The sequence below is a fragment of the Thermomicrobiales bacterium genome (assembly GCA_023954495.1).
Taxonomy (GTDB): Bacteria; Chloroflexota; Chloroflexia; order Thermomicrobiales; family CFX8; genus JAMLIA01.
Window position 1 is genome coordinate 1 of the sequence record JAMLIA010000015.1, and the last position, 56,989, is coordinate 56,989.

Here is a 56,989-nt window from a genome sequence, read left to right on the forward strand (position 1 = left end):
GGCGATCTTTGGTGGCATCTGGGGCTTGCTGTATGGTGCGATCCTGAATCTGACCGAGTGGCCATGGGCCGCGCCAGGGCTGGATACGCAGGCCGGACTCTACTGGCTGCCCGGGATGGGCATCGGCGAGGCGCTGGCGGCGTATGGACGCTTCTATTTGACCACGTCTCTGGTTTACGATGCGTTCCGGGCAGCCGCCAATGTCGCACTGGTCGTCGCGCTCGGGCAGCCGCTGGTTCGGCTGCTGGATCGCTATCGTGACCGCTTCACCTGGTATCCATGGGTGGCGGTCGAGGCGGGCGATCTGTTCGATACTGTCGGCGATGCCGACCGGCCGATGATCGGGGATCGCGCACATGGCTGATGACGACGTCAGCACATCGTCAACTTCGTTCGCATTGGGCGCGGAGCAGCTGCTGGAGCGCATCGGACAGGCGCTGGTGTTCGAGCCGCGACCGGAGATCGTCGTGCGCTCGGCACTCGATGCGCTCGTCTCCGAGGTGGGTGCGACGAGCGCGGCGGTCTACTTCACCGACACGGAGCGCGGTGTCGCGCATCCTGCCTACACACTGAACTACCCGCCGGAAGTGCTGGCGCGCGTTCATGACATATCTCTCGACGTTCCGGCGATGTCGATCCTGGCAATCGAGACCGGCGAGGTGATCGCCATCGGTTCGCGCGCCGAAGCGCCGCCCGATATCGGATTCAGCCTGCAGCTTGCGGACGTGATGGGGATTCGAGCGTCGGCAGCCGTGCCACTGATCGCGGGCGGACGCACGCTCGGTGTACTGGTCTTCAACCTGAGCGAGGAGCACGCGTTCACCGATGACGAGGTGCGACTGCTCCGCCACGTCGGCGATCAGATCGCAGCAGCGGTCGAGCGCGCGCGGCTGGAGGACAAGCTCACCCGCCACGCGCAGGAGATGGATCTGCTGCACTCGATCGCCATCGCTGTTTCAGGCGAGACCGATCTGGACGCCATCCTGAAGGCTACGCTGTCGCGGCTGGCGTCGCTGATTACGTTCGCCGGTGGAGTGATCGCGCTGGTTGAGGGAGATGACCTCGTCGTGCGCGCTGCGCATGATCCGTTCGCCCCGGCATCGGAAGGTCGCCGCCGACCACGCGGCATCGGGCTGGGCTGGATCGTCGTTGAGACGGGAGAGCCGATCCTGAGCAACGATGTTGTGGCCGATCCACGACGGGCGCGCTTCGATCCATCGCGCCAGTTGCCCGGCTCCTATATGGCGACGCCGCTGGTCTGGCGTGGCAAACCATTTGGCGTCTTGCAGCTCGCCGCCGAAGCGCGCGGTGCCTTCCGCCCTGCCGATCTGGCGCTGCTGCAGACGGTTGGCACGCTGATCAGTGGGCCGATTGAGCTGGCGATACGCTATCAGGCCGAGGTCGCATTGCGCCAGGAGCTCAACCAGACTACTGCCCGGCTGGCGGCGATCCTTGAGCACGCGCCAATGGGTGTCTTCTTCTTCGATCGCGAGCATCGGCTGGCCTACGCCAATCAGGCGTGCTACGACGTGTTGCAGATCCTCCCGAAGCGTGAGCTGTTGCTGGGTCGATCGTGGGTGGAGCTGGCTGACATGCTGGCGAGTCGACGCTGGGCTGGCCAGCCGGATCAGCTCGCGGGCCTGATCGCGTCCACTCAGAGCATGCGCGACGATGTCATGGTGGACGACTTCCCGCTGCGCGAGCCGGACCAGGTGCTGCGCCGCATTGCCGCCCCGGTCTATGAATCCGGTGAGTTCTCCGGCCACCTCATCATCCTGATTGATGCCACTGCCGAGCGACTGGCGCTGCGTCAGGCGGAGCAGGCACTAGCGTTGCGCGACCGGTTTATCAGCATCGCCTCGCACGAGCTGAAGACGCCGCTGACCTCGATCAAGGGCACCGCCCAACTGCTGCTGAAGCTGCACGGCGCTGGCCACCTCGATCTCCCACGTGCGATGCGCTCGCTGGCGACGATCGACTCGCAGGCGGAGCGCATCGGGCTGCTGGTCGACGATCTGCTGGATGTCTCGCGCATTCAGGCCGGCCGGATCGAGCTGCGCAAGGAGTCGGTCGATCTCGTCGCAGTCGTCAACAGCGTTGTCGTTTCGTTGCCGGAAGAGGCCCGCCGCCGCATCCAGCTTGAACTGCCAGCGACGCTGCCGGGCCAGTGGGATCGCCTGCGACTAGAGCAGATCGTGCACAACCTGCTGGATAACGCGCTGAAGTACTCGCCTGCTGATGCGGACGTCGTCGCGCGGCTGGTCCGTGATGGCGGTGACGCGGTGCTGACGGTGTCTGATCGCGGCGTCGGCATTCCCACCGGCGACCTGCCCGCGCTGTTCCGGCCGTTCGCGCGCGCCTCGAACGCCGCCGATCACGATATCTCCGGCCTCGGGCTGGGCCTCTACATCACCCGCCAGATCATCGAGGCGCACCGCGGCAGCATCGTCGTCGCCAGCTCCGAGGGCGACGGCTCGACGTTCACCGTGCGCCTGCCGCTCGCATAGGCAGCCTTTCACTCACTCACCCGCCCGAACCAGATTGCACCGACCGGTGTATAGGAGATAGAACCCGGCGGATATGAGAAGAGGCGCGGATGAGCACGATCGACCTGCACGACGACACATCATCCCCGATCTCGGACCGTCTCCGCCGCCGGACGCCCTCGCTGCCGCGACGTCTCTGGCTGGTTGTCGCGCTGGCCGGGCTACTGGCCATCGCCGGCCTGATCGTCTACTTCACGACCGACATCGGCCGCGCGCGACCCACGCAACCTGCGGCGATCGTGCCCGATCTGCTGTTGTCGCAATCGTGGGATGCGAATTCCGGCGAGATGAGTAGCGTGCATGCGTTCTGGCCCAAAGACCAGACGGTGAGCGCACTGCCGGGCGTGCAATTGCAGGCTAACCCGATCGTCTCACCAGACGGTCGGCAGGTGGTCATCAGTGGCTGGTTGGTTACTGATGACACGGTATCGACCGTGCTCTATGCGTTCGACAGCAGCACAATGGCCGAGCAGTGGCATGCGGATCTGCTGAGCGAGCCGGTCGATCCCGACAGCAATCGGACGGTGTCGAAGGTCGCGATCAGCAGCGACCGGGTCTACGTCGCGAGCCATCGCTGGCAGTCGAGTGACCCGATCGAGTTGACTGTGCTCGACCGGGCAACTGGCGCGCAGGTGGCGCGAGTGGATCTGACGGTCGCTGATCCGGCCGCGAACCAGCCGAGCGTTTACATCAATCGGGCAGGCACCGAGCTGTATCTGCTATTCGGTCTCTGGAACGGACCGCCGGACGCCCCCACACCCGGCGGAACCGGGTACGTCCGCTTCGCGCTCCCCGATCTGCAGGAGCTCGATCGTCGGATGCCACTGTCAACCTCGCCACTTGCTGCCACTGGTTGGGGCGGTCTGCTCGGCACTGATACCCCGGTGCTTTACAGCACCATCAGCGGTGGTGAAACGGTGAGGCCGAGGGTGCGGTTCCTCGATCTGGCGGCCGGGCAGGAATTGCCGTCGCTAACGATCCCATTTACGAACCCGAGCGGTCTCTTTCAGCAGGGTATCTCACCCGATGGCACACGGCTCTATGTGTTTGATCCGGTCGCTGAAGAGCTGGCCGTCGTTGATGCTGCGACACGCACCATCGAGCAACATGTCTCCGTCGATATGACCGTTGGCGCGGTCGGCGATGCAACCGCCCAGCAAACAGCAGCTGGCGGCTACTTCTACTTCGGCGGCAGCCCTCTGCAGCTCTCACCGGACGGTGCCATGCTGTACGCCATCGGTGTGTCAGCAACCAACGGCGTGAACGAAACACGTGGGGTACTGGTCATCGACACGCGCACCTGGCAGGTCGTTGATCGCTGGCTGATGGATACTCATCCGTGGCAGATGATCGTCGGTGGCGACGGGCATTACCTCTACGTGCAGACGGTTAGCTGGGGTGCCGATGGTCGCAACGAGTTCCGCATTGTCGATACGACGACCGGCCAGGACGATTTCACGGTCGATCTGCCTTCCGGCACGATCTGGTCACTCGCGGGGCTGTATCAGGACACCTGGGGGCGCGCACCGGCGATCGAAGGGGTCGATCCGAAGACAATACGGGAGTCGGCCTCGGGTAAAGTGGTGCCGTTCGCCAGGCTCGATATCGCCGTCAGCAAGGCGAATGTCATTTCCGGTGATCCGGTCACGGTCGAGGTGCGCTTCCTCGATCCGAAGTCTGGCGAGGTCGTGCGAGACGGGCAGGATGGCGTGCGCTTCGCGCCGCCCGACCACGTCCAGGCGACGTTCAGTCGCGGAGCTGACCGCTCGAAGGACATGACGATCGTCCTGGCGCAGGCGGAGTACGGCGTCTATCGCGGCGCGGCGCGGCTTCCCGGCGTAGGCGGCTGGTCGCTGACGGTGACGGCACGGACCTCCGGCGAGCCGCTGCGGCGCATCAACCAGCCGAGTGCCGTCGTCGTGCAACCGGCGGCCATCGGCAGCGACGGCAACCGCTACGCTCTCCACATCACGACCGACCCGCAGACGCCAGTGCGCGACGAAGAGTTCACCCTGTACGCGGAGTTCGTTGACGTGCACACCGGCGCACCGATTCCGGCTGGCGTCACGCTGCCGAACGGCGCGCCAGACACGATCGCCATCAGCCTGTTGCCGGCCAACGGCAGCGGTGTGACGACGACGAAGCTTCTGCCGGATGGCGACGGCACCTATAGCGGGACAGCGACGGTCTGGCTCGCTGACGTCTGGCAGATCAACGCCAATTACGACGGTGATGGCTCCGATGGCTCGGTGCCGGTTGTATCGATCAAAGTGGGTGCGCCATGAGACGGGTAGGTGAGGGAGCCAGTATGCGCAGATTCATCTATGTGGTTGTCGCGACGCTGCTGCTGACAGCCTGCGCCGGTGGCAGCGACGCGACCTCGACGCCGGAGCCGGTGAGTGAGGCGACGGCCGCGCCGACCGCCACCGCCACGACCGCACCCAGCCCGACCGCGACTGCGACGCAGGCTGCGACACCGACCGCGACCGCCTCGCCGACGGTCGGCCCTCCAACAGCGACCGCCGGACCGACTGCCACTCCGGCACCGCCGCTGACCGAGCTGCAGTGCGGCGCTGAGATCGCCACAAGTGTCACGCTGGCCAACGACATGGCCTGCGATCCGATCGCGATCGTCGTGACCGGCGACAACCTCGTGCTCGATCTGGGCGGGCGGACGATCACCGGGCCCGGGCCGGGTAGCCGCACCTGGCCGATGCCGCGGTTCGACATCGCCGGGGTGATCGTGCGCGGCAGCGGCGTCACCGTCCGTAACGGCACTGTCTCTTCGAGCGGCATCGGCGTGCTGGTCGATGGCGGTAGCGCGGCGCGGATCGAGCAGGTCCAGACGCTCGGCAACTACTACGGTATCTATCTGTACGAGGGTGGCGGCAGCACGATCGATGGCAATGTCGTGCGCGACAACGTCTACGGCCTGCATTTGCAGCAGACGACCGGCAACACGCTGACGAACAACAACCTGTCGAAGCAAACGCACCACTCTCCGGGCGGGTACGGGCTGTATCTCTACAGCTCGTCGGGCAATCGGATCGAGGGCAACACGATTCAGGAGAACCTCAACTGGGGGCTGTGGTTCTCCGACTCGAACGACAACGTGATCGTCCGTAACAACATCATCGGCAACGACCCGCAGGTTAGCGACGACTCAGGCGGCAACATCTACTTCGATGAGGCGACCCGCGAGGGCAACTTCTGGTCCGACTACGCCGGGGCGGACAGCAACGGCGACGGCATCGGCGAGGATCCCTACACGATCGGCGGCCCCGGACGGCTCACCGATCCGTACCCGTTCATGGCGCAGGATGGCTGGCAGGGCCGCACGACCGCGACGCTCGGCGTGACAGAAGCCGCGCCGCCGTCGGAGAGTCCGCCGCGCGCCTACGTCCAGTTGGAGAACGGCGACATTGCGGCGATTGATTCGGCGAGCGGCACGCTGATCGGCTCGTGGTCAGTTGGGGCTGCGCCGCCGAGCATGGCGACAAGCTTCGACGGCACGCGCCTCTACGCCATCGGCGGCGATGGCGAGGCTGCCAACGTGCTGGCGATCGACACCAGCAGCGGTCAGGTCGTCGAGCGCTGGGAGATCCCCGGCGCGCAGGTGGTCGCGGCGATGTACGACGGTGCACGGGTGCTGGCCTCCTCGCAGCAGGGGCTAACCGAGATCGTGCTGGAGACCGGCGAGCTTCGCCCGCAGCATGACGGCGCAGACGCGATCGCCATCACGCCGAGCTGGAAGCACAACCTGGCCACCGTCACCGCCGCAGATGGTGAGGTCAGCGTCGTCTACCTGCCGAATCAGCACGCGCCGTACTCGTTCGCGCTTTCGGGCGCGCCGGTGCAGGTCGTCGACAACCGACCGGGCACGCGCCTCTTCGCGCTGGTCGATGGCGAGGCGGATGTGCTGGTCGTCGATACCGAGCAGTTCGCCATCACCGACCGCATCCCGCTCGGCGACATCGATCCGGCACACGCCCGTATGGCCCCGTCGCCGGACGGCACGCTGCTCTACGTCCTCGACACGGAACATGGCCGCGTCGTCGCCATCGATCTCGGAACGAAGAAGATCGTGGCGGATGCCGAGATTGATGCTGGGCTGGGCGTCGATATCTCGATCAGCGCCGATGGCGACTGGATCGCAGTCGCGGTCGCCGATGGCGGCAGCAGCCGGGTGGCTATCTACGACCACTCGCTGGCGCTGTATCACGCCGTCATGCTCGGGCGGGTGCCGGTCGCAATCGTGTCGCCGCGATAGGGACGGTGGCTGACGGTGTGACACCTACTGAGGTGGACGTGTGTCTGGCCGGGCGTATGCAATACGCACTTACATGATTGATATGCGCAACACCAACGGCCTTTTGTAGACAGACGGAATACCAGCAGAGGGCATGCGGTAATGTAGGGGCGTATTGCATACGCCCGTTTGGCCCCCAACCCATTCCGATCAGTAGACACGGCGTCCGGCTGCCATGTTGAACAGGCGTGTGTCTGGCCGGGCGAATGCAATGCGTCCTACACGGATAACGTGATCTTCGCCAGATACTGCGACGTTACGGCTTCATCTCGATCTCGACGAAGACGAATTCGCTGTCGTTGTTGTTGATCACGTCGTGTTCGACGCCCTTGCCGCGCGAGTAGGATTGCCCGGCGACGAGGTCGGCGGTCATCTGGCCATCGGGTGTTTCCAGCAGGAGCTGGCCGGTCGTCATCGGGACGACGACGTAGTCGTACTCGTGCTTGTGCCAGCCGGTGTGCGCGCCGGGGGCGAAGCGCCACTCGGTCACGATCGCGCGCTCGGTATCGAGCTGCCGCGTTGGCACGGCGTCCGGTCGTTCTGCGGTCATCTGTGGTCCTCCCTTTCCCGTCAGCACATCGCCATCCGACGGGTATGGCGCGGCCAGCCGAAAGCTCCGGCTGGCCAGCCTCGTGACGATCTTACCCCTCGTAGACGGTTTCGCCGCCGATGATGGTCTGCGAAACCGGAACCTTGCTGATCTCCTCCGGCGCGACCTCACGCGGGTCGCGCTCCAGTACGACGAAGTCAGCCAGCATGCCTTCGCGGAGCATGCCCTTCTGGTCTTCCTCGAACGTCGCATACGCGCCGTTGACGGTATAGAGCGGCAGCGCCTCTTCGACGCTGATCGCTTCCTCCAGCGCGTACGACTGGCCGCTGCCGGTGCGCTCGGTGACCGACACCTCGATGCTCTTCAGCGGCTCGAAGGACGACACAGGGCAGTCGGACGAGAAGACGACCTTGATGCCCGCGTCGAGCAGGCTGCGGAATGGGTAGGTGAGCTGGACGCGATCCAGCCCCAGATGGCGGATGAAGCCGTCACCGTACTCAGTGATGAAGATCGGCTGGGTGACGATCAGCACCTGCATCCTGGCGATGCGCTCGACGATGTCGGGCCGCATGATGCCGCAGTGCTCGATGCGATGGCGGTGGTTGGCGCGCGGACAGGCCGTCAGCGCCTTCTCGTAGGCGTCGAGGACCATGTCGATACCCCGGTCACCAATCGCATGAACTGCGATCTGGAAGCCGGCCTTGTGGGCCTGCATGACGTAGTTGTCGAGGTCCTCCTGCGGCATCATCGTCAGCCCCAGGTTGCCATCGACCGGGTCTTCCAGGAACGGCTGGGTGACGGCGGCTGTGCGGCCGATCAGCGAGCCGTCGATAAACAGCTTGATCGGGCCGATCTTGAGCCGGTCGTTGCCGAAGCCCTGCTGCATGCCCAGCCCGGTGATGTGCGGCAGGAGCGTCTCGCGGATCATCAGACTCGTGCGCGGCTTGAGCTTGCCCTCGCGCGAGGCGATCTGGAACGCCGCGACCTCTTCCCACGTCAGGCTCATCGCATCCTGACTGGAGGTGATACCAGCCGCGACGTAGGCCTGGCTGCAACGCTCCGCTGCCTCGACGTAGTCATCGACGGTCGGCGCTGGGACGGCGTTGCGAACGGCGTCCTGCGCCGATTCGTGCAGCACGCCGGTCATCTCGCCGTGCTCGTCGCGGACGTAGTGCCCGCCCTGCGGATCGACCGAGTCGCGGGTCAGGCCGGCGCGTTCCAGCGCCAGCGAGTTGACCGAGCTGAGGTGGCCCGAGCCGTTGACGATCATGACCGGGTGGTTCGGTGCAACGGCATCCCAGTCGTGGCGGGTTGGGTGGCGGCGGTCGTCGAGCTTGTTGTCGTCGTAGCCCCAGCCGGTGATCCAGGTGCCCTCTGGCGTCGCAGCGGCACGCTCGGCAACCAGCGCCTTGATGTCCTCGATCGTGCGGACGTTCGGGTAGCTGGCGTTGATCTGGCCGAGGTTGCGGCCGTAGATCAGCATGTGATTGTGCGCTTCGTTGAAGCCCGGCATCGCGAAGCGGCCGCTCAGATCGAGTGTGGTGTAGCCGCGCGGCAGCGCCGATTCGACCATTGCGCGGTTGCCGACTGCGACAATGCGATCGCCGATCATACCAACTGCCTCGGCCGTCGGCCTCTGCGGGTCCATCGTGGCAATCGTGCCGTTGGTGATCAACCGTGACGTTACCATTCAGGCATCGCCTTCCTCGTGAGTATCGAACTGCTCAATCCGGCTCAGGACTCGTCAGCGCCGCACCATTCGAGGACGAACGCGCCGAGTACCTTGGCGGCACGGTTGAGCGATGCCAGATCGAGCCACTCGTCGGCGGCGTGCGCGCCCTCGCCGGATGCGCCGTAGCAGCCGGCCGGCATGCCCTTGAAGTTGAAGTAGCGCATGTCATTCACGCCAGTGCCGGAGCGCATCGCCATCTCCTCGCCGGTGACCGTCTTGTGCCACTCGCCGAGGCTGATGACGGATGGCTCGTCGGTCGAGACGGTCGAGCCGCTGGTGCGGAAACCGTCGTAGGTGATGACCGGCGGGTTGTCGCGCAGCCACGGGTCGTTATCAACGACAGCCTGGATGGCGCCCTCGACCTCGGCGCGAATCTCGGCGACGGTGCGGCCGGGGTAGTAGCTCAGGCGGCAGTGCAGTTCGCACTCACCCGGCACGGTGCTGGGCCAGTCGCCGCCCTGAATGACGCCGATGTTGAGGTTGATCGGATGATCGAAGTCCGCGAACGCTGGGTGAGATGTCTCGTTCATCCTGGCGTCCAGCGCTTCGAGTGCCTGGATGATTGGCACCGTCTTCGAGATCGCGTTGACGCCGCGCGTCGCCCAGGCAGCGTGCGCCGAGCGACCGGACACGAGCACGCGGAACCACATGACGCCGACGTGGGCGTTCGTGAACTCGCCGTTCGACGGCTCGGTGACGACGACCGCGTCAGCCGTGTAGCGACGGCTGGCGTCGAGCGCGCCGTTGCCGGTGCACTCCTCCTCGATGACGCTCTGGACAATCAGGTCGCCCTTGAGCGTAATGCCGAGGTCGCGCAGAACGCGCGGTAGGAACATGTTGATGGCGACGCCGCTCTTCATATCCAGCGCGCCGCGCCCGTACATCTTGCCGTCGACGATCTCAGCGGCCCACGGGTCGTGGGTCCAGTCGGCCAGCGGCTCCGGGCTGACGACGTCGATGTGGCCGTTCATGATGAGCGAGCGCCAGCCGGCACTGCCCTTGGCGGTTGCCGCGACGTTGGGACGTCCGGCAAATGGCACGCCGCTGTCGCCGGACTCGTCCAGTTCCTTGAGCGATTCGTCGATCTCCCAGACGTCTGTCTCCATGCCGCTCTCGCGCAGGTAATTGGCGATGAACTCCTGGATCTCGGCTTCCTGCCCGAGGACGCTGCGGAAATGCACCAGGTCGGCAACGAGCTGGACGAGCTCGTCGTGGCGCTCATCCAGCGCCTTCCACAGGCGCTCGGTAACGGCATTCGGTGCGGTGGTCATTGCATTTCCCCTCACGATAGACAACTTCCATCCGGCGTTACCGTTGGCCGCGGCTATGCCGGTGGTTACACAGAGAAGAGCGGCCGACACGATCGTATCGACCGCTGTAGATTAGCGCTGATGCAGACTTGGGTCGAGTGCATCGCGCAGGCCATCACCGAGGATGTTGAAGCACAGGATCACGATGAAGATCGCAAAGCCCGGTGCGAGGATGACGTGTGGCGTGTCGGTCATGTAGCGGCGTCCGGCGGCAACCATCGCGCCCCATTCCGGTGTGGGAGGCTGCGGACCCAGCCCGAGGAAGCTCAGGATCGATGCCGACAGAATCGCCGTCGCCAGCTGGAGCGTCGCGTAGACCAGCACCGGCGCGAACGAATTCGGCAGGATGTGGCGCATGATGATGCGTGAGTCGCCCGCTCCGACAGCCTGCGCCGCCTCCACGTACGTCTCGGACTTGGTGCCGAGGACCGCGCTTCGGGTAACGCGGGCGAAGACCGGGATTGAGCCGATACCGACGGCGATCATCACCTCGTAGACGCCCGGTCCGAGCGCGGCGACGATGGCGATGGCCAGCAGGATGCCCGGCAGCGCCAGCATGATATCCATCACCCGCATGATCGGGTTGTCCAGCTTGCGGAAGTAGGCGGCCAGCAGGCCGAGCGTGCCGCCGATGCCGAGGCCGAGCCCGACCGCAAGGAAGCCGATCGTCAGCGAGATCCGGCCACCATGCAGGATGCGGCTGAAGACATCGCGCCCCAGCTCATCGGTGCCGAACCAGTGTTCACTGGACGGCGCGAGCAGCCGCGCGCCGGATTGGGCCTTCTCCGGATCGTACGGCGAGAGCACCGGCGCGAGGATGACGGCGATGATGATCAGCAGCAGGAGGATGCCTGATGCTGTTGCGAACCGGTCGCGCGCCAGCATGCGATACCACGCACGCGATGCCTGCCGGGGCGGCTCTTCCTGTTGTGTGCGCAGGCTGTCCCGCGTTTGGTCAGCTGGTGTAGCGGTCATGACAACCTCACTCGCGGGTCAAACAGCCCATACGATACGTCGACGATCAGGTTGATCAGGACGAATGCCGCAGTCAGGACGAGGATCGGCCCCTGGACCATCGGGAAGTCGCGATAGTTGATCGCGCCGACGATCATGCGACCCATGCCTGGCCAGGAGAAGATCGTCTCCGTCACAACCGCGCCACCGAGCATGAAGCCGAACTGCAAGCCCATGACGGTCATGGCCGGCAACATCGCGTTCTTCAGCGCGTGGCGATAGATCACCACCTGATCGGAGAGACCCTTTGCTCTTGCGGTGCGCACGTAGTCGCGGCGCAGCACTTCCAGCATGCTGGAGCGCACAACGCGAGCGAGCGCGGCCACCTGGAAGTAGCCGAGGGTGAACGCCGGCAGGACGATGTGCTTCCAGCCATCTATCGTCCAGAGTGGTCCGCCGCGGCCAGAGATTGGAAACCAGCCGAGCTTGCCACCGAAGAGCCAGATCAGAATCAGGCCGATAAAGAAGATCGGGAACGAGATACCGAACAGCGCGCCGGCCATCGACAGCTTGTCCCAGATGGTGTTGCGCTTGACTGCCGCGATGACGCCGAGCGGGATCGCAACGATCGTTGACCAGACCTGAGCGACGAGGACCAGCTCAAGCGTGTTCAGGAATGTGTTGCGGATCTCGGAGTTGACCGAACGGCGGCTCACGAGCGAACGCCCCAGGTCGCCCTGGATGACGTTGCGCATGTAGGTGAGGTACTGCACCGGCAACGGTTTGTTCAGACCGAGCTGTTCGCGGATGTTCTCGACGGTCTCACGCGGTGCAGTCGGACCGGCGATCATCTCAGCCGGATCACCGGGGGCGATGTGGACGATCATGAAGATGATGATCGATGCACCGATGAGGACCGGGATCATCATGGCTAGCCGGCGTAGAAGATAGGCTCCCACGTTTCCGTCCCATCCAGAGAGATGCGGCGGCGAGTGCCGCCGCATCCTTGATGTTTGACGTCGGTTAGTCGGTCAAGGAGACGTCGAGGAGCTTCCAGGAACCCATGGAATAGAGGCCATAGTACTGGAATCCCTGAACATCGTTCTTGCGCACGCCGACGAGCTGATATGGGTGGAAGAGCGGCATCCAGAAGGCGGTCTCCATGACGCGCTCCTGGATGTTTGCGTACGCCTCCATCCGGCCCTCGTCGGTCTCTGCTACGCGCTCTTCCTGCAGCCAGCCATCGACATCGGGATCGTCGAAGCCGAAGCGGTTCGGAGCCGGTTGGTTGGTTGAGAGGAAGTAGAACATCAGGATCTCGTCCGGCGTCGAGTGCGGCATGTTCATCAGCATGATGGTGTGCTCGCCGGCCGCCAGCCGTGCCCAGATGGCCGCCTCTTCGATCATGACCGACTCGGCCTCGATGCCGACATCAGCCAGGTTGCTGGAGAAGAGCCCCATCATCTCCTGGTTGGTGTCGTTGGCGGTCACGTAGAACGGGATCGTCAGGCGAACGCCGTCCTTCTCGCGGATGCCGTCGGAGCCTTCCACCCATCCGGCGTCGTCGAGAATCTGCTTGGACTGCTCAGGATCGAACTTGTAGCCTTTTGCTTCAGCATCGGCCCATGCGCCCTTGATCCACGGGGCAACAGGACCCCAGCCAACCTTGGCGTAGCCGTACAGCAGCTCGTCCACGATCTGCTCACGGTTGATGGCGTGGAAGACCGCAAGGCGCACATCCTTATCCTGCATGATCTCCTTGCGCAGATTCATACCCAGGTAGGATGTTGAGCCGCCCTGACCCTCAATGACCTCAATGTCGCTGCTGGACTCAAGGTTCTTGGCGTCGTTCTCCGGCAGCTCCGGCGTGATGTGAATGCCGCCCGACTCGAGCTCGAGGACGCGGGTGGTGTCCTCCGGGATGATGCGCATGACCAGCTTGTCGATATGAACCGGTCCGGCGTTGTCGTAGGCCGGCGGGCCCCAGGTGTACTTGTCGAAGCGAGCGAACGTGGCCTCGGCGCGTGGCGTCCAGTTTTCGAACTTGAACGGGCCGGTGCCGTCGACCTTGAGCGTGCCGTAATCGTCGCCAGCCTCCTCAACAAATCGCTGGTTGAGAATGGCGGCAAAGCCGGTGCCGAGGTTGATCATCAGCTCGTTGTTGCGATTGGCGAGATTCAGCACGAGCGTCGTGTCGTCCGGCGCGTCAATCGTCTCGATGCCGGCGATGCGGTAGCTCGTCGGCGAGGCGGTCTCCTCGGCGAGCCAGCGCTCGATCGTGTACTTGGCGTCGGCCGAGGTGAACGGATCACCGCTGTGGAACTCGACGCCCTCCTTCAGCTTGAAGGTGTAGGTCAGGCCGTCGTCGCTGATCTCCCACGAGTCGGCGAGACCCGGGTCGATCGTCGCCAGGTCGTATCCGACGGTGACGAGCGTGTCCTGAATCTTCAGGATCCAGTCGGTCGCGATGACCGCCGTCACCTTGTGCGGGTCGAGCGATTCCGGCTCACGGTCGCGGCCCATGATGAGCGTGCCACCCTTGGTCGCCTCACCACTGCCCGAATCCTCGCTGTCGGATGTGTCGCTGGTTGCCTCACCGGCCGGCTCAGTGCTGGCACCCGATGAGCTGCCCGAATCGCCGTCATCGTCATCGTCGCCACCGCAGGCGGCCAGCAGGCCACCCAGCACCGGCACGCTGACGCCGGCAACCGCCAGGCGCTGCAGCAGGCTCCGCCGCGTAAGTGCGCTGCCCATCGGTAGGACAGATCGCAAGATGACATCATCGTTCATTACGGATTCCTCCCCACTCACGACGTTGCTTCCCAAATCTGCGCAACAAAATTGAGCGCAGCGTTCAGGAAACGTTTTCGTCTTTCTCCCACTCCAAGGTATCCTACGAACGCTGTGACCAAAATGTCAACGAAGATGCTGCGCGTTGCGCAGCACGCGTTCGGCCCGCGAACGTCCTCAGGTCGATCCGAACCACGATCGATCTGACGCCATTCGGGACAGTCTGTCACGGTCAGGCGACAATCCTCACTTGCGCACGCGCCAGCAGAGCGATAGAGTGTACGTACACCCTGCGTGTGATTGACAGGCAGTCACATCTTTACGGCTCTCGTGGGGCGGTGTACACTACATCTTGCGGTGGTCGCGAACTTGCACTACAAGATGTGCCACCGCCGGTCTGTCGCAGCATTCAAGCGGCAGATCCCCCGGGACATCTCAAACGGGGCTATCGGCAACGGCAGGGCGCAATCCGGTGAGGTGTACGTACATCAGCCGGGAACTGCTGGTCGGTACCACTGAGGTGAAGCAGGTGTAGTCGAGAACCGGGTGTGCGGGCGAGGCGCAGCCCATTGGAAACGCTCGGCGGCGTGGTCAATCCGTTTTCAGATTGCTTGCGCTGGTTGTGAGGAGATCGTTGGATGGCTGACTCTATTCGTGATGCTGATACCGGCACTGTGACGACGCATGGCTTCGCGCCGGTTCGTCCGACCGCGCACGAGCGGCGTGGCAACGGGTTGCGCGTCGAGCGCGTGTTCACCACTGCGGGAGGCGATCCCTACGACAGTATTGAATGGGCTCGCCGGACATCGCGCATTGCCAACCCGGACGGTTCGGTCGTCTTCGAAATGGAGGATGCCGAAATCCCGGTCAGCTGGTCGCAGGTCGCGACCGACATCATGGTCTCCAAGTACTTCCGCAAGGCGGGCGTGCCGCAGTATGACGCCGAGGGTAACCCGATCCTCGCTGCGGATGGCTCGCCGGTGCTCGGCCCGGAGCGCTCCGCCAAGCAGGTGATCAACCGCCTGGCTGGCACCTGGCGCTCGTGGGGCGAGGAATATCACTACTTCGCCAGCGAGGCCGACGCGGCGGCGTTCGAGGACGAGTTGCGCTACATGCTGGTGCACCAGATGGCCGCGCCGAACTCGCCGCAGTGGTTCAACACCGGCCTCAACTGGGCCTACGGCATCACCGGCCCGAGCCAGGGTCATACCTACATCGATCCGCTCACCGGCGAGCTGCGCGAGTCCGACGACGCCTACTCACGCCCGACGCCGCACGCCTGCTTCATCCAGTCGGTCGATGACGACCTCGTCTCCGAGGGCGGCATCTTCGATCTGGTCACGCGTGAGGCGCGCGTCTTCAAGTACGGCTCCGGCACCGGCTCCAACTTCTCCAAGCTGCGTGCCGAAGGTGAGCCGCTCTCCGGCGGCGGCACCTCGTCCGGCCTGATGAGCTTCCTGAAGGTCTTCGACCGGGCGGCCGGCGCGATCAAGTCGGGCGGCACCACCCGCCGCGCGGCCAAGATGGTCGTGCTCAACATGGACCACCCCGACATCGAGACCTTCATCAACTGGAAGGTGCTGGAAGAGAAGAAGGTCGCCGCGCTGATCGCGGCCGGCTACTCCAGCGACTTCAACGGCGACGCCTACGCGACCGTCTCCGGCCAGAACTCGAACAACTCCGTCCGCGTCACCTCCGAATTCATGAAGGCGGTGCAGGACGACGCCGACTGGGATCTGACCTGGCGGACGAACGGCAAGGTCGTGCGCACCGTCAAGGCGCGAGACCTCTGGAAGCAGGTGGCCGAGGCGGCCTGGGCCTGCGCCGATCCGGGCGTGCAGTTCGACACGACGATCAACGACTGGCACACCGCGCTGGGCTCTGGCCGAATCAACGCGTCGAACCCGTGCTCCGAGTACATGTTCCTCGACGACACGGCCTGCAACCTGGCCTCGCTGAACCTGATGAAGTTCTACGACGCCGACAGCAACACGTTCCGCGTCTCCGACTACCTGCACGCGATCCGCGTCTGGACGATCGTGCTGGAGATCAGCGTGTTGATGGCGCAGTTCCCGAGTCCGGAGATCGCCCGCCTCTCCTACATCTTCCGCACGCTCGGCCTCGGCTACGCCAACCTCGGCTCGCTGCTGATGACGATGGGCCTGCCGTACGATTCCGAAGAGGGCCGCACGATCTCGGCAGCGCTGACCGCGATCCTGACCGGCGAGTCCTACGCGACCTCAGCCGAGATGGCCCGCGAGCTGGGCCCGTTCCCCGGCTACGGCGAGAATCGCGAGCACATGCTGCGGGTGATCCGCAACCATCGCCGCGCCGCCTGGAACGCGCCAGCCGGTGATTACGAGCAGCTCTCGGTGCTGCCGGTCGCGATCAACCCGGAGTTCTGCCCGGACGATCTGCTCAAGGCTGCCCGCCACTCGTGGGACCGCGCGCTGCTGCTCGGCACCGAGCACGGCTTCCGCAACGCCCAGGCGACGCTGCTGGCACCGACCGGCACGATCGGCCTGCTGATGGACTGCGACACAACCGGCGTCGAGCCGGACTTCGCGCTGGTCAAGTTCAAGAAGCTGTCCGGTGGCGGCTACTTCAAGATCGCCAACCAGTCGGTCGCTCCGGCGCTGAAGAACCTCGGCTACAACCCGGCACAAGTGAACGACATCATCCGCTACGTCCTCGGCACGCTCAGCCTCGACGGCGCGCCGCACATCAACCGCGACTCGCTGCTGGCCAAGGGGCTCAACGACGCTGACATCGCCAAGATCGAGAAGGCGCTGCCGGGTGTCTTCGAGCTGCCGTTCGCTTTCAACGTCTGGACGCTTGGCGAGGACGCGCTCGTTCGTCTCGGCCTGACGCAGGAGGAGTGGACGAAGCCGGGCTTCAACCTGCTCCGCGCGATCGGCTTCAGCCAGCAGCAGATCGACGAAGCCAACGATGTCATCTGCGGCATGCAGACGATCGAGGGTGCGCCGCACCTGAAGGACAAGCACCTGCCGATCTTCGACTGCGCCAACCGCTGCGGCAAGCATGGCCAGCGTTTCATCCATTACATGGGGCACGTCCGGATGATGGCGGCGACGCAGCCGTTCCTGTCCGGCGCGATCTCGAAGACAATCAACATGCCGAACGAGGCGACGGTCGCCGACATCGAGAACGCCTACCACGAGTCGTGGAAGCTCGGCATCAAGGCGATGGCGCTGTACCGCGACGGCTCCAAGCTCTCGCAGCCGCTCTCCAGCAAGTCGGACAAGGAAGCCGAAGCGGAGAAGGACGAGGAGGCCGACGAGCGCGCCGCCGAGATCGCGGCGCTCAAGGCCGAGCTGGCCGAGATGCAGAAGATCGCTGCCCAGCTCGACCCGGCCCAGGCGGCCAACCCGCGTACCGTCACCACGAACTTCCGGCCGACCCGCCGGACGCTGCCGGCCAAGCGCGGCGGCTTCACCCAGGAAGCGCGCGTCGCCAGCCACAAGATCTACCTGCGCACCGGCGAGTACGACGACGGCCAGCTCGGCGAGATCTTCGTCGACCTCCACAAGGAGGGCGCGGCGATGCGGTCGCTGATGAACTGCTTCGCCATCGCCGTCTCGAAGGGTCTGCAGTATGGTGTGCCACTGCAGGAGTTCGTCGACACCTTCACCTTCACGCGCTTCGAGCCGCAGGGCATGGTTGATGGTCATCCGAACATCAAGATGGCAACCAGCATCATCGACTACGTCTTCCGCGTCCTCGGACTGGAGTACCTGAACCGCACCGATCTGGTGCAGGTGCCGCCGCAGGAATCGGCGACGAACTTCGGCGAGATGCTGCCGCCGGAAGCCAAGTCCTCGGCAGCTCCGGTCGCGGCAGCCGCACCGACCCCGACCGCGACACCGGCCATCGCGCCGACGAACGGCAACGGGAATGGCAATGGCCGCGCGCACGTGAATGGCAATGGCAACGGCCACAAGAACGGCAACCATGCCGCCCCGAAGGTCGAAGCCCAGCAGGCGCAGGCTACGACCGCCGCGCCGCAAGCCAGCGTCGCCACCGAACCAGCGCCCGCACCGGTGCTGGATGGCGGCGTCAGCCAGCAGCTCTCCAGCATGATGGGCGACGCCCCTTCTGCGACGTCTGCGGCCACATCACCGTCCGCAACGGCGCCATACAAGTGCCTCAACTGCGGAACAGCCTCGGCTGCTCGTGGTGGAAGAGCGGGCAGATAATTCACCGATGGCAACTAGCGAATTGCTACAGACTAGGTTGTCATCGGTGAATCCTCATGTTGTGACTTCGCCATAGCGGAGATGCACGTTGTCTTACCAATATTTGTTGACGCAACTAACCTGATTCATGGGCGAACCGGCGAGAGGCTCAGAGCCTATTGCCTCGTTGTCTGGCGGGTCGTACCGACTGGGGCGAGCATCAGTCGAGGAGTTTCGCCCGGCGCGATGGTTTCACCGCTGGATGGGATGGCTTCTGGTCGATACGATTGGCGGAACTGCGTTTGTTCCGGATGGCCTCTCTGGCTGGGAAATGGGTACTAATCGTGATCCAAGACGCAAGGCTGAAGACGACTCATCTAAAGCGAGCGCAACAAGCACTTGGTGATGATGCCTCAGTTATCTGAAATGACCTTTGTATTCGTGACTCCTCGGCGATGGTCATGAAGAAAGATTGGCAGAGGGAGAAGCGCCAAGACAAGATATTCAAGAACGTAGTTGCCTTCGATGTGATGATCTAGAGACGTGGGCTTGAGCAGGTTCCGGCTGTCTATCTTTGGGTTTCAGAAATAATCGGTACTACTATCGCCGGTTTGCAAACCATTGATGCGTTTTGGTCTGACTGCAGTGCGACGGAACCAGCCTTTGATTCTCAACTCATCTATTGCTGGACGAGGCGCTGCTCGCGACATTAGTGAACGACTGGCCGCAAAGTCGTCGACGATCCCATCTGTGGTGATTCACTTGATGAAGCACTCCGCGTTCTTGTCGCAGCCATTCAGTCGCTCCCTCAGTCGGAATCGGATATTGCGCGAGCGCGATCCGTCATTATTGACGATCCCACTGCGTGGAGGCGGATCTCACTTTCAGCGTCTCCACTCATTCTTATTCCGACGTTCTCTAATGTGAATATTGGGACAGCCATAAGACAGGGACATCAAGTTGTTATTCCGCTTGGCAAGGAGGCTGCCTCATACTCAGATACGGTGAATCTGCCGCGACCAAATCGGCAAGCCGCGAAAGAGGTTGGTTCAACTGGGCCTGCCAGAAGGGCGAGCACGGGATCTTGCTAAGGTCGCGAGGCGGAGTACCCTTGCATTCCGTCGAAGCATTGCCTCCTTCCGGAACTTCAGCAGCCGCTTTGGGCGTTGCCGGAGTTTGCGGGGCATTAGTGCCTTCATGCTTGCTGGATCTTGGGATAGGACTAATGTTGCAGACCAAGAAGCGATCGTAGAACTAGGCGGCGTACCGTATCACGACGTAGAGCAAATACTCACCAGATGGGCGAACTCCTCAGACCCTCCTGTTCGTTGTACTGGATCGACATGGTATGTGGCGGACAGGTTGGACGCTTGGAGATTGCTCCGCCGTTACATTACTCCGACACATGTCGCCAAGTTTAGACAAACCGCACTTGCTGTCTTGGGAGTGGTTGACCCTGCGCTTGATCTTCCGCCTGATCAACGGTGGGCTGCTAACCTCGAGGCAAAAGACTTTGGTTCATTCAAGGACGCTTAGGACTGGGAATTTCGGAGACTCGCTCTTATGGTGCTGACTCTCAGATGATCGATAGCCGTCTTTACCAGGGTTTGGCGGAGACGGTGGTTAATGACTTGCTCAAGGTCGATCGACCGCTAGAAATGTGGCCATCTCTTTCTGACCAGTTACCCCTTCTTGCCGAAGCAGCTCCAGATTCTTTCTTGGCATGCCTTAACACAGTCATTGAAGAGTCCAAATGGCTGGAACTCATGTTCACTGATTCTGTTGCAAGGTCGACGTTGTTTACTTCTTCGGCGCATAGAGGGTGTTATGCACTTCCGTCGAGCAGCAGTCGCATGACACGGTGAGCAGCGAGTGTGGAGAATGCGACCAGATGCAGTCCCGCCACCGTCTCAGGTAAGCGCTCGTAATCCTTGGCCAGACGCTGAAACCGGCTCAACCACGCGAACGAGCGCTCGACCACCCAGCGCCGGGGCAGCAACACGAATCCTCGGTGCGCCTCCGGCAGCTTGACACTCAACCGGATGCCCCAGCCATCCGCTGCCGCTTCGGCATCTGCTCCGGTACCCCTGATCGACGTAGGCCAGCCCGATCGTGTCGCCAGTCGCCTCCTGTACCGCTGCCAGTTCCTCGACCTGTGCGCGATCCTCTACCGTTCGCGGGCGTGACCACCAATGCCAGGAACTCCCCCAGCGTATCGACCGCCAGGTGCAGCTTCGAGCCCTTGCGCTTTCTTGTGCCCGTCGTAGCCGCCTGCGTGCCGTTCTCGATCGATCCTGACAGCGTGCGACTGTCGAAGATGGCAGCCGTGTGGATCCACCGATTTCCCTTCCCAAGCCGAATCAGGGCCCGCAGGTCGGCCACGATCGCCTCGAAGCAGCCAGCACGGGAACCAGCGCTGGCTCTGCTGGTAGACGGTGTGCCAGGGTGGAGATCGTTGGGCAGCGTAGCGCCATGGCGAGCCGGTGCGCACGATCCAGCGCAGGCCGCTGAACACCTCACGCAGATCATGGTCACGTTGTGGCGCATCCTCGGTCATCAACGTCAGATACGGAGCAACGAAGTCCCATTCTTCATCGCTGATATCACTCGGGTACGGCTTCCGCATGCTGTGTTCTCCATCCCACAAGGGTATCGAGAACTTCTACTCGTGTATAACACCTCTACGGGACTCTTGTGGGCGGTAGAAAATCTGTTGTGGTCCCCAGGTCACCTGAAGAGCGCCGCGCTTGCATTAGCTCGGTTGGCCCGTCTTGATCCTGGAGGCCAATGGAACAACCGCCCGATCAACACTCTCACAGATATGTTGCTACCGTGGTATCCGCAAATAGGTAGCGATGTCGATACTGAGCTTATGATCATTGACTTGATTCGATCAAATGAACCGGATGTCGCATGGGACCTTATGCTGCGCCTTCTGCCCGGCGAGAGGACTCATGCTGATTTGGTGCATAGACCTGATTGGCGCGACTGGGCGTCTGATCCGGTTAAGAACATGTCGCCTTCCGAACAGACGGTCTTTCTTGAGCATTTGACCAAGAGGATCTTGGCAGATGCAGATGCTTGCCCGCCGAGATTGAAACAACTCATTCCAAGAATGCGTCGCTTGCCTTTGCAACAGCGAACAACCCTGCTGGAAACCCTCCAGGGCATCGAGATCGAGCGGTATGATGAAACTGATCGTGAGAGCATATGGCACTCAATCAGGGTGACTTTGAGTCGTCTCCGAATCAACTCCGCGGTTTCCGGCAGGCTTTTTCCAGAGGAACAGGAGATCCTGAAAGAACTGTTTCACCATTGGGCTCCTACTGACCCGATAGTACAGCACGCTTGGTTGTTCTCGACTCGACCAGAGTTGCCAGAGCATGACGGTGATTGGGTCAATTACAAACATGTCGTTTCTGAGTCGCGAGCCAACGCCGTTAGTCAAGTGATGAATAGCGGTGGGATTCTGGCGATCCAATCGCTCGCAAGTCGGAGTGATGATCCATGGCTCGTCGGCTTCAGTTTTGGCCTGCAGAAGATCCTTGAAACCGAAGATGAAGGCTGGATGGCTAACCTGTTAGGTTCCGACGCTGATAGTGAGCGAAAGCTTGGAGAAGGTTACGTTGCTGGAAGCTTCGCCGCAAGGGGGTGGGACTGGGCTGAGTCAATTCTCGAGAGCGGAATAGCCCGGTGGTCAGTACGTCAACAGTCTCTTTTTCTCCTGAGCCTACCATCGGATCCGAGAGTATGGGACTGGACCGCTCGTCTCGGTGATGCTTGTGATGCGGAGTACTGGAAGGCGTGGTCCAAATGGGTAGAGCGTCCCTCTGACTGCGAATATGTGATCAAAAAGCTAAATGAGCATAGTCGCCCGAGAGTAGCAATTCGGATTGCAGCTGGACATGTAGGGCAGGATGGGTTCTTGCTTTCCGCTTCAGACGTGATGTACATGCTTGAATGCGCAACTCTCGGTGAAGGGACGGTTGATTCTGTCTTGCCTTCTAGTTACGAGATTGAAGTCATCTTCGGATACATTGCCAAGCGCGATATTTTGAGTCAGCATGCGCTAATGCAATTGGAATGGCTATGGATACCGATTTTGACACAAGCAGATAATTACCATATGCATCTGCACGACGCATTATCCAAAGATCCGCAACTATTTGCAGACATGGTGGCAATGTTATACCCCTCAGTGCATGAGAGAGTTTGTGCCGCCGATGAGCAATCTAAGATAAATGCAGAGTATGCATATCAGCTTCTGAGCTCTTGGAATGTGGTTCCCGGGTCTGATGCTAGCGGTGTCATTAGCGAGAAGCTGCTGTCTGATTGGATAGGTGAGGCTCTTGCAATCTTAAGTAGGACTGGCCACTCTGCCGTTGGTGCTCAGCATATTGGTCGAGTACTGAGATACGCATCATCAGACGATGACAGTATTTGGCCTCCGGCTGCCCTATATGTTATTGAACATAATAACAACCCAGATATTGAGCGCGGGTTCGAAGATGAATTTATTAACAGTAGAGGCATAACGAGTCGTGGGCTGACTGAAGGCGGCGAGCAAGAGCGAAAGCTAGCCGAGAGATACGACTCCCTAGCTATGTCATTGTCATCAGCCTATCCCCGAGCGTCTGCATTGTTTCGGCGACTCGCGAGCAATTATGAACAATACGCCATGTATGAGGATATCGACGCAGAATTGCTCGAAGACATCTTGTAGACGCATGGGTGAAAGAGAGTCTGTACTGGACCTTGACATTCACCGCCCTCCATCCCCCTCATACGGCGCAACCCGCAACGACACCGCACTCCCCGGCATGCCGCCATAGCCAAGCGCAATGACATCCTCTGGCGCCACCGGCTCGGCACGCATCAGGGGCGGCAGGTAGAGGTCGCCGACGGTGTGGCCGAGGTACATGCGGGCTGATGCCAGGTTGAGGATCTGCACCGAGCCAGCGCGGGCCAGCCACGACATGCTGCCGCGCGTGGGTGCGCCGGAGTGGACGAGCGTCGCGCCGATGTCGGCGAGCGCGGCAAGCACCGGGTCGAGCGGGTCGATCGGGTTGCCACCGGCGACGAGCACGACCCCTGCACCGTCAGACAGCGCGGCGCGAAACGCAGCGGCCACGGCAGTGCGCTCGTGCGGCACGCAGCGGCAGTCGCGCAGTTCTGCGCCGAACCAGGCGACTTTGCGGGACAGTGCGGCCCGCACGCGGTCGCGCTGTTCGGCGGACGTCTCGCCAACGAGGATGACGGCGACCGGGCGCGGGACGAACGGCTCCAGCGCGACGAGCGGCCCGGCTGCTGCCCGGCAAAGCTGCTCGATGGCGGCGACCTTCGCAGTCGTCGTGACAATCGGCGAGACCTTGACGCTGGCGACCGGCGTGTCGGCATCGACCGGCTGCAAGTCGATGGTCGTGTAGACGGTGATCTCGCCGACGCTGTTGATGGCACGCAGCAGGTCGGCGTCGATGCGGACGAGGCCGCGGCGACGGGCGACGAGGTCCACCCGGCTCTGGTTCGGCTCGCGGATGGTGAGGTGTTCTCCGCAGATCGCAGTCGCCACCTGTGATGCCGCGTCGTTCTCGTGCAGGTCGCCCGGCTCGCGTTCGACGAGGTGCAGATCGTGCGTGGCGTGCTCGCGCAGCGTGTCCAGATCGGCGGCAGCGAGGGCCGTGCCTTTCGGCAGGCGGAGCGTGCCGGAGCTATCGCGGATGTCCTGCGTCAGCACCCAGCCGGTCTGTGCGGCGGTGATGTCAGCCGGGGCGAGTGCGTGCGCTTTCAATCTGGCGCTCCTCCTGCCGTGGCCACGGACCGGTTCAGTACAGCAGCTCGGGGTCCTGCTGCTCGCGGACGATCTCTTCCAGCGCGGCGAGGTCGCTCTGAATATCCTCGCGGGTCATTTCCGGCCGGATGTCCAGGATTTCGAGGATCTCCAGGTCGAATGCGTCGATGCCGTAGTGGTCAACATCGGCGCGGATGCGATGGTCGAACACGCCGGTTGTGCCGGTCGAGCGCGCAAACGCGATCTTGTTGCGGATGCTCGGCAGATTCGGCGACGATGCAACCAGTGCCTTGCCCGTCTGCTTGTTGACGATCCGGTAGACGCCCGCTTCGGTGTGCGTCTCCTTGTATTGATCGCGCAATGCTCGTCGTCGCGATCGATCGGTCATGGGTGCTCCTTTGCGCGGTGCGTCGTTCGGCACGTACCGTTTCCTACCACGTCTTCGTGCCGACGCGCTACTCTTCGCATCCTGACCTGTCGATCCCGGGCAGGCGCGATCGTCGTCTGTAAGCGAAGGGCTGGTGCCGGTGTACCGTGACCCACAAGTGAACTTCTACGTGCGTGATGTCGAGACGTCAGTGCGCTTCTACGCCGACCTGTTCGGCTTCGTCGAGACGTTCCGCACGCCGGAGTCGGGCCCGCCTGCGCACGTCGAGCTGCGCCTCGGTGGCCTGATCCTCGGCCTCGCCTCCATCGAGGCTGCGCAGAAGGTGCATGCAATCCCGGCCGGCGAAGGTCCGGCCCGTGCCGAGGTCTGTCTCTGGACGGACGACGTTGACCAGTCGTACGCAGAGTTGCTGGCCAACGGCGCGCAGCCGATGACCGCCCCGCACGACTTCCTCGAAGGCCGCCTCCGCGCCGCCTGGGTCGTCGATCCGGATGGCAACCCGGTAGAGATTGTGGCGGAGCGGAAGGCGGAGTGACGATGCTGCGACTGCAACGGCAGCCTGCTCGACGAATCACCTTGACTACTGGTTGATGGGACAGTGTCATTTTCATGATTTCACGATCCTATAGGATCGTGAAATCATGAAAATGAAGTACGACGCGCAGCGATGATGCAGTGCATGACAAAGCAGATACGGCCAAACGTCCAAATTCATGATTCACGATCCCTAAGGAATATGAAATCGTGAATTCAGGAATCTCGCCGATCGACCATGCGGCGCTTGCCACAGCTCACGCTCGTGCCAGGAACGTATCAGCGCTATGGAGTGAAATTCATGATTTCATGATTTCATTTTCCTAAGGGATCGTGAATCATGAATTTGTCGATGATCCACGGACGGTTTCAGCGTCCTGCCGATCTGATTGCCCGTCCGCTACTCGTCGATCCGGCTCATCCAGGTGCCGCGTTTCCAGCCGCGCTTGTCGAGCTCGCGGAGGAAGGGGACGAGGATGGCGACCATCGCTTCAGTCATGGCCTGACCTTCTTCGGCGGAACCTGCTGCCGCATCGCCGGAGAAGCCCTTTGGCACGGTCCCCTTGAAGCTGTCGATCAGCAGGATCGGCAGATCCACGAACTGCGTCTGCTCGCTCGTGGCCAGATCGTGGCGCGTCGTTTCGGGATTGCTGTAGAGCACCATCGACATCTCAGTGCGTCCGGCGTGGTCGCCGTCGATGTCGAAGCGGCCGGCCAGCATCTCCCTGGCCTTGCCCATGACGCCATCGACCAGTGCAACTTTCATGTCGTGCTTCTGCGAGAGCAGTCGCGCCGCCGTCTCGGCCGGTGCCGGGTTGCCGTCGTGGGCCGGGACGATGATCAGCTTGGTGATGCCGTGGTGCAGCAGCGACTCGCCGATATCGACGATGACGCTGGAGAGCGTCTCCGGACGTAGCGAGAGGGTCCACGGCCAGGCGAGGTGGTGGTGGCTGACGCCGTAGGCCAGCGTCGGCAGCACGAGCGTGTTGCCCAGTTCCCGCGCAACCGCCTCCGCCCACGTCTCGGCGGTGAACGTGTCGGTGCCATATGGCAGGTGCGGCCCGTGGTATTCGGTCGCACCCAACCCCAGGATCGCCTTATCGAACTGACCCTCCTCAACCGGCCCACCCGTCATGCGCTCCAACCGCACTTCAGGTGACGTCGGACGGATTGGTTTGGTCGTGTCAGTCATAGTCTCCTCCTTCACATAGCTCAACGTCCGCGAAACACATTCAAAACGGCAGCCAACTCATCAGCATCAGGACACCCCCTCTCCCAACGTTGGGAGAGGGGGCCGGGGGGTGAGGGCCTCCCCGTCAATACGCCAGCCGATACAGCGCATTCGCCAGCACATTGATCCCCGGCATCATATCCTCGATGCTGGTGAACTCTGCCGGGGTGTGGCTGCGACCGCCCTGGCTGGGGACGAAGATCATCGCGACCTTGGCCTTCTTCGCCATGCGCTGCGTATCGTGCCCCGCGCCGCTGTGCATCAGCTGATAGGCGATGCCCTGTGCCTGGGCCGCCTCTTCCAGCGCTGCGACGACGCCGGGATCGGAGATGCACGGGTCGTGGTCGGCGACGACGCGCCAGCTGACGTCGATGTCGTGGCGTGCGGCGACCTCCTCGATCGTGCGTTCGTGCTTGGCGAACAGCCGCTTGCGCACCTCGGGATCGGGGTGGCGGGCGTCGATCATGAACGTGACCTTGTCCGGCACGGCGGCCGGCAGGTTCGGCTCGACCTGCATGTTGCCGATTGTCGTCACGGCTGGACGGCCGAAGCGTAGCGCCGTCGTGATGACGTCAGTGATGATCTCGGCGGCGGCCGGCATCGGGTCGCGGCGGGTGTCCATCGGGCGTGCGCCGGCGTGGTCGGAGCGACCGGTCAGCTCGACGACGTAGTGGCGCAGGCCGGTAATCGCGGTGACGATGCCGACCGGCAGCCCCATCTGCTCCAGGATCGGCCCCTGCTCGATGTGCAGCTCGATGAAGGTGTCGATGTCGCTACGTTTGGCTTCCGGGATCTTCGCCGGGTCGAGGCCGACTTCACGCATGGCTTCCGCCATGGTCTCGCCGGTGAAAGCGATCGTGTTGTCCGGATCATTCGGCATGATCCGCCCCGTGATGGCACGTGAGCCCCAGAAGTTGGTCGAGGCGAAGCGGCTGGATTCCTCCTCGCAGAACGACAACACCTCCAGCGGACGCTTTGGCTGGCCGAACTGCTCGACCAACGTGCGCACGGCTGACAGGGCCGCGACGACGCCGAGCGCTCCATCGAAGCGTCCGCCTGGCGCTTGCGAGTCGATGTGCGAGCCGCTGACGACCGACGCGCCGCCCTCGCTGCCGTCGATGCGGCCCCAGACGTTGCCAACGCCGTCCATCCGCGTGTCGAGACCGACCTCGCGGCACCATTGCTGGACCTGCTCCTGGGCGGCAACCCACTCCGGCGAATAGACCAGCCGCTTGACGCCAGTCTCGCCATACGCGCCGAACTGCGCGAGCGTCGTCAGGTAGTGCTCGACCATTCCTGGATCGACTGTGATTGACTGCTCCATCATCTCCCCTTATCACTCGCGTCGTAGGCGCGCGCTGCGGCGGCGAACAGGATGCCACCGAGTAGCCAGAACGGGTCCCAGAACCAGAGGTGCCAGCGCAGCTCGCTGGCGCTCAATGAGGCCGCGCGGTCGATCACGCCGGCCGCCATCAGCCCATGCTGAATGAGCAGGGCGATGCTGTAGAGTAGCAGCCCGCCGCCGCCGATCCAGGCGAGTGCCCGCATCAGGCGGCGAGGTGCGCGGCGTCCCCACGGCGAGATCAGCGCCAGCGCAAAGGTGCCAGCGAGCACCTTCAGCAGGCCGGTCACCACGAGCAACGCGATCATACCGGGATCGCGGCGCAACGTCGGACCGCTGATCGTCTCGCCAATCGTGCCTGCGCCGATCGTCCCACCGGCAGCCCAGTAGAAGCTCATCGCGGCGAAGATCCACGCCCAGGCAGCGGCCGACTGTGCTGGCCAGCGATGTGGTGAGGACTGGTTCAGATGCGCACCCCTCCGATCCTGGTATCGATGAGTCTACGTGGCTCCGACGACGTTGACAGCGCGCCCGACTCCGGCGATGCTGCCGCAACGGCAGAATCGCACGAGTGAGGAGAGTGACATGGCGGATCAGCCAAACGTTCGCGACATCGAGAAGTATGTGCTGGGTGAGGTCTGGACCTCGGATGAGATCTACACGAACCTGCGCTATATCTGCGACGATCTCGGCTCGCGCTTCGGTGGCTCGGAGAGCGAGCATAAGGCCGGTGAGTTCCTGCTGGGCAAGATGAAGGAATATGGCCTGCAGAACGCGCACCTGGAGGAGTTCCCGGTCTACACCTGGGAGCGCGGGACCTGTGAGCTGACGATGCTGGAGCCAGTGGAGCGCTCATTCTCGGCGATCTCGATGCCGTTCACCGGCAGTGGCACCGTCGAGGGTGAGATGATCGACATCGGTGAAGGCGAGACAGCCGACTTCGAGCGGGCCGGCGAAGCGATCCGCGGCAAGATCGTGCTGACCGCTGCCGAGACGAACAGGCCGGGCGAGGTGACGCTGCACCGCACCGACAAGTTCCGCCTCGCGGTCGAGGCTGGCGCGATCGGCTGCATCTTCGTCAACAAGAACCCCGGCATGCTGCACATCACTGGCTCACTCTATGCGCAGAATCCAGAGGGCAAGGAGGACGCCGACCACGAGGCGGCCATTCAGGGCATCGGCATCAACCATGAATCCGGCAGCATGATCCGCCGATTGGCCGAGCGCGGCACGGTGCGGATGAAGATCCATACCCAGAACAGGACCTACCTGTCACGCTCCTACAATGTCGTCGGCGATATCCCCGGCCAGCACCCGGAGGAGATCGTGCTGATGGGCGGCCACTACGATGGCCATGATGTCGCCCAGGGCGCGGCGGACGACGGCGCGGGAACGCTCGTTGGACTGGAGGCCGGTCGGGTGCTTGCGCCGTTTGCCGGTCAGATGCGCCGGACGGTGCGCGTCATCTGCTTCGCGTATGAAGAGTTGGGCCTGGGTGGTAGCTGGGCGCACCACGAGCGCTACCTCGATGGCGACGAGAAGCTGATCATCGCGCTCAATCTCGACGGGGCCGGTCGCGAGGGCACGGATCAGATCACCGCTACCGGGGACGAGACGCTGGCCAACTGGTTCCGCGGACTCTCCGGCACGATGAAGCACAAGATGGAAGTGCGCAACCGGGTCGGCACGCACTCCGACCACTTTCCGTTCTTCCGCGCGGGGTTCCCGAGTGCGACGCTGAACACCATGGGTTCGACCGCTGGAATGATCGGGCGCGGCTACGGCCACACCGAAGCAGATACGGTCGACAAGGTCACGCTGCGCGGCCTGCAGGGTGGCGCGGCATCGGCAGCGCGTGTTGCCGCCTATCTCGCCACTGTCGAGCCGTTCCCGGTCGAGCGACGCGGCACGGACGCCGTCATCGCCGAGCTGGAGAAGGCCGGTCAGGGATACCACGCGCACCACTGGAGCATCGCCAACCGCGTCAAGTAGATCCCGTCGCGCCCCGGCCTTCGTGGTCGGGGCGCTCCCTGATTCGCTTGCGCCCGAGCGATAGAACGAAGCGTGACAGATGGCTGACTACGGGCACGATCTGCAATTCGGCTATTTCCTGATCCCCGATAACAGCGACCCGGCAGCTTTGCTCGACCTGGGTGGTCGGCTGGACGAGCTGGGCTACGATCTGATCGGCATTCAGGATCACCCGTACCAGCGGCGCTACTTCGACACGATGGCGCTGATCGCGATGCTACTGGCGCAGACCGAGCGCGTGCGCATCTTCCCCGATGTCGCCAACCTGCCGTTGCGCTTGCCGACGATGCTGGCGAAGGAGGCTGCGACGCTCGACCAGCTCAGCGGCGGTCGCTTCGAGCTGGGCCTCGGCGCTGGCGCGTTCTGGGATGCGATCGCTGCGATGGGTGGGCCGGTTCGCACGCCCGGCGAGGCGATCGGGGCGCTCGAAGAGGCGATCGCGATTGTCCGCGCGATGTGGTCTGGCGGACGCGGCCTGCGTCACGATGGCGAGATCTACCGCGTCATCGGCGCGCAACCCGGCCCGGCTCCCGCCCACGACATGAGCATCTGGCTCGGCGTGCTTGGGCCGCGTGCGTTGCGGCTGACTGGCCGCGCCGCGGATGGCTGGGTGCCGTCGATGTCGTATCTGTCGCCCATCGAGAGCCTCGACCGGCAAGCCATCATCGACGATGCCGCGCGCGCAGCCGGTCGCGCACCGGCGGCTGTCCGGCGCATCTACAACATCAACGGCAGCTTCGCTGATTCCGCGTCTGCGCCATTCAGCGGTGGCGACCGCGAAGTCATCGGAACAGTCGAGCATTGGGTCTCGGCGTTGACGACGCTGGCGACCGAGTATGGCTTTGGCAGCTTCATCCTCTGGACTGACCCGACGCCGGAAAATCTGCGGCTGTTCATTGACGAGGTCGCGCCTGCTGTACGCGAACGAGTCGCCGCGGTCCGCGCCGGGCGCTAGTGGTCCGGTGGTGGCAGGATGTCGACGCCGTAGGCTGCGGCGGTTCGGATGAAGTGGGCGATATCGGGTGGCCCGTCCGGCATTGGCGGCAGCGTCAGGGATGGCGCCGGCTCACTGAGCGCGCGGAAGAAGCCCTCGAAGCCGGCCGGCGTGCACATGTTCAGCACTCGCACATGCTCCGACTCCAGCGTGAACCGATGCGGCACTCCGCGTGGCAGGACAACAAGCGTCCCTGCCGGCGCGTCGACGTTCGCATCACCGATGACGAAGTTCATCCGCCCTTCAAGCACGTAGAACGATTCGTCTTCACGCTGGTGGACGTGCATCGGCGGCTCGGCGCTGAGCCCCTTCTGCCCGACCTCCTCAACGATGGTGAACGCCCCGCCTGTTTCATCGCCGGTGGCCAGGAATGTCAGCAGATAGCCCGAGTACCAGACAGTGCGGGAGAGATCGTTGCGGTTCGTCCGAACGAAGTTTGCGTTGAATAGCGCCGCCACAGCTCACCTCTTGTTCCATCAGCTACGATATTCGTCAGGAACGCTGACGATGTGGCTGCGATAAAGTAAGGCAGGCTGTCTATCGTGTCAAGCAGGAAGATGATGGATCGCGCAGGCGAGCCGGAACCGATGCTCGGTGCGCTGCTGCGGGTACCGTTCCAGGCCATCAGCGCACGCATCCTTGCTGACCTGCATGGGGCGGGCTATGCAGATCTCCGACCGTCGCATCTCACCGTATTTCAGCATCTGGCGTTCGACGGCTCACGCGTAACCGAACTGGCCGAACGCGCGCAGATGACGAAGCAATCGATGGGCGCGCTGGTCGATCATCTCGTCGCTGGTGGCTACGTCGAGCGCGTCGCCGATCCGGTCGATGGCCGTGCCAGAATCGTTCGTCGTACCGAGCGCGGCATGCTCGTCGAACGCAGCGCGCGAGCCAGCATCGCCGCGCTCGAAGCGGAATGGGCGACCGCACTCGGTGCGGATCGGCTCACCGAGTGCCGGGCGTTGCTGGTTGAGCTGGCCGAACTGCTGGATCGCTAGCCCGCAGCTAGTTATCAACGAACGCCGTCAGCAGCCACGAGACGATGCTGACGATGACACCGCCGAGGAACGCCGCCCAGAACCCGCTAACGTGAAAGCCAGCATCGAACCAGTCGGAGGCGATGCCGGACGCCAGCCAGAACGTCAGCGTGTTGATGACCAGCAGGAACAGGCCGAGCGTCACGATGATCAGGCAGCACGAAACGGCGGTCAGCACTGGCTTGACCAGCAGGTTCACCACTGCCAGCACCGCTGCCATGATCAGGATCGCCGAGACGCCACGATCGTCGTCGATACGAATGCCGGGCACGATCCAGGCGGCCACCGCGACGGATGCGGCAATGATGAGCCAGCGAATGATAAAGCCGATCATGAGTTTGGCTCGTCTCTTTCAATTCAGGTACCGACACCTGCGTATCGCATCAAATCATGTCCATTATTTAATGAACCCGCTATACGACGTGCCACAAAAGTGTTAAAGTACCGACACTAACGTGCGAACGTTCGCGCCGTTTGTACGTTTTCGGGTCGCTGTTGGGGTGGCGGCTCGAGTCTGTGATTCGAAGGGGGATATATTGAGATCACTCGCGGATGAGTTTCGCGCGTTTATCTTGCGCGGGAACGTCCTTGACCTCGCCGTCGCTGTCGTTATCGGCGCAGCGTTCGGTGCCGTTATCACGTCGCTGGTCGAGAATATCCTGACGCCGTTGATCGCCGCGATCTTCGGCAAGCCGGATTTTTCGAACCTCAGCTTCACGATCAACAACAGCCAGATCATGTACGGCGCATTCCTGAACGCCATCATCGCGTTCCTGCTTGTCGCCGCTGCGCTGTTCTTCTTCGTCATCAAGCCGTTCAACCTGCTCATGTCACGGCGCAAGCAGCAGGCTGAGGCGGATCCGACCACTCGCGAATGCCCGTACTGCATGACGGTTGTTCCGATTGCAGCAACGCGTTGCCCGGCTTGCACCTCGGACCTTAAGGCTGCCTGACCTCGTCAGGTCCACACCAGAGCGCGAAGTGAACCCCGGCCAGAATGGCCGGGGTTCACTTGTCGGTGAGTTGGTCAATCGCCGATGCGTGTCCAGGTGCCGCAGGTCTTCGACGTGAATGCTGCATCACTTCCGCTAATCGTCACGGTCTGAATGCTGGTTGAGAATTCGTTGGCGATGATGCCGTCCAGGTCGCCGGTGAAGTCAGACTGGCGCTCCCAGTAGCACCCCTCGCTCGAATCGCTGTTACGCCACGTGCCTGGTCCGACATCGACGCTGACGATCCAGGTGCCGTCGCCGAAATCTGCCGTTGGGCTCGTGGTGATCGCGGACAGATCGGTAGACCAGGTGCCGCAGCCTTCTGAGAAGAAGCCGGTGTCACTGGCGTCGATGCTGACGACAGCGCGGCCGGTATTGATGTCATTCGCGATGATGTCATCAATCGTACCGCCGAAGCCGCTCAACCGCTCCCAGTAGCACATGACACCACTGGCGCCACTGCGGTAGGTGCCGGCCTCGATGTCCTTGCCGACGGTCCACGAGCCGTCGGTGAAGGTCGTGGCGTCCGGGCCGGGTGTTGGCGTCAGGATCGGTGGCTCGGTTGGGTTCGGCTCGGGCTCAGGGTCAGTGCCCGATGTCAGGCTGGAGCGCCACGCATAGTAGTGCTGCCCGACATTACCCGCCTCGACCTGCCAGCCCGACTGGTTGGCCGCATTGAAGGTCAGGCAGCGGCGCTCGAAGCACTGCCACAGCACCGTCGTCGGCTCCCCACCGATCATCACCTGCGACCAGTACGCCTCAGTGATCGGATAGCCCGTGGCGTAGTACGAGTTCTGGAACAGCGGTGCCTCGGTCAGCTCCCCGTTCTCCTGCACCAGTCCCGAGGAGTTCATGAAATCCCAGAAGACCGACGCCACCGTGTGGTCGATGCCCTCGACGGTCAGCCGCTCGGCTGCCGTCACGTTCGCTGGTGGATCGGCTGGTGCCGTCGCCATGATGCCGGAGCCATCGACCCAGGTCGTGAGTGTCGTGCCGACCGCGGTAGCCGGCTGATCTCGCAGACCGAAGGCGGCGATGTCGGCGTAGGTCGGCTGGCTGCCGGGATCACCAGCGATGTTGACCGTCGCCGGGTCGTGCGCCTCGAAGTGCGTATCTCCGAGCTGGAGCTGACCGGTCACCATCTCGACGACGAGCAGACCGTTGGTCACATCCCACGGTTCGGTAGCACCGGACCATGCTGCGTCTTCCATGCGGGACTTGTCGTAGTACTGGACGGTGCGCATGCCACCGGGAGCGTCGTCATACGGTTCCTGGAGTGCGCCGGTGTTGGCCTGCGGTCCCCACATCCAGGTGCGCAGGACATTGCCGTTGGCGACCGGTTGGTCGGTGCGCGCCCAGGTGCGCTGGAAGGCGTCGGTCGCCGGAGTCTCGGCTGCGGCGGAGAGAATCGCCAGTTGGGCGACGGCGAGAGTAAGGAGGGCGGTCCCAATTAACGCCCCGGTGATCCAGGTGGGGCGGCTGGATAAGCGGCCCGTGAATCGGTGTATCGCTGCCATGGGGCACATCGCTTTCTCATAGGATTATTGAGATTCATGCTGTATCGCCAGGGTCACGTACCGTCACGGACGGCGGGCGTGATGGCTCCTTTCATTTGCGCATAGATTGCCTGCACGTGACCTGTCGGAAACTGTCTCGTGGGCGCAGTATAGGAGGGTTTCACGGGTTGTGTCAACGACACCGACCGTGATCTGGCCGGGCTGAAACGATGTCCTAGAAGCTGCCGCCGGCCGCGCCGCTCCCGGCCGAGGCACCCGACCCGGCAGCGCCACTGCTGGATGGCGCGACGCTGCTGTTGAACGCAACCCAGTACGGATAGAAGCCGGCAGTATAGGCCGAGCCGGTCTCCGGGCCGCCCAGCCAGACCGGTAGGTAGCCCGCTTCGCTCGCCTTTTCGAGTCGTTTGTTGAATGCCTGTCCCGATCCGAGCGCCAATGCATAGGGCACGGCGGTGTCGAGATCGAGGTCCACCTGCGGGTTCTTGCCGGCTGCGCCAAGATAGCGCTTGTAGCCACGCCAGGGAGCAGCAACCTGATCGCCTTCGACGGTCGTGTTCGGTATCTGAGAAACGAGGATGATCGCGATCGTGCCGACGAATGCCAGCGGAACGAACCCGATCAGCGCCAACGGACTCTTCGCGATGGCAGCGAGAATGATGACGATGATCGCCAGGCCGTACAGCAGCGCCGCGAAGATCCAGTACGGTTTGCGCCGCTCGTTCGCATCTGTCGCGAACCAGCCGCGCTCGATCAGCTCCTGGCGGATCTGCTTGCGCACATCACCCCACGACTTTCGCACCTTACCCATCTGCTTGTCGCTGACGATCCCGTCCGCGTCCGCCTGCTCGGACAGCGCGCTCCAGATCATCTGCTCGTAGCCGGGCTGCACGTCGCGCTCATCCTGTAGCCGGATGCGGATTTTCTTCTTGCCATCCGGCTCGATGGCGATCGCACCGCGCGCCGCGAGGTCGAGCAGTGTTGCGCCAATCGCCGTATCGGTGACGTTCCCCGCGACGAGCGATCCGGCCAGCGCCGGTGACAGATCGGTTGGTGGAGAGACTGCTTGCGTGACCGGTGCCTTCGACGTCATCCGCGTCGGGATGCGCTGCGACAGCAGGAACCCCGCAGCTGCCGCCAGGACGACACCGAGGAAATTGACGATGCTGAACGCGCCGTCCGCGACCGACCCGGCGAAGCGCTCGGCGGTGCTCGGCTCCGGCGGTGGTGGCGGGCCGAGCGTCAGGTCGCGCTCGATGCGCTCCAGCGCGAGGATGATGGCACCGGCGATGTCGCCGTCTTCCAGTTGGGGCCGCATGTCGCTGGCGATGCGGTCGAGCTCGTACTGCGGCAGGTTGCCATCAATCAGCGACTTCCCGGCGATCAGTGCGTAGGTGCCGTGGTCCAGATTATCCGGCTGCAAATTAAGGAAGATGACCACGCCATCGCGCTGATCCGGTCCGGACTGAATATCCCACGTCTCCATCAGCTCGCGGCCATCAGCAACGGTCTCGTCGTAGTCGGCGTCGCGGGCTGCCAGAAAGACGACCACGGGCGAGCCGGTCTCTTCGACTGCGGCTGCCTGTGTATCGATGCGAGCGATGTTGTCAGCTGTCAGAGCCCCGGTCTGGTCATAGACACGCTGGCCGGGGACGCGGTCGCCGAAGTCGGCGGCGAGGGCAATCAGCGGGGCCGACACTGCCAGGAGCAGGACGACCACCATCACGCACCAGGACCATCGGCGTGGGGGCAATGACATGTAGCAGGACCTTTCGTTGCTCTCCATACCGAATAACCTACCGCCCACGTATCATGCACGAACGGTACCAGTGGGTGGGAGGGTTCGTGCTGCAATCGATCGGGTTGCTCCCGGCGACCGCGTCGTCAGATGCGATGCTGCTGGTCCTCGCGCGTGGCGTGCGTGCATTCGCCGATGGGTTTATCAGCGTGCTGCTGCCGGTCTATCTGCTGGAGCTGGGCTTCAGCGAGTTCCGCGTTGGCGCGATCTCGACCGCAACGTTGCTCGGCTCGGCCGGCTTGACGATCCTCGTCGGTCTGGTTGCCTACCGTCTGCGTCGCCGGAGCCTCCTGCTGGCGGCGGCATTCGTCATGGCGGCAACCGGCTTCGCATTCGCAGCGGTCCACACCTTCTGGCCGTTACTGCTCATTGCGTTTATCGGGACGCTCAATCCCTCGGCTGGTGACGTCAGCGTCTTCCTGCCGCTTGAGCAGACGCTCCTGCCGCAGACGGTTGACGACCGCGAGCGTACGTCTCTGTTCGCGCGCTACGGCCTCGTCGCGTCGCTGGTCGGCGCGGTTGGCGCGCTGGCTGCCGGTCTACCGTCACTGATCGCCCGATCCACCGCGCTGAATCTGCAGGATGCGCTCTCACTCATGTTCGTCGCCTACGCACTGCTGGCGCTGATTGCGATGGCGCTCTACCGCCATCTCTCGCCGGCCATCGAACCCCCGGCAGATGCACCACCGACGCCGCTGCGCGAATCGAAGCGCATCGTCTACACGCTGGCCGCGCTCTTCTCGCTGGATTCATTCGGCGGCGGCTTCGTCGTGCAGTCACTGTTGGCGCTCTGGCTATTTCAGCGCTTCGACCTGTCGATCGCCACGACCGCCACAATCTTCTTCTGGTCGGGGCTGCTGTCGGCCATCTCCTATCCGGTGGCAGCCTGGCTGGCGGGTCGGATCGGGCTGGTCAACACGATGGTCTTCAGCCATCTACCGGCAAACATCTTCCTGATTCTGGTGCCGTTCATGCCGAACCTGTCGCTGGCGATCACGCTCCTCTTCGCACGGAGCCTGCTCTCGCAGATGGACGTGCCGACTCGCAACTCCTACGTCATGGCAGTGGTCACTCCCGCCGAGCGCCCGGCCGCAGCGAGCCTCACATCGGTGCCACGCAGCCTGGCGTCGGCAGCCAGTCCACTGCTGTCCGGCTGGATGCTCTCGCTCTCGCCGTTCGGCTGGCCGCTAGTCGTCGCCGGCACGCTGAAAGGTACCTACGATCTGCTGCTGCTAGCGATGTTCAAGTCGGTGCGTCCGCCGGAAGAACGCTGAGGTTGGTTGTCGGGGGTTGGACGCGGTGGCGATATACCGAGGCCACGCGGGGGTGTCGCCTCACGGCGATGACAGCGCGAGCGCTGTCCCTACGAAGGGATCAAAGGCTATTTGCTCAGGACGAAGCTGGCGGCCCAATCCGCGTCATTCGTGGGGCGCGGATGACGAGCGTGATGCCGGCCAGTAGCAGGAGCGCAATGCCGATTGCCACCCACGGCTGCCGCTTCGGGACAGTGCGGTTGAGATGCTCCAGATAGACGCTGGATTCGTCGAGTCGCCCCGTGCCGGTGCAGGCGTCGGTGTGGATGCGGATCGTGTCCGGCTCATGAATGCCGTAGACCAGATAGTCGACGCCCGACTCAAAGGGGATTCGCTCAGTACCGTCAACGGATACCTGCGCGATTGGCGCGACGTCACCCTTCCAGACTTGCTCGACCTTGACCGTGGAGAACCAGGGCGGTTCCTTGTTGGGATCGTCTGTGGAAGTGACGCGACCGCTGAAGATCACGTCTGCGCGCTCAAAGGCATCGTCAACGGTGAGAATACGGCATGCTCCTGCCGCCTGATCCGGCCAGGCGACCAGCCCAACGACGATGACGAGTGCCAATATTCTCCACATCGTCGCGACCCTCTCCGCTCGCCGTGCCTCCAATTTACTCGCAACCACCATACCGCGAGGTATGGGCAACCCCTCGTCCGGGGCGGACGAGGGGTTGGGAAAAGGGGGTAGGGGTAGAAGTTATCGAAGATAGGCCGACTGGCTGGGCTGCAATGCCATCTGCTGCAGTCGGGCGACGCGGTCCGCAGTCGGTGGGTGTGTGCTGAAGAGCTTGCTGACGGTCGCGCCGGCAATCGGGTTCACGATGAACAGGTGCTGTGTCGCCGGGTTGGTCTGCGCCATCGGGCGTCGCTGGACGCCGGTCTGCAGCTTCTCCAGCGCGCTGGCCAGCGGCAGTGGATCGCCCAGAATCCGTGCGCCGGTCGCGTCGGCCGAGAACTCGCGCGATCGTGAGATCGCCAACTGGATGATCATTGCGGCGATCGGCGCGAGAATCGCGAGGGCCAGCATGCCGATGATACTGCCGCCTTCTTCATCGTCGCGACCGAATCCACCGAAGATCGCCGTCCATTGCAGCATGTTCGCAATCCAGGTGATCGCGCCGGCGATGGTCGCGACAACGGCACTGATCAGCGTGTCGCGGTTGCGGATGTGCGCCAGCTCGTGGGCCATCACGCCGGCCAGCTCATCCTTGCTCAGCAGGCGCTGGATGCCGGTTGTCACCGCGACGGCGGCGTGGTCGGGGTTGCGGCCAGTGGCAAACGCGTTCGGGCTCTCGTTGTCGATGACATAGACGCGCGGCTTCGGCAGGCGGGCCAGCATCGACAGATGCTCGACCATGCCGTGCAACTCCGGCTCCTCGGCCTCCGTCACCTCGCGCGCGCCAGACATCCGCAACGCCAGCTTGTCGGAAAACCACCAGGCACCGAAGTTCAGCACCAGCGCGATGAGCAGGAAGATGGCCGCGCCACTCGGGCCACCTACGAACTGCCCGATCACGACCAGCAGCATCGTGAGCGCGGTTAAGAGTCCGACAGTCTTGATTGTGTTTCCAGTTGTCATTGCCGGACGACCTCCATGGGTTCGTGAGCGTGAGCGTCGGTAGTCGGTATATGAGTCCGACATATTGATCATGCGCTGCACGTATGACAAGGGCATGAAGCGTGGGTGAAGGTTTGCGGTTTGGCTCAAAACCGATGAATCGGCGCTATCCTGTCGCAGAGATTGCGGACGAAGTTGGCATCGCCTCGTCCGCGACGACAGCCGTGCTTTCTCATTCAGGCTCGCACTGGCGGGCAGCCCGGTCACCTACTGTCCTCGCCGTGAGGCGACGCTCCTGCTGGAGTGCAGCACGGCAGCAACCCCCCAGACACAGGACACCCCTCTCCCCGCGGGAGAGGGGGACGGGGGGTGAGGGCCTCTACCCCATCAACTCCTTCGCTATGGCATGGAACCCGGGGATGCAGATATCGTCGGCCTCAGGTTGGTCCGATGTCGGGTAGCTCGATTGCTGAACGATGATGACCTGCGCGGTCGGGTCGACGTAGAGCCACTGGCCGTTGATGCCGATGCCGGTGAAGGCGTTGTGCGCGTTGTGCGTGTGCCACCAGAATGCGCGGTATGACCAGCCTTCCCAGAGCGGCCCGGCCTCGCTCAGGCCGCGCGCGAACGCTTCGCGGTCGCCACCAGCCCGGATCGTCGCGACGACCTCCGGCGCGAGGATTTGCTGGTCGTCCCAGGTGCCGTTCTGCAGGAGCAACTGGCCAAAGCGCGCCAGATCGCGAGCGGCGGCATTTAATCCTGCGCCCGCCATCTCCATGCCGATCCGATCCCGGATCATGTAGGCGTCGCGTTCCATCCCCAACTGCGACCAGATGCGCTCGCTGATGACCTGCGAGACTGGCTTGCCGGTGACGCGCGCGATGATCCAGCCGGCCACCTCGGTATTCGGCGTCACGTAGTGGAACGTCTCGCCGTGGCTGCCTTCCTTCTGGAACTGCGGCAGCAGCTCCTCCAGGTTGCACGGACCCTTCCAGCCGTCCGGGATCGGGCTGAAGCCGCTGGCGATGCCGTAGCGAGCGACGTCACCCTCGCCGAAGTCGTAGACCTCGTCGAAGTGGATGCCGGTCGACATGTCGATCGCGTGGCGGACGGTTGCATCCTGCCAGGCGCTGCCGGCCAGCTCCGGGAGGTAGTCAATGACGGGCGCAGCCTCGTCGATCAGCCCCTCGTGGGCGAGCTGGAGCGCCAGCGTCCCGATGAATGATTTGGTGACCGACATCATCTGATGCTGGCTGGCCGGCCCCATCCCATTGAAGTAGTGCTCGTCGATCAGCGCGCCATCGTGCAGGACCACCAGAGAGTCCGCATAGCTCAGTGCCAGCATCTCGGCGACCGTCCGCTCGCTGCCGCTCGCGTCGGTGAACGACAGATCGCTGAGATCCCTGCGCTGCGCGGGCAGCTCACTCACCGGCCCGCTGCCGCGCGAGATCTCCGCCGTCGGCATCAGCTCGCGCATGTGCTGAAACGCCCAGCGATTATTCGGCGGCTCCATCAGGTTCGCCTGCGTGACGCGCTTATCCGGCGGCGCCGGATAACCTTGCATTAACCCCAGCTCGGCGGCCGTCGGTGGTGACTTCACCATCTTCTTCATCCCCTTTGCGCATTGCTCGGTCGGGACGCACGATACGTGCGCGGGGTGGTGTGGTCAATGCCGTCTGCCCCTCAATCCTCACTAATCGGCAACGCCACGGTGAACGTCGAGCCTTCGCCGGGGGTGGAGCGGACGCGGACCTGGCCGCCGTGGGCTTCGGTGATCTGACGGACGATCGAGAGGCCGAGGCCGGTTCCGCCGACGGCGCGCGAGCGGCCGGTGTCGGCCCGGTAGAAGCGCTCGAAGATGTGCGGCAAATGCTCGGGGCCGATGCCGATGCCAGTGTCGGCGACGGTCAGCTCGGCGACCTGCCCGTGACGACGCAGGCTGACCGAGACCGTGCCGCCGGCCGGTGTGTAGCGCAGTGCGTTCTCGACCAGGTTCCAGATCAGCTGACGCAGTCGTTCCGCATCACCACGGATGGTCAGTGAATCGTTGGCGGTCAGCTCCAGTGTGCGGACGCCGTCGTCGCGCGTGGTGATGCGCTGCGCGTCGTCGACGACGTTGGCGACGAGCGCCTCCAGAGGGACGTCATCGTGCTCGATGGCGAGGTCGGCGTCCGCGTCGGCCAGGAAGAGCAGGTCCTGAACGAGACGGGTCATCCGGTCGACTTCCTCGATCGCGTCGCGGGCGGCGTCGCGCTGCTCCTCGGGCGGCAGTCCGGCAGCAAGCAGCTCCAGGTTGCCGCGCACGACCATCAGCGGGTTGCGCAGCTCGTGGGACGTGTCGGCGACGAGTGTGCGCTGCCGGTCGAGCATGAGGCTGATGCGATCGAGCAGGGCGTTGAAGGTCAGCGCCAGGCGTCCGATCTCGTCCGGCTCGTCAGCTTCTGGCACCCGTTCATTGAACTCGCCGGTCTCGGCGATGCGCGCGACGCGGTTGGTCAGGTCGGAGACCGGCTGCAGCGCCTGGCGCGTCAGCGACCAGGTGCCGATCAGACCGCCGAGCAGGGCGAGGATGCCGCCGGCCAGCAGGAGCGTGCGGAACTCGGCGATCGTCTTCATCATCGGGCTGAGCGATTCGGAGAGCTGCACGACAGCGACCGTCTCGCCATTGATCGTGAGCGGGCTGTAGCGCGAGCGCAAGCGGACACCGCCGATCCGGACAGTCTGGTAGATGTCCTCACCGGAAGCGGCAGCCGCGACGGCCTCGGGATCGAGCGGGACGGTCTCGGCGGTCAGCGACGAACTGGCCAGAGAGCGACCATCAGTGCCGAGAATATGGATATGGATGTTCTGCGCGCGCAACTCCTGTCCCGGCGTTGGCGGTGAGAGCACGAACATCTCGTCGAGCAGGTGCTGGGCGTCGAGGCGGTCGCCACCGCGGATGACAACGGCGCGCTCGATCTGGCCGGCCAGATCGGCCAGCTCATCGTCGATGCCGGTCGTCAGCGTCTGGCGCAGGATGAGGTAGATGGCGCTGCCCAGGATCGCCAGCGCGATCAGGAACGCGACAGTGTAGATCAGCGCCAGGCGAAACCGCAGCGACATCGAGCAGCCCCGCGTCTAGTCGCTCGGCTGACGCAGGCTGTAGCCGACGCCGCGAATGGTCTGAATGATGCGTGGATCGCCCTCCGACTCCAGTTTCTCGCGCAGCCGCTTGATGTGGACGTCGATGACGTTGGACTCGGGGAAGAAGCTATCGCCCCAGACCGCGTCGTGAATGCGGTCGCGCGAGAGGACCTGGCGCGGATGGCGCATGAAGTATTCGAGCAGCTGGTATTCGGTCAGTGTCAGGTCGATAGGGCGCTCGCCGCGAACGACTTCATGCGTCGTGGAGTTGAGGCGCAGGTCGGCGAAGACGAGCGCTTCCTGATGCTCGTCACCGGCGCGTCGCAAGAGCGCGCGGATGCGGGCCAGCAGCTCATCGAACGCGAACGGCTTGACCAGGTAGTCGTCAGCACCGGCGTCGAGGCCGGCCACGCGGTCGGGAACGCGGTCGCGCGCGGTCAGCAACAGGATCGGCAGGCGTGGCTCGGCGGCGCGCAGGCGGCGGCAGACCTCCAGCCCGTCGATGCCGGGCAGCATGACATCGATGATGACGAGATCGGGCAGCTCGCCGAGGGTTTTGTCGAGCGCCTGCTCGCCGGTTTCGGCGAGATCGACCTCGTAGCCGGCGAAGATCAGGCCGCGTCGCATCATGGCGAGAATCTTGGCGTCGTCATCGACGACGAGCACTTTGTCAGCCATATGACTCCATTTGCATATGCGCGATTGAATATGTCATCAAATCTTCATCTTACTGTCATCGGGGCGTCAGGGCTCGTGCGTAACATCACAATCGTTCAACGTCTTGCCGGTACCCGAGTCGCATCGTCGCGGCCCAATCTGAGTATAGCGGCACGCACCTTGCGAACGTTGAACCATAGATCGACTGGACGATAGGCTGGAGCCTCTGGATACCCCGTAATCGATCGACCTCGATCGTGGCGCGAATCAAGCTGTGGTTCGCGGATGCGCAAGGCAGTTACCGTCGCTGCCAGCGCCCAAAGGCTTTCCGTAGACGGAATCTACAGTTTCCTCTCACTCCAGTCCCTATCGCCGTACAGCGCGCGGGGCTCCGGTAACACCGGAGCCCCGCAGTCGCTTTTGCGGCCCGGGATGACGCCAACCGCCGCGCCCTCTATCATCGTTCAACAGCTGGTCATTCACTGACGCGCGGCACGGAGGGGGCGTGATGCAGGCAGATCATCCGTTGGCGGTCTGGCTCGGATTACTGACACCAGCCGAGCTTGATGAGCTGGCCGCCGAATATGACTGGGTCGAGACGCACCTCGACTGGCGTGCCCGCCCGGCCATCGCCGCCGTCCTCGAAGCGATCGACGACCTCATCATCGAGCAGCGCCGCCGCGGCACAATCCCGCCTCCCGCGATTGCGCGCATCGAGCAGACCATGGCGCTGCTCGACCGCCGCGATATTCAGGATCTCTTCCGCTCGTACCGCCGCCTGGCGCGCAATCGCGCTCGCGATGCCAGCGAGCCGGTGCAGCGCTTCCACGCCGCCGTTGGCGATCTGCTGTCCGCCGCGCTGGTCGCGCGCGAATCCGAACCGGGGAGCTTTCAATGAGCCAGCAGCCTGACCCGATCTACTTCGCCGACGCCGCAGCGCTGCGCGCCTGGCTCGATGAGCATGCCGCGACTGCCTCCGATCTGTGGGTTGGCCTGTACAAGGTCAGCAGCGGTAAGGCCGGGATGCGCTGGCCGGAACTCGTCGATGAAGTTCTGGCAGTCGGCTGGATCGATGCGACTCGCAAGACGGTTGACGACGAGCGCTACGTCATTCGCATCGTCCCGCGCAAGACCGGCAGCCGCTGGAGCCAGGTCAACATCCAACGCGTCGCGGAGCTGACCGTCGTGGGCCGGATGCGCCCGGCTGGCCTCGCCGCCTTTGAGGCGCGCAAGCAGATCGATGGTGCGGCGTATTCATATGAACGAACCGTCGAGCTGAGCGCCGAGCAGGAGACGGAGTTCCGCGCGAATCCGGCTGCCTGGACATATTTCAACGCCCAGCCCGCGTCGTATCGCCGGGCGGCCATCTGGTGGGTCGTGGGTGCCAAGCGCGACGACACCCGCGAACGACGGCTGGCCGAGTTGATCACCATCTCCGCGCGCGGTGAGCGGCTGCGCCAGTTTCAGCGCAAACGTTAACGCGCCGATTGGCCAAACGGTCAGGTCGCCGCGTACCGACTGGTCGTGTTTCCGGATTATCGAGGCTGGTAGCCTGAACTTCGTCGCCAGGGTACGGCGACGTGCATACGCTCGAAGACTGACGAATGGATTTCTTGACGATGACTGCACATCCATCTGCGCTTGATTACGCCAGCGATCAGCCGGAGCCGAACCGTCGCCGCACGAAGGTGATCGGTGGATTTCTCGTTGGTCTGCTCGCGCTGCTCATTGTCGGCGGCGGGGTAGTACTCGCCTTCCGCATGCTGCTTGGCCACGATGACCGTGCCACAGCGGCCTATGCGCCGCAGGACAGCGTGATCTACGTGGCAGCGAACACCGACCCCACCAGCAGGGCCTGGCTGAACGCCTGGCAGTTGGCTCGCAACGCCGGCATCGACGACGATCTCTCGCGGCTCCCGCAAGAGGGACTGGATGACGTCGGCGAAGATCCGTCGCTCTGGGACGACCTGATTCGTCCGGCGATTGGGCGCGAGGTCGGCTTCGCTGTCTGGCAGCCGGCTGGTCAGGACGGGCCGGACGTGGCGCTCGTCGTGATGATCGCCGACGAGAACGCTGCCGAGCAGGCCATCGCGCGGATTCTCGACGGCGAGACGCCGGAAACTCGCACCTATCGTGACATAACCTATCAGGTGAAGGACGAACAGACCGCCGTCGGCATTGTTGACGACGCGATGATCGTCGCATCCGGAAGCGATGCGTTCCAGCACGTCATCGACGCGCGGCGTGATGGCGCGCTCAACGACATCGAGCAATTCACCAGCGCCGCCGATCGTGCAGCCGATGATCCGCTGCTCTTCAGCTATGTCGACGGCCCGGCCATCACCGCGCTGGCGCGGACACATCCGGACGCCGCGCAGGCCTACGGTTTCGATGCCAGCGCGATGCAGACCTGGAGCGGTGCCGGGGCGATGACCTTCACGGTCAAGGCGTCCGGTGACACGTTGCGCTTCGCGACGCTGACCGGCGGTCGCCCGGCAGACTTCCCGACGACTGCGACCGACGGGATTGCGGCCGATGATCTGCCCGCATCGACCATCTTCGCGGTCGCTGGCGTCGATTTGTACGAGTCATTCCTGAAGCCGACCATCGGTCAGGCTACCGCGCTGGACGCCCCGCTGTCCGACGGCTCCGATGCGGCCGATGCAATCGCCGGTCTCGCCATGGATGACGATCTGCTCTCGCACCTGGTCGGCTCGTACTCCTTCAGCTTCGCCGCGCTGACTGACAGTTCCAGCCCGTTCGGGTTCAGTGGTGCGGCTCGCTTCCAGAGTGATGTCGATGACACTTCCGCCGTGACCAGCCTCGTGAACGACGTCGCCGATTCGCTGGCTGACATCGGTGTGCCGATGACGCGGACGGACACCGGCTTCAGCATCTCCGGCTCCGGCGTGCCGGTCTTCGGCGATGTCGCGGTGGATGACAATCTCACGGTCGGCTTCCATCTGGGCGATGGTGTCGGTGATGGCACGCTGGCGGACGATTCGCAGTTCGCTGATCTGATGGACGCGCTGCAGGACGACTCGACGATGATCGGGTATCTTGCGCTGGATCGACTGATTGGGCTGATCCCGGAGGACGAGTGGCGTGACGTCTCGCCGCAGACGCGGGCGGCGCTGGAGTCGCTTAGCGGGATGGGCTGGTCGGTCGCACCGGACGGCGACGGACTGAGCGCAGAGTTGTTGCTGACCGTCACGAAGTAGGGCACATGGGAGGACAGGCAATGGCGAACACGGACATCGTCGGCATCTGGCGACTGGTCGCCATCGAACGGCCGACCGCAGACGGCAGCGTCGCGCGCGACGACGCGCCGCACGGCTTCCTGCTCTACGACGCGAGCGGCTGGTTCGCTGAGTCGTTCTCAACCCATGGACCGGACGGCAACGTCCTCACCGTCCTGTACTGCGGCACCTGGGAGACCGACGGCGACAGCGTCTTCCACATCCCGGCCATGCACGCCGACCCGGCCAACATCGGCAAGCGCCTGCAGCGCCAGTTCGTTGTCGATGGCGACCGCTTCACGCTGATCTCCGGGCCGGTTCGGCTGCACGGCGAGCGCCTGCGCTAGCCCTGCTCGACCTGTTCCCACTGGTTCGTCTGCCCGGCGCGAAGGGCGGCATCGAGCAGCGCCTGGGCCGCGATGCCGTCCGCAAAGGTCGGTTCCGGCGACGGGCCACCGCTGCGGATGGCGTCGACGAACAGCCCGGCGATGGTGGTGCGCGGGTTCACCGCGTCCGGCTGCTCGATCGGCTGCGGTCGCTCATCGCCGGGGCCAGCCATAAGCAGCTCGGTGCCGGCCACAATCAGAGAGCCCTTTTCGCCGTGTAACGACATATCCCATTCGCCACCATTGTAGGCTACGGGCACGCCGCGAATGGTCAGCAGCGCACCGCTCGCGTAACGTCCGAGGACGACGAAGCCGTCGTCCGCATCGACACCCTGCAGGGCGTCGCGATCGGCCAGCGGGATCTCAGTTCGCGAGGTGATCGTCTGGGCGGCGACGTCGACGACCGGACCGCCGATCCAGAGCATCAGGTCGGCCAGATGCGGCCCGACCGAGCTGGCCAGCAGGCCGCCCGACTGCGCCGCGTTGCTGAACCAGGCTGCCTTCGAGCTGCTCCAGAGCGGTGAGGCGAGGTATCTCTCCGGGTTCATCGTCACGCGTATGTCGGCGGCGACCAGTCGGCCGATCTGCCCCGCGGCCACAATGTCGTGCGCCCGTCGCCAGTGGGCCATGAAGCGCTGATGGAAATTGATCATCGCTACGACGCCGGCAGCCTCGGCTGTATCGCGCATTGCGCGCGTCTCGGCCACCGTCGATGCCATCGGCTTCTCGCAGAACAGATGGACGCCGGCTGCGGCTGCTTCCCGAACCATGTCGGCGTGCAGCGCCGGTGGACTGGCGATGATAATGGCGTCGACATTCGGCAGCAGTTCCCGATAGTCCCCCGTCGCCTGCGGGATGTTGAAGCGCTCCGCCAGCGCGTCCGCGCGCTCCGGTTGCGCTGACGCAACCCCGGCGACCTCGACATCCTTCAGCTGCTGCAGTACCTCGACATGGTGCGCACCGAATCCGGTGCCGATCACCCCGACCCGCACGACCTCACTCATCGCTTCGCCCCCCTCTGCGTCAAACAACGGCATGGTATCGCGTCGACGCCGATCGGGATACGTTCCCGGTCGAATCGGGAATCTGTCTGACGACACGGGCTGTGGTGCTGCATAGGCTGGTGACAGTGATCGTTGCTACCGTCATTGTTGAGAGGATCTCTCCCATGTCGACACAGGCCCACGCTCTTACACGAACCGATCGACCGACCTCAGTACGCTGGGCTGTCATCATCACAATCGTTGGGCTGATCGCGGGCATCCCGTTCTATTTCGCACCGGGTTTCGATGATGTCCCGATCGGAGCGACCGTGTTCTCGATCGTCGCAACCATCGTCACGCTGGTTGTATTGCGATCGCTGTGGGACGGTCGGCGCTGGGCAGCGATAGCCTTCTTCGCGATCACGCTGCTGAACGCGCTGTCAAGCGTCCCGGGTCTCTTCGACCCACCAAGTGGCTGGGTGACGGCCGCGATTGTGGTCGGTCTTGTCTTCACTGCCCCTGTCCTGGTCTTGATCGCCCTGCCGGAGTCGCGTCGCTCCTACCACTGATCCCACGGCTCCGCTGTCTGCTCCGCCGGTTCGTCCGGTGGGGCAGACTGTTGCTCAGCCAACTACAATACGAGTACGTGACATAGCAACCGGAGACTCGTCGTGCAGGCAACCAACGCTGTGGCGCCCGCGGTGCCGATTTCGCCATCCGTCCCGACCCTGCGCCAGCCAGTAACGCTTGCCTCGCGCTGGATCTGGCCTGCGCGGCTCCTCATTGTGCTGTTAGCAATAGTGGCGATTGCGGTCGCGCAACCGTGGACGAATCTGCCAGACACGTCGTTTGTGGAGAACAGTGTGCCCGGCTTCCCGCGTGGCGAGGTCGTACAGGAGGGTTTGGGTCAGCTTGGCATTGCACCCCGCACACTCGTCTGGGGGCTCACTGCGCTTAGTCTTGCCGAGGTACTGCTCGCCATCGGCATTGCCGGTCTATTGCTTTGGCGCTGCGCGCGCGAGGCGACGTCACTACTGATCTGCATCTTCCTGATCACCAGTAGCTGGGCGACCTATCCGCCGGACCTTGCCACGATGGCAGAGACCGAGCCGACCCGGGCGCTGCTCGACGGGATCGTTACCACTCTCTTCCCCACGTCACTCGTGCTGCTGCTGTTCATGTTCCCCGATGGCCGTTTCACGCCGCGCTGGACTGCCCTGCCGGTCGGCGTCATCCTGCTGGGCTGGATGTATGAGTTCTTTCTCCATCCAGCTTCCGCCATGACGACCAATGTCGCGTTGGACATTGCTTCCCTGGCCGTCGTGCTCGTGCTCGCCGTTTTCGCGCAGATCTATCGATACCGACGTGTATCCGGGCCAATCGCGCGTCGGCAGTCGAAGTGGTTCGCCGTTGGCATCTCGATGGCATTCGGGTTGTTCGTAGTGGCCAACGTCATCCTTGAAGCGACCGACATTGATCAGCCTGATACTGCGCCGGTACGGGCACTGCTACTTGGGCTGCTCGCACTCATCCTGATGTCGCTCATCAGCGTCGTCGTGCCGGTGACACTCGCCATCTCGCTGCTGCGCTTCCAGCTCTTCGATATCGACCTCGTCATCAATCGCACACTGGTCTACAGTGGGCTGACGGCAGCCATTGTCGGGCTCTATATCGCCATTGTCGGCGGGCTGAGCGTACGGCTGCACACCGGCCGCAGCCTCCTCGTCTCGCTGATTGCCACCGGCATCGTTGCGGTCATTTTTCAGCCGCTGCGGGATTGGCTGCAGCGCTCCGTCAACCACCTCCTGTATGGTCAGCGCGACGAGCCGTATGCCGTGCTGACCCGTCTCGGCCGCAACCTCGGCGGCACGCTTGCGCCGGCTGCCGTTGCGCCGACGATCGTGGTAACCGTGACGGACGCGCTGCACTTGCCCTATGCCGCCATTGCGCTGCGAGCGCACGGTCAGGAGGAGATCGTCGCCGAGGTTGGCTCACCGGGTGCCATCGTGGCGCTGCCCCTTGTCTATCAGGGCGAAACGCTCGGCGACCTGCAAGTTTCGCCCCGCGCCGGTGAGTCGCTCGGACGTGAAGACCGCCGTCTGCTGGAAGACCTGACTCGCCAGATCGGCCCGGCGCTGCATGCCGCCCAACTGACGAGCGATCTTCAGCGCTCGCGTGAGCGGCTGGTGCTGGCGCGGGAGGAGGAGCGCCGCCGATTGCGGCGCGACCTGCACGACGGCCTCGGACCACGATTGGCCGGGCTGACTCTGCGGCTGGAGGTCGCCCGTGACCGGCTGCATCACGATCCGCTGGCCGGTGAACTGCTCGACGATCTGTCGGAGCGCACGCGTGTGGCTGTTGACGACATCCGACGGTTGGTCGACGGACTGCGACCGCCGGCACTCGATGACCTCGGGCTGGTTGGCGCGCTGCGCCAGACCGTCCAGCCCTACGAGTCGGCCAGCCTGACCATCGCCGTCGATGTGCCCGACGCGCTGCCGGCTCTCCCGGCTGCGGTCGAGGTGGCAGCCTTCCGCATCGCTGAGGAGGCGTTGACCAACGTCGTTCGTCACGCTGATGCCCGGCGCTGCCTGGTTAGTCTGACGCATGCAGGTGGCAATCTCATCGTCCTCGTTGAGGACGACGGTCATGGCATACCGGCAAATCGAACATCCGGCGTCGGCCTCGTCTCGCTGCGTGAGCGTGCCGCAGAGCTTGGCGGCTCCTGCGTCATCGAGTCGCGCCCCGACGGCGGGACCCGCGTGCACGCATTGCTGCCCTGCCGAACAGACGAAGGGCAGGATGATGGATAGTCAGCCGGTCGATATCCTGATCGCTGATGACAGCCTCGAATTCCGCGAGGGCTTGCGCCAACTGCTGGAAGCCCAGCCGGATCTGCGCGTGGCGGGCGAGGCGACGGATGGTGAGCAGGCGATCGATCTCAGCGCGCGTCTGCAGCCGGATGTCGTGCTGATGGATCTGCAGATGCCGGGGCTGAATGGCATCGACGCGACCCGCCGCCTCGTCTCCGCGCAGCCGCACGTCGGCGTGCTGGTCGTCACAATGTTCGAGGATGACGATTCGGTGTTCGCCGCGATGCGTGCCGGAGCGCGTGGTTACCTGCTGAAAGGCGCGCGGAAGGCCGAAACGCTGCGGGCGATTCGCGCTGTCGCCAACGGCGAGGCGATCTTTAGTCCGGCGATCGCGCGGCGCATGATGGGGTTCTTCGCCATCAGCCGACCCGTGCAGGCAACGAGTCTCTTTCCGGAGCTGACCGATCGCGAGCGCGAAGTCTTGAACCTGATCGCCCAGGGCCGCACCAATGCCGAGATCGCGGACGGCCTCTATCTCTCACTGAAGACCGTGCGCAACCATGTTTCCAACATCTTCGCCAAGCTACAGGTGGCCGATCGCGCCCAGGCGGCGATCCGAGCGCGGGAGGCCGGGCTGGGCAACCAGGAGAGCTGAGCCGATACTCAGACGACGAGTGTCCCGCCCGCCTGCCGGATCGCCGCGACGAATGCCTCGGCGACGGACGACAGCGGCTCGTCGCTCGTGGCGCGAGCCAGCGCGGTACGTCGCTCGAACGGCGGCGCGTCGGTGACGGCGATCTCGGCGAGGTAGCCATCCAGCAGGTCGTCGGCGACAAGATCCTCGGTCAGGAACGCGACACCACCACGCCTCCGTAGCAGACGCCGCGCTGTGCCGAACGGCGCTTCAATGACGGCACCGGACCCGTGGGGGATTGCGCGGACGGCGTCAACGAACGCCGCATCCCAGCCGATCAGCACGAACGGGTTCGCCGATGCGATGACATCGGTGAATGCGACCGCACCTCCGCGCGCCAGCGGGTGCGCGGGCGACGCCACCGGCACCAGCCGCTCGCGGAATTCGATCAGCGCCTGTAATCCGGTTGGCGGCGGCGTCCAGCCAATGATGCCGAGCGTCAGCACGCCGTCGCGCAGCAGCTCGGCGAGATCGTCGCTACTTCCTGCACGCACGTCGATATCGACGGCGGGATGCTCGTCGCGGAACGCAGCGATGGCGCGCGCAGCGAAGCCACCCGCCAGCGAATCGAGCAGCCCGAGTGCCAGGGTGCCTTGCTCGCCCGCCGCCGTTGCCCGCGCGGCAGCGATGCCTTCATCCAGCACCTCCAGCGCCCGCCGTGCGAACGGCAAGAACGCCTGCCCCATCTCGCTCAGCGCGATCGAGCGACCCATCCGCACGAACAGCTCGCCGCCGACCTCCTGCTCCAGCACCCGCATGCGCGCGCTGATCGTCCCCTGAGCAATGCCCAGATCCGCCGCAGCCCGACTGAAGCTGCCGACCCGCACAATCCGCTCGAATGCTAGAAGCTGGTCGCGATCCAATGGACGGCTGCCCCCTCTACAAATCCACAAACACCGGCTTGCGTGCCTCAAAGCACGTCACCGCCGTGAAGCCTGCCGCATCCAACAGGTCGCGGGCAGTGTCGAAGTGGTAGCCGATGTGTTCGGGGCGGTGGGCGTCGGAGCCGACGGTGATGATCTCGCCGCCCAGCTCGCGATACCACTGCAGCACCGGCAGATCGGGCGACGGGATGCCGACCGGGCGGCGGGCCGTGCCGGTGTTGATTTCGATGCCGATGCCGTGCTCGATTGCGGAGCGCAGGATGGCGCGCAGCGGCTCCTCGTAGTCGGTGCTGTCGTAGCCACCGTGGACGCTGAATCCTGCCCGCTTCGGCACGTCGATGTGGCCGATGACATCGAAGCCACCGGCCGCGACGACATCCAGCATCTCACGGTAGTACGCCTCGTAGGCGGCGCGCGCATCCCAGCCTTCGAAGTAGTCCGGAGTCAGCGTCATCCGTCCAGTGACCCAGTGCAGCGAGCCGAGTACGAAGTCATATGGATAGGTCGTGAGGAGTTGGTGGGCTTCGCTGCCGAAGCGATGCGCCTCGCCAATCTCGACACCAGCGCGGATCGTCAGCCGATCCCCGTAGCGCTCACGACAGGTCGCCAGCTCGGCGAAGTAGGCGTCCGGCTGATAGTAGCCGGTGCAATCGTCGAGCGGTTCCCAGTCGGCGTGCTCGGTGATCGAGATTTCACGCAGGCCGAGCGCGATAGCCGCCTCGCACTGGCCGGTCATCGCCGCCTGCGAATCGCAGGAGAGCGCAGTGTGCATGTGATAGTCGTGCGGGATCCTGGCCACCGGTGTTGACCTCCTCGATGGACGGCGCTGGCTTACTCCATCGCCGCCGCGAACAGCGCATTGAACAGCAGACGGTAGGTGCCACGGGCCTGGGCGCGGAACTGTGGGCGGAAGCCGAAGAGCACGGCGCGGCCTTTGTCGACTGGAACCTCAAGCAAGGCACCCTTGCCGCGCAGATGCTCACCGCCGAGCATCCAGCCGGAGAGTAGCTGGTTCTGTAGCGGGTAGCGTCCGACGACGGACACCTCGCCTTGCGGCGCGGCGACCTCAAACGCCGGTGAGTTGACGAACAGGATCGATGCTTCGCGGTCGTAGCCCCAGGCGATTGGATGCGTCGGATCGAGCAGCAGCCGCAGCAGCGATCCGGGATTGTAGAACGTCTCGGGGCGCGCCCCCTCCAGCGCGTTCGTGACCGGCAGGTAGAGCTGCTTGATCGCGACATCGCAGGCGCTGTCGAGCGTGATGAGCGTCCCGCCGCCCTCGACGAAACGGCGCAGGTTCATGATGCCCAGCTCTCCGAGACCACCCGCGTACTCGGCTGGATAGTCAGAGATCGGGTTGCCCTCCAGGATTTCGCGGGCCGGCTGCTGTGGCAGGAGGATGACGTCGAAGCGCTCGGCCAGGCCGCCCTGGCGGAGGTCGCGGTCGCGGATCGTCTCGAAACGCTGGTCGTAGTGTTCGAAGATGAAGCGCGTCCAGCCTTCGTCGATGCCGTTTGGCCGCCAGGAGCGGTAAAGCCCGATCCGTGGCGCAGCGAGGCGGGCCAGACTGCCGTTCAGGTCGGCGCTGCTGGTGGCGTTGGCGATGACGTGCGTCGTCCGCGCGACCTGCTCGACCGTCTCGCGGGCCAGACCATCGACGACCCAGGTGCCGAGCGGCAGGGACGCGCCGGGCGATGCGACGCGCGAGACACTCCCTCCGGCGGCCAGCAGCAGGTTGACGGCACGGACGCTGGCGTTCACTCGTGGGTCGAGCGCGAAAACGTTTCCCGCGCCGACCACGCCGCCCTCCGGCAGCGCGACCTCGTTGACCGGCTCCAGCTTGGCCTCGAACGCGTGCTCGACCGGCGTCGTGCTGACGCCCATCTGGATCGGCAGCGAGTGAGCGGTGATGTCGTACGGCGGCTTCGGCGGTCCACCCGGGTAAAGTCGCAGGTCTGGGTAGCGCTGCGTCTCCAGCATCGTCTTGGCGAAGCGGCCAGCCGGCTGACTGGTCATGATGACGTGCGATCCGGCTGGGAACTCGACCCCGTCGGCGGTCAGCGGCTCGGTGGCGCGCTGCACCTCGACGCCGCCAGTGCGCAGGACATCCAGCATCTCGGCGGCCCTGACCGGGTCGGACTGGTCGGAGGGGACGACGAAGGCGTACGGCGTCGATCCCTCGACGGCGTGGCGCTGAATGCTCAGGAAGTTGCGCACCCAGCGATCGCGCCAGGCCGCAGCGGTGTTCAGCGCCGCCCAGCTGGCGATCGTGTTGTAGTCAACGATGTCGCGCAACGTCCAGTCGCCACCCGTCCAGGGCAGCGGATGGTTCCAGGTGGCAACCAGCGGGTCGAACCCACGCCGCTCGGCCAGCTGGGAGCGGGTCAGGTGGATCGGCGAGGCGATCCGCACGCTGGCCGCCTCGGAGAGAATGCGGACGCCGCCGTGGTAGTGCTGGTAGGCGCGGGAGGGTGAGTAGGCGTCGAAGATGATGTTCGTCGCCACACCGGCCTTGCCGGCCGCCGTCAGGTCGGCCGCCATCGACTGGCCCATCAGCGCGACTTGCGAGCGCAGGATCGGATCAACGTTCGGATCGTACGGATCGATGAACGGCGGCAGGACATAGCGCGCTCCGTCCTGCATCATCTGGTGCTGATCGAAGACGATGTGCGGATGCCAGACGTTGTGGATCTTCTCGATCGCCAGCCGCGTCTCGGCCTGAGTGAACATAAACCAGTCGCGGTTGTTATCGTGGCCGGTGTAGGTGTGGTAGAGCGTCGGTGGCTGCGAGCCCTCGTGCGGCGTGCCGAGCGACTGCTCGTACCAGTCGGCGACCAGCTCCATGCCGTCCGGATTGAGCGACGGCACCAGCAGCAGGATCACCTCATCGAGAATGCGCTGCACCTCGGGGTCGTCGCGTGTGGCGAGATCGTAGACCAGCTCCGGCGTCATCTGCACCGCGCCAACCTCGGTCGCATGGATCGAGCAGGTGAGCAGCAGAATGGTGCGGCCATCTGCGAGGAGCGGTTCTGCCTCCTCATCCGAGAGCCCACGCGGATCGAACAGGCGCTGCTGGACCTGGCGCAGGTGATCGATGCGGGCGAGGTTGTCGGGCGACGAGATGGTCAGCAGCACGAATGGCTGCCCCTCGGTCGCCGTCCCAAGCTGCTCGAATTGCACCCGGTCGCTTTCGGCGGCGATGTCCTGGAAGTAGGCCAGCATAGCGGGCCAGCGCACCAGTTTGCGATCGCTGCCCATCCGAAAGCCGAACCGATCCTCGGGACGCTGGAACATGATCTTTCCCTCCTCCACGAAACAACGGGTCGATAGTAACCGATGCCGGTACAATGCGGGTTGACGTAGATGAAGTAAGGGCACGCAACGGATGCTGACGATCTCGAACAGACCGCGCAGCTGTGCTTCGCGCACGCGCGTGCGCGTGAAGCGTCTTGCGTTTGTGGTTGTCGTGCTGTCGCTCATGCTGCTGATGGCTGCCTGTGATGTGGACGGTGCGCCGGCGGCAACGCCGGTGCCGGGCGCCAGCCCGACCGGCACGCTCACCCCGGCCGGCGATGTCCTGCGGATCGATGGCGTGCCCGTGCGTCAGGTCGTGATCCCATCGCCGGATACCGGGCCGGTCTACGCGCTGGCCGGCGACCGCCTCTTCCGCATGAAAAACGAGGCATGGATCGAAATCGGCATCGACCGCTATGTGCGCCGCTATCTCGTTGACTCCGAAGAGCTTGACCGCATCTTTCGCGGTCGGCACCGTGTATGCGGCTCCAGTCCGCCTGAAGACGACATCCCGATGGAGGTGTCGAGCGACGGCGGGGCGCATTGGCGGCAGCTCACGCTCGGATCGAACATCGAGCCGATCATGTTCGATCCGACCGACCACGATGTCATCTATGGTGCGGATTGCAGCAGCCTGGTGATCACGACCAACGCCGGGAACACCTGGAATCGCATCCGTGCGCTGCCCGGCTACTCCGTCGTCGATGTGCGAATGACAGGCACACGGCTGCTCGTGCTGGGCGTCAACCCGACCGGCAACAGCGCGCTGACCACCGTCGATGTCACCGATCCGCATTCGCCGGAGGTCGGCGACATGCTGCTGATCGCCGACGGCATCACCCGGATGGACGCCAACCATGAGCAGATCGTTGTCGCCGGTGGCGGCATCATCCACATCTCGGTCGATGGTGGGCAGACCTGGACCCAGTCGGTCGCGACGATCGAGGAGGATTCGCTCGAAACGCCGGGCAGCGATGCGACCCCGGCGCGGATGCCGCTCGGCAATGTCCTGTCGCTGCTGATCGGTGCGCAGGGCACGATCAAACGTCTCTACGCCGGCACGCCGAACGGTCTGCTCGTCTCGCAGGACGACGGCCTGACCTGGGTGCGCTACGACGAAATCCCGCCCGACGCCATCGTCACCCAGATCCAGTACGGCCTGGCCAATGCTGACCTCTACGTCACGACAAACCCCGGCGTGGTGATGGTGCCTGCTCCGTGAGCGCGAGCAATGCCGCACCGCGTGGTTCATCGCTCCTTGGCTGCGCGAGAATCCGCATCGCGACGAGCGCGATGGCTGGCAGCAGAAGCCCGGCGAAGCGGATGACGAAGCGCACCAATCCCCTCTCAGATGCATCATGCCTGCAACACCATTGATAGTAGCGATTCTGCATTACTTCCGTACGGACAGGACCCGGCCTGTCCTCGTCGTGAGACGACCATCTCGTCCTGGATGACGGCGGACTCGGCATTTCGCCACCACAGCGGTTCCGATTTGTAGGGGCGTATCGCATACGCCCATTTTGACCGTGATCAGTTCCGACCGACAGCCACGGTGTTCGGGTGCCCATGTTGGACGGTCGTGTTTGCGGCCGGGCGTATGCGATACGCACCTGCATAATCGTGTTCCCAACGCGCGTGGGTGATACGTGCGTGCCCGACGAAAGTTGTTAGGTATGCCGACACGGGAGTTGCATGTCCAGATCGCGGTTATCTGCGCGGGTGTGTCGCCTCAGGACGATGACACAGCAATACAGTGTGAGCGAAGCCTTTGCGCTCGATCATTCGTCGGCGTGCTGCACGGGTGGCGGGAGACCGTCGCCTCACGGCGAGGACAGGCCAGGTCCCAACGTTGTCGCATTAAAAAAGAGATGGCTCCGGATAGACTGATGGTGTCGAGCCGATCGGTCTATCAAGCGGAGCCACCATCATGCTATCAAGCCAGCCAGTCATCCACCAGCGCCAGTTCCGTCGGTTCCTCGCCCCACTCGTCGAGGCCGCCG

Annotated in this window: 44 protein-coding genes and 1 pseudogene; 20 read left to right on the forward strand and 25 right to left on the reverse strand. The window is 63.9% G+C overall.

Annotation, left to right across the window (positions count from 1 at the left end; genetic code table 11):
- From M9890_04660 to M9890_04675, 4 genes are all read left to right on the forward strand, one after another.
- Positions 1–364, forward strand: a 364-nt coding sequence (locus M9890_04660; protein ID MCO5176254.1) for a hypothetical protein, incomplete at its 5' end; no start/stop codon positions are given.
- The gene (locus M9890_04665) at positions 357–2,507 is read left to right on the forward strand and encodes a GAF domain-containing protein (GenBank protein MCO5176255.1); all 2,151 of its coding nucleotides are present in this window, start codon (positions 357–359) and stop codon (positions 2,505–2,507) included. The genes M9890_04660 and M9890_04665, both read left to right, overlap by 8 nt.
- A gap of 89 nt (positions 2,508–2,596) precedes the next feature.
- Positions 2,597–4,831 (forward strand): FixH family protein, encoded by a 2,235-nt coding sequence (locus M9890_04670; GenBank protein ID MCO5176256.1) that lies wholly within the window; start codon positions 2,597–2,599, stop codon positions 4,829–4,831.
- A gap of 23 nt (positions 4,832–4,854) precedes the next feature.
- The gene (locus M9890_04675) at positions 4,855–6,816 is read left to right on the forward strand and encodes a right-handed parallel beta-helix repeat-containing protein (protein ID MCO5176257.1); all 1,962 of its coding nucleotides are present in this window, start codon (positions 4,855–4,857) and stop codon (positions 6,814–6,816) included.
- 295 nt (positions 6,817–7,111) lie between these two features.
- Here M9890_04675 and M9890_04680 read toward each other — a convergent pair whose 3' ends face one another.
- From M9890_04680 to M9890_04705, 6 genes are all read right to left on the reverse strand, one after another.
- Complete coding sequence (locus M9890_04680) at positions 7,112–7,405, reverse strand: cupin domain-containing protein (protein ID MCO5176258.1); 294 nt, start codon at positions 7,403–7,405, stop codon at positions 7,112–7,114.
- Positions 7,406–7,496: 91 nt separating this feature from the next.
- Positions 7,497–9,095: an amidohydrolase gene (locus tag M9890_04685; GenBank protein ID MCO5176259.1), complete on the reverse strand. Its 1,599-nt coding sequence runs from the start codon at positions 9,093–9,095 to the stop codon at positions 7,497–7,499.
- Positions 9,096–9,139: 44 nt separating this feature from the next.
- Positions 9,140–10,408 carry an ArgE/DapE family deacylase gene (locus M9890_04690; GenBank protein ID MCO5176260.1) on the reverse strand — a complete coding sequence of 423 codons (1,269 nt, stop codon included), beginning with the start codon at positions 10,406–10,408 and terminating at the stop codon, positions 9,140–9,142.
- 111 nt (positions 10,409–10,519) lie between these two features.
- A complete protein-coding gene (locus M9890_04695; GenBank protein ID MCO5176261.1) occupies positions 10,520–11,422 on the reverse strand; it encodes an ABC transporter permease in 903 nt (300 codons plus the stop codon).
- Positions 11,419–12,360: an ABC transporter permease gene (locus M9890_04700; GenBank protein MCO5176262.1), complete on the reverse strand. Its 942-nt coding sequence runs from the start codon at positions 12,358–12,360 to the stop codon at positions 11,419–11,421. The genes M9890_04695 and M9890_04700 overlap by 4 nt, the downstream gene beginning before the upstream one ends.
- Positions 12,361–12,424: 64 nt before the next feature.
- Entirely contained in the window at positions 12,425–14,191 is a 1,767-nt protein-coding gene (locus M9890_04705; GenBank protein MCO5176263.1) for an ABC transporter substrate-binding protein, read from the reverse strand.
- 638 nt (positions 14,192–14,829) lie between these two features.
- Here M9890_04705 and M9890_04710 point away from each other — a divergent pair.
- Positions 14,830–18,408, forward strand: coding sequence for a vitamin B12-dependent ribonucleotide reductase (locus tag M9890_04710; protein ID MCO5176264.1), 3,579 nt, complete (start codon positions 14,830–14,832; stop codon positions 18,406–18,408).
- A 1,804-nt stretch (positions 18,409–20,212) separates the two neighbouring features.
- Here M9890_04710 and M9890_04715 read toward each other — a convergent pair.
- Positions 20,213–21,013 (reverse strand): annotated as a pseudogene (locus M9890_04715) (IS5 family transposase).
- A 42-nt stretch (positions 21,014–21,055) separates the two neighbouring features.
- On the opposite strand from M9890_04715, the gene M9890_04720 reads away from it, so the two are divergent.
- Positions 21,056–23,110, forward strand: coding sequence for a hypothetical protein (locus M9890_04720; protein ID MCO5176265.1), 2,055 nt, complete (start codon positions 21,056–21,058; stop codon positions 23,108–23,110).
- Between the two features lie 39 nt (positions 23,111–23,149).
- Here M9890_04720 and M9890_04725 read toward each other — a convergent pair whose 3' ends face one another.
- Both M9890_04725 and M9890_04730 read right to left on the reverse strand, forming a co-directional pair.
- The gene (locus tag M9890_04725) at positions 23,150–24,175 is read right to left on the reverse strand and encodes a hypothetical protein (protein ID MCO5176266.1); all 1,026 of its coding nucleotides are present in this window, start codon (positions 24,173–24,175) and stop codon (positions 23,150–23,152) included.
- 34 nt (positions 24,176–24,209) lie between these two features.
- The gene (locus M9890_04730; GenBank protein MCO5176267.1) at positions 24,210–24,563 is read right to left on the reverse strand and encodes a GIY-YIG nuclease family protein; all 354 of its coding nucleotides are present in this window, start codon (positions 24,561–24,563) and stop codon (positions 24,210–24,212) included.
- Between the two features lie 139 nt (positions 24,564–24,702).
- Between M9890_04730 and M9890_04735 the strand changes: the two genes are divergently transcribed.
- Complete coding sequence (locus M9890_04735) at positions 24,703–25,098, forward strand: VOC family protein (GenBank protein MCO5176268.1); 396 nt, start codon at positions 24,703–24,705, stop codon at positions 25,096–25,098.
- A 399-nt stretch (positions 25,099–25,497) separates the two neighbouring features.
- Here the strand turns inward: M9890_04735 and M9890_04740 are convergent, their stop codons facing one another.
- From M9890_04740 to M9890_04750, 3 genes are all read right to left on the reverse strand, one after another.
- Positions 25,498–26,289 carry a creatininase family protein gene (locus M9890_04740; GenBank protein ID MCO5176269.1) on the reverse strand — a complete coding sequence of 264 codons (792 nt, stop codon included), beginning with the start codon at positions 26,287–26,289 and terminating at the stop codon, positions 25,498–25,500.
- A 124-nt stretch (positions 26,290–26,413) separates the two neighbouring features.
- Entirely contained in the window at positions 26,414–27,652 is a 1,239-nt protein-coding gene (locus M9890_04745; protein ID MCO5176270.1) for a Zn-dependent hydrolase, read from the reverse strand.
- Positions 27,652–28,068 carry a DUF3995 domain-containing protein gene (locus M9890_04750; GenBank protein MCO5176271.1) on the reverse strand — a complete coding sequence of 139 codons (417 nt, stop codon included), beginning with the start codon at positions 28,066–28,068 and terminating at the stop codon, positions 27,652–27,654. The genes M9890_04745 and M9890_04750 overlap by 1 nt, the downstream gene beginning before the upstream one ends.
- Positions 28,069–28,255: 187 nt before the next feature.
- Here M9890_04750 and M9890_04755 point away from each other — a divergent pair, with 187 nt between their 5' ends.
- Together M9890_04755 and M9890_04760 are read left to right on the forward strand one after the other, a co-directional pair.
- Complete coding sequence (locus M9890_04755; protein ID MCO5176272.1) at positions 28,256–29,662, forward strand: M28 family peptidase; 1,407 nt, start codon at positions 28,256–28,258, stop codon at positions 29,660–29,662.
- A gap of 79 nt (positions 29,663–29,741) precedes the next feature.
- Positions 29,742–30,656, forward strand: coding sequence for an LLM class flavin-dependent oxidoreductase (locus M9890_04760; protein MCO5176273.1), 915 nt, complete (start codon positions 29,742–29,744; stop codon positions 30,654–30,656).
- Here the strand turns inward: M9890_04760 and M9890_04765 are convergent.
- Positions 30,653–31,153, reverse strand: a complete 501-nt coding sequence (locus tag M9890_04765; GenBank protein ID MCO5176274.1) for a quercetin 2,3-dioxygenase — start codon at positions 31,151–31,153, stop codon at positions 30,653–30,655. The two genes, M9890_04760 and M9890_04765, sit on opposite strands and share 4 nt — an antisense overlap.
- Before the next feature lie 99 nt (positions 31,154–31,252).
- Between M9890_04765 and M9890_04770 the strand changes: the two genes are divergently transcribed.
- A complete protein-coding gene (locus M9890_04770) occupies positions 31,253–31,696 on the forward strand; it encodes a MarR family transcriptional regulator (GenBank protein ID MCO5176275.1) in 444 nt (147 codons plus the stop codon).
- 7 nt (positions 31,697–31,703) lie between these two features.
- Here M9890_04770 and M9890_04775 read toward each other — a convergent pair whose 3' ends face one another.
- Positions 31,704–32,069: a phage holin family protein gene (locus M9890_04775; GenBank protein ID MCO5176276.1), complete on the reverse strand. Its 366-nt coding sequence runs from the start codon at positions 32,067–32,069 to the stop codon at positions 31,704–31,706.
- Between the two features lie 202 nt (positions 32,070–32,271).
- Between M9890_04775 and mscL the strand changes: the two genes are divergently transcribed.
- Positions 32,272–32,688, forward strand: coding sequence for a large conductance mechanosensitive channel protein MscL (gene mscL, locus M9890_04780; protein ID MCO5176277.1), 417 nt, complete (start codon positions 32,272–32,274; stop codon positions 32,686–32,688).
- 74 nt (positions 32,689–32,762) lie between these two features.
- Here the strand turns inward: mscL and M9890_04785 are convergent, their stop codons facing one another.
- Together M9890_04785 and M9890_04790 are read right to left on the reverse strand one after the other, a co-directional pair.
- Complete coding sequence (locus tag M9890_04785; GenBank protein ID MCO5176278.1) at positions 32,763–34,244, reverse strand: hypothetical protein; 1,482 nt, start codon at positions 34,242–34,244, stop codon at positions 32,763–32,765.
- A 214-nt stretch (positions 34,245–34,458) separates the two neighbouring features.
- The gene (locus tag M9890_04790; protein MCO5176279.1) at positions 34,459–35,961 is read right to left on the reverse strand and encodes a DUF2207 domain-containing protein; all 1,503 of its coding nucleotides are present in this window, start codon (positions 35,959–35,961) and stop codon (positions 34,459–34,461) included.
- Between the two features lie 125 nt (positions 35,962–36,086).
- Here M9890_04790 and M9890_04795 point away from each other — a divergent pair, with 125 nt between their 5' ends.
- Positions 36,087–37,313: an MFS transporter gene (locus M9890_04795; GenBank protein ID MCO5176280.1), complete on the forward strand. Its 1,227-nt coding sequence runs from the start codon at positions 36,087–36,089 to the stop codon at positions 37,311–37,313.
- Between the two features lie 115 nt (positions 37,314–37,428).
- Here the strand turns inward: M9890_04795 and M9890_04800 are convergent, their stop codons facing one another.
- The 5 genes from M9890_04800 to M9890_04820 all read right to left on the reverse strand — a co-directional run bounded on the left by M9890_04800 (position 37,429) and on the right by M9890_04820 (position 42,714).
- Positions 37,429–37,920: a hypothetical protein gene (locus M9890_04800; protein ID MCO5176281.1), complete on the reverse strand. Its 492-nt coding sequence runs from the start codon at positions 37,918–37,920 to the stop codon at positions 37,429–37,431.
- A 132-nt stretch (positions 37,921–38,052) separates the two neighbouring features.
- Positions 38,053–38,934, reverse strand: a complete 882-nt coding sequence (locus M9890_04805) for a zinc metalloprotease HtpX (protein ID MCO5176282.1) — start codon at positions 38,932–38,934, stop codon at positions 38,053–38,055.
- A gap of 358 nt (positions 38,935–39,292) precedes the next feature.
- Complete coding sequence (locus M9890_04810) at positions 39,293–40,516, reverse strand: beta-lactamase family protein (GenBank protein MCO5176283.1); 1,224 nt, start codon at positions 40,514–40,516, stop codon at positions 39,293–39,295.
- Positions 40,517–40,596: 80 nt separating this feature from the next.
- Positions 40,597–42,015, reverse strand: a complete 1,419-nt coding sequence (locus M9890_04815; protein ID MCO5176284.1) for an ATP-binding protein — start codon at positions 42,013–42,015, stop codon at positions 40,597–40,599.
- Between the two features lie 15 nt (positions 42,016–42,030).
- A complete protein-coding gene (locus M9890_04820; GenBank protein ID MCO5176285.1) occupies positions 42,031–42,714 on the reverse strand; it encodes a response regulator transcription factor in 684 nt (227 codons plus the stop codon).
- A 487-nt stretch (positions 42,715–43,201) separates the two neighbouring features.
- Between M9890_04820 and M9890_04825 the strand changes: the two genes are divergently transcribed.
- The 4 genes from M9890_04825 to M9890_04840 all read left to right on the forward strand — a co-directional run bounded on the left by M9890_04825 (position 43,202) and on the right by M9890_04840 (position 46,279).
- A complete protein-coding gene (locus M9890_04825) occupies positions 43,202–43,591 on the forward strand; it encodes a hypothetical protein (protein ID MCO5176286.1) in 390 nt (129 codons plus the stop codon).
- Positions 43,588–44,172 (forward strand): YdeI/OmpD-associated family protein, encoded by a 585-nt coding sequence (locus M9890_04830; GenBank protein MCO5176287.1) that lies wholly within the window; start codon positions 43,588–43,590, stop codon positions 44,170–44,172. Before M9890_04825 ends, M9890_04830 begins: the two co-directional genes overlap by 4 nt.
- Positions 44,173–44,312: 140 nt before the next feature.
- A complete protein-coding gene (locus tag M9890_04835; protein MCO5176288.1) occupies positions 44,313–45,914 on the forward strand; it encodes a DUF3352 domain-containing protein in 1,602 nt (533 codons plus the stop codon).
- Positions 45,915–45,934: 20 nt separating this feature from the next.
- The gene (locus M9890_04840; protein MCO5176289.1) at positions 45,935–46,279 is read left to right on the forward strand and encodes a lipocalin-like domain-containing protein; all 345 of its coding nucleotides are present in this window, start codon (positions 45,935–45,937) and stop codon (positions 46,277–46,279) included.
- Here M9890_04840 and M9890_04845 read toward each other — a convergent pair.
- On the reverse strand, positions 46,276–47,322 hold the full coding sequence (locus M9890_04845) for a Gfo/Idh/MocA family oxidoreductase (protein MCO5176290.1): 1,047 nt from the start codon (positions 47,320–47,322) through the stop codon (positions 46,276–46,278). The genes M9890_04840 and M9890_04845 overlap by 4 nt on opposite strands.
- A 164-nt stretch (positions 47,323–47,486) precedes the next feature.
- Between M9890_04845 and M9890_04850 the strand changes: the two genes are divergently transcribed.
- The 3 genes from M9890_04850 (at position 47,487) to M9890_04860 (ending at position 50,769) form a co-directional block, all read left to right on the forward strand.
- Positions 47,487–47,870: a hypothetical protein gene (locus tag M9890_04850; GenBank protein ID MCO5176291.1), complete on the forward strand. Its 384-nt coding sequence runs from the start codon at positions 47,487–47,489 to the stop codon at positions 47,868–47,870.
- A 132-nt stretch (positions 47,871–48,002) separates the two neighbouring features.
- Positions 48,003–50,114: a GAF domain-containing sensor histidine kinase gene (locus M9890_04855; GenBank protein ID MCO5176292.1), complete on the forward strand. Its 2,112-nt coding sequence runs from the start codon at positions 48,003–48,005 to the stop codon at positions 50,112–50,114.
- Positions 50,107–50,769 (forward strand): response regulator transcription factor, encoded by a 663-nt coding sequence (locus M9890_04860; GenBank protein ID MCO5176293.1) that lies wholly within the window; start codon positions 50,107–50,109, stop codon positions 50,767–50,769. Before M9890_04855 ends, M9890_04860 begins: the two co-directional genes overlap by 8 nt.
- A gap of 8 nt (positions 50,770–50,777) precedes the next feature.
- Here M9890_04860 and M9890_04865 read toward each other — a convergent pair whose 3' ends face one another.
- The 3 genes from M9890_04865 to M9890_04875 are packed head-to-tail and all read right to left on the reverse strand — an operon-like array spanning position 50,778 to position 54,986.
- Positions 50,778–51,671: a LysR family transcriptional regulator gene (locus tag M9890_04865; protein ID MCO5176294.1), complete on the reverse strand. Its 894-nt coding sequence runs from the start codon at positions 51,669–51,671 to the stop codon at positions 50,778–50,780.
- A 16-nt stretch (positions 51,672–51,687) separates the two neighbouring features.
- Positions 51,688–52,491, reverse strand: coding sequence for a histidinol-phosphatase (locus M9890_04870; protein MCO5176295.1), 804 nt, complete (start codon positions 52,489–52,491; stop codon positions 51,688–51,690).
- A 32-nt stretch (positions 52,492–52,523) separates the two neighbouring features.
- Positions 52,524–54,986 carry a M14 family metallopeptidase gene (locus M9890_04875; GenBank protein MCO5176296.1) on the reverse strand — a complete coding sequence of 821 codons (2,463 nt, stop codon included), beginning with the start codon at positions 54,984–54,986 and terminating at the stop codon, positions 52,524–52,526.
- Between the two features lie 91 nt (positions 54,987–55,077).
- On the opposite strand from M9890_04875, the gene M9890_04880 reads away from it, so the two are divergent.
- The gene (locus M9890_04880; protein MCO5176297.1) at positions 55,078–56,208 is read left to right on the forward strand and encodes a hypothetical protein; all 1,131 of its coding nucleotides are present in this window, start codon (positions 55,078–55,080) and stop codon (positions 56,206–56,208) included.
- Positions 56,209–56,989 lie beyond the last annotated feature (781 nt).

Excerpts from the sequence above, each read along its gene's own strand:
- M9890_04730 (MCO5176267.1), bottom strand. The coding sequence starts at position 24,563 with ATGACCGATCGATCGCGACGACGAGCATTGCGCGATCAATACAAGGAG.
- M9890_04875 (MCO5176296.1), bottom strand. The coding sequence starts at position 54,986 with ATGTTCCAGCGTCCCGAGGATCGGTTCGGCTTTCGGATGGGCAGCGAT.
- M9890_04705 (MCO5176263.1), bottom strand. The coding sequence starts at position 14,191 with ATGAACGATGATGTCATCTTGCGATCTGTCCTACCGATGGGCAGCGCA.
- M9890_04835 (MCO5176288.1), top strand. The coding sequence starts at position 44,313 with ATGACTGCACATCCATCTGCGCTTGATTACGCCAGCGATCAGCCGGAG.
- M9890_04820 (MCO5176285.1), bottom strand. The coding sequence starts at position 42,714 with ATGGCTGACAAAGTGCTCGTCGTCGATGACGACGCCAAGATTCTCGCC.
- M9890_04665 (MCO5176255.1), top strand. The coding sequence starts at position 357 with ATGGCTGATGACGACGTCAGCACATCGTCAACTTCGTTCGCATTGGGC.
- M9890_04845 (MCO5176290.1), bottom strand. The coding sequence starts at position 47,322 with ATGAGTGAGGTCGTGCGGGTCGGGGTGATCGGCACCGGATTCGGTGCG.
- M9890_04775 (MCO5176276.1), bottom strand. The coding sequence starts at position 32,069 with ATGATCGGCTTTATCATTCGCTGGCTCATCATTGCCGCATCCGTCGCG.
- M9890_04830 (MCO5176287.1), top strand. The coding sequence starts at position 43,588 with ATGAGCCAGCAGCCTGACCCGATCTACTTCGCCGACGCCGCAGCGCTG.
- M9890_04750 (MCO5176271.1), bottom strand. The coding sequence starts at position 28,068 with ATGAGCTTCTACTGGGCTGCCGGTGGGACGATCGGCGCAGGCACGATT.
- M9890_04695 (MCO5176261.1), bottom strand. The coding sequence starts at position 11,422 with ATGACCGCTACACCAGCTGACCAAACGCGGGACAGCCTGCGCACACAA.
- M9890_04850 (MCO5176291.1), top strand. The coding sequence starts at position 47,487 with ATGTCGACACAGGCCCACGCTCTTACACGAACCGATCGACCGACCTCA.
- M9890_04815 (MCO5176284.1), bottom strand. The coding sequence starts at position 42,015 with ATGTCGCTGCGGTTTCGCCTGGCGCTGATCTACACTGTCGCGTTCCTG.
- M9890_04740 (MCO5176269.1), bottom strand. The coding sequence starts at position 26,289 with ATGACTGACACGACCAAACCAATCCGTCCGACGTCACCTGAAGTGCGG.
- M9890_04810 (MCO5176283.1), bottom strand. The coding sequence starts at position 40,516 with ATGGTGAAGTCACCACCGACGGCCGCCGAGCTGGGGTTAATGCAAGGT.
- M9890_04880 (MCO5176297.1), top strand. The coding sequence starts at position 55,078 with ATGCTGACGATCTCGAACAGACCGCGCAGCTGTGCTTCGCGCACGCGC.
- M9890_04670 (MCO5176256.1), top strand. The coding sequence starts at position 2,597 with ATGAGCACGATCGACCTGCACGACGACACATCATCCCCGATCTCGGAC.
- M9890_04685 (MCO5176259.1), bottom strand. The coding sequence starts at position 9,095 with ATGGTAACGTCACGGTTGATCACCAACGGCACGATTGCCACGATGGAC.
- M9890_04825 (MCO5176286.1), top strand. The coding sequence starts at position 43,202 with ATGCAGGCAGATCATCCGTTGGCGGTCTGGCTCGGATTACTGACACCA.
- M9890_04745 (MCO5176270.1), bottom strand. The coding sequence starts at position 27,652 with ATGGAGCAGTCAATCACAGTCGATCCAGGAATGGTCGAGCACTACCTG.
- M9890_04755 (MCO5176272.1), top strand. The coding sequence starts at position 28,256 with ATGGCGGATCAGCCAAACGTTCGCGACATCGAGAAGTATGTGCTGGGT.
- M9890_04690 (MCO5176260.1), bottom strand. The coding sequence starts at position 10,408 with ATGACCACCGCACCGAATGCCGTTACCGAGCGCCTGTGGAAGGCGCTG.
- M9890_04710 (MCO5176264.1), top strand. The coding sequence starts at position 14,830 with ATGGCTGACTCTATTCGTGATGCTGATACCGGCACTGTGACGACGCAT.
- M9890_04760 (MCO5176273.1), top strand. The coding sequence starts at position 29,742 with ATGGCTGACTACGGGCACGATCTGCAATTCGGCTATTTCCTGATCCCC.
- M9890_04675 (MCO5176257.1), top strand. The coding sequence starts at position 4,855 with ATGCGCAGATTCATCTATGTGGTTGTCGCGACGCTGCTGCTGACAGCC.
- M9890_04840 (MCO5176289.1), top strand. The coding sequence starts at position 45,935 with ATGGCGAACACGGACATCGTCGGCATCTGGCGACTGGTCGCCATCGAA.
- M9890_04860 (MCO5176293.1), top strand. The coding sequence starts at position 50,107 with ATGGATAGTCAGCCGGTCGATATCCTGATCGCTGATGACAGCCTCGAA.
- M9890_04785 (MCO5176278.1), bottom strand. The coding sequence starts at position 34,244 with ATGGCAGCGATACACCGATTCACGGGCCGCTTATCCAGCCGCCCCACC.
- M9890_04770 (MCO5176275.1), top strand. The coding sequence starts at position 31,253 with ATGATGGATCGCGCAGGCGAGCCGGAACCGATGCTCGGTGCGCTGCTG.
- M9890_04680 (MCO5176258.1), bottom strand. The coding sequence starts at position 7,405 with ATGACCGCAGAACGACCGGACGCCGTGCCAACGCGGCAGCTCGATACC.
- M9890_04805 (MCO5176282.1), bottom strand. The coding sequence starts at position 38,934 with ATGACAACTGGAAACACAATCAAGACTGTCGGACTCTTAACCGCGCTC.